Below are 57,671 nucleotides of genomic sequence, written 5' to 3' on the forward strand. Positions count from 1 at the left end.
ATGAAACTGACTTCAAACGCTAAGCACACAGGACTATTGCCTCGAGCATGAACATGAAAATTTAACTTCTTGGCGTTTACAACTTATTTTGAAACAAACTCTATGTCAGAGAATAACAAAATTATAAACACATGAAAATAATTTCGTGGAATGTAAATGGCGTCCGAGCAGTGATGAAGAAGGATTTTATGGAATCGTTCAAATCTATGGGGGCTGATATACTTTGTTTGCAAGAAACAAAAGCGCAAGACGATCAGGTTGCAGAGGCTTTGGCTGAATTCAACGATTATCATATCTTTTCCAACTCGGCGGTAAAAAAAGGCTATTCAGGCACAGCCATCATCAGCAAAGAGAAACCTTTAAACATTAGTAAAGACATGGGCATTGAGGAGCACGATCAAGAAGGGCGTGTTCTATGTGCCGAATATGAGCAGTTCTTTCTTGTCACTGTTTATGTACCCAATTCGGGTAGTGCACTTAAACGCCTCGACTATCGACAGCAATGGGATAAAGATTTTTATAACTACCTCAAAAAATTAGAAGAGACGAAACCTGTTTTGGTTTGTGGCGATTTTAATGTAGCCCACACTGATATTGATCTGGCTCGTCCTAAACCTAACTACAATAAGTCGGCTGGTTATATGCAAGACGAAATTGATGGCATGGACCGCTTCACTAAAGGTGGATTAAAAGATACTTTCCGCCATTTTTATCCCGAGTTAACAGACAAGTACTCGTGGTGGAGCTATAGAGCTGGAGCACGTGGCAAAAACGTAGGCTGGAGAATCGATTATTTCTTAGCCAGCGATAGTTTTATTCCTCAACTGAAGGATGCTTTTATACATCATGAAATTATGGGATCAGACCATTGTCCTGTGGGAATTGAGCTCAAATAAAATAGTAAATGCCAATGTTAATTCATTGGCATTTTTTTTATGACTTCCCTTTTGTGATCGCCTCAACTAACTCATTACAAACGGCTAGTTTACCATTTATCAAAGTGGTCGTCGTCACTATTCCTTTCAAACACAGATGTTCATCGGGTAAACGATAAATATCCTGATAGAACATGTATTTAATTCCTTTGTGTTCAACACGCGTGCGAACTACAAATTGATCGTTGCTTTTGAGCGGAGACTTATAAGACAGATCAATCCGGGCAACTACAGCAACTATATCTCTTTCGAATAACTCTTTAAAGTTTATGCCTATTGAATCAAGAAACTCATGGCGAGTATGTTCTAAATAATTCTGATACACTGAATTATTGACTATTCCCTGCAGATCACATTCGTAATCGCGCACCTTGAATTTTAACTCGTAATCGTATGTTGCAGTCATTATTTGTAAGTTTACTGCGAAAGTAAAAATAAAAAAGGTGGCTTAAAAGCCACCTTTACATTAATCATCTCGGAAAATTCTAACCTTTAGCCTTTGAGATTAATGAATGATAACATCGATACACGTTTGTAAAACACATTATCATAGGACAGATGATTTGGGGTATGTTTTGATGTGTAATGTGAGTGAGAATTTGAAAAGAACCTGCCGTTGCAGGCTCTATTTCAAATATAAATCCAAATCACACACTAATTTTTTTATCGTTTTTTTTAATATTACTCCGTAGCGCTAAACGCTGTCTACATATTATTGATGCATAGCTGTACACAAACCCTGTACGAAGAAGTGATTTTTTTTCAATATTTTTTAAAACAACCCATAACACACTACACTGCAATCACTTAGGCACAACACAGTAATTATCATCATTGAATCACTTCTGATTAAGACACGCGCATTCTTACAAACAAGTGGCAGTAAGAAAAAAGATAAAGATGACATTCTTCCAGAACGGATTATACACCATTATAACTCTGTACATAGATTTATGCGAAACAAGTTTTGTATCCATTCTACGTATAACGAAAAGTATTAGAAGTATACCACATACAGCAGATCAGAATTCTAACTTCTTTTAATAAAAATTTTTCTTGTTATATGATGCCCTTTGTGAGTAATTCTAAGGAAATATATACCTGGAATAGAATATTGCATGGTTGAACATGTACAATCCTTTACCTTATTTCCAAGCACATCAAAAAGTTCGGCTCTAAAACCTTCAATACCACTTATATTAATAATGCCATTTGATGGGTTTGGATAAACATTTAAAGCCGTCTCAAGTTCGTCCTGTAATCCAACATAAGCATCTTCATATACTCCGGCAAACTTTAGGTTTGACTCGGACCAAAGGTTTGATCGATAATCATGTTCCAGCCAATAATGCATGTAATCAACCTGCCCTTTTGTAAACATAGATGTACAGCCTGAGTAATCCATAAAGTTTTCAGTATTTACCAAACCATCATTACATAAGTCACCTTTTTTACATTCCCACGTAAAACACTGCGTTTCAGGAGTATCATCAATACCGTCATCTCCGCAATAATCGTAACTACTACCAAATACATGAGACAATCCTAAATAATGCCCCACTTCATGTGTAAAAACGTTATCACTAGAACTTCCGTATAAGTATTTATAATTATAAACTATACCAGCCATTTTACCTCCCTCGTCTGTATTGGGGAGATATGCCCAACCAGTTCCATTCCCTGAACCATTGACATTGTTGGTAACCCATACCTGAAGATACCTTTGTATTCCAGAATAGTCGGATCCCATGTTCCAGTTAACTTCCTTTTTTAACGTTAAATTACTACCAGGGTTATCGCCAGGCAAGGCTTGCCTATGGTAAGTTATACCATTGGTACTATTACCAGAGGGATCTTTTTTAGCTAAATGAAAAATGATTTTACTATCCTGTAGCAAGTGTTTAAATTCTTCTTGTACCTGAGCAATTAAAACATTCTTTGCAGCAAAATTCCTATTGAGTAACTCGATAACTTTCTTCGCTGTTTCGTAATTCAATCGTTGTTCTGGATTGTGAGCATCAAAAACATGAAAAACAATAGGTATGTGATATTCCTTCCCTCCTGTTTTTAATGTCTTTAATGATTCAAATGGCACAACATGAACCTCTGAACAACTACATACGACTTCAGGTCGAGCGTCCTGAGAAAAAACACTTATTGAAATAAAAGCAAATACTATTATTAATACTATTCTCATAGCAGCGAAATTTATGGGCAGTAATAAATTACTGCCCATTATTGATATTGTTGCTCATTCAATGATAATGAACTAAATACTATTGTAATTTTTAATAGCCACCCGTTTGACCCATATTTTCATTATTCCTCATCTCGTATTCACTTATTGGGTAAGCAAATGATTTATCGGGATAAGTAACTAATGGCTTTTGTGGTATTTCGGGGCGATCGATATCCTTAGCATAACGAGCCAAATCAAATAATCTTAAACCCTCGAAAGCAAACTCAAGCTGTCGTTCATTCAAAATAATATCTGTATTAATCGACGTTAATAAAGAAGCAGCTCTATTTTGTCTAATAACATTGATATCATTAAGCGGAGTATCTCCGATGCTTGTTGAAGCTTGTAAATTAGCTTCAGCTCTGATTAAGTACATTTCAGAGAAACGGATTACTTTTGTATTATTAACATTCACATTTCCTCCCTCTCCGGGATATTTGTAAATACTATAACCATCAGCTCCATTGTCTTTGATTACACTTCGACGAACATCTCCAGCTTCATATAAACCTAACAAACCAATAGGTACTCCTAAATCCTGATATTCAAGATAAATACCACCAATCGACTCACTTCTGCCAGGGAAGTTACTATCGCTGAGTTCCATATTAATCTCAAATATACTTTCAGAACCATTTTCTTTTTTTAACGACCAATAATTTGTGTAGTTATCAACATTCAGAATTTTATATCTGTTTGATTTAATTACTTCATCAGCCATTTTTGCAGCCAAAGCCCAATCTTCTTTATAAAGAGCCACGCGTGCTAATATTGCAGTAGCCGTAGTTTTTGAAATGTATACGCACCCTTTTGTGTTCTCCAAAAGACCAATAGCATCCTGAAGATCTTTGATGATAAAGTCATATACCTCTTTAACAGTATTTCGTGATGGCTCTTCAATGGCGCTATCGAACTTATAGGGAACACCTTGATGACCTCCTGCTGCATTGGCATCTGGTTCAAGGCTCGCATCGTTGAATGTGTAGTGCTGACTAAAGAAATTAACCAAGTTAAAGTGCATTAAAGCTCTAATAGTAAGCGCTTCACCTTTTAAATTATCAATGGATGATTGCGGTGCATTTTCTTTATCAAAACTATCTCCATCGATGGCGTTAATGACATTATTGGCTGATGTAATAGCTTTGTAAGATTCGCTCCACAAACCAGATGCAGTAGCCGTTGGAAAGAAAGTCATGTTCAATTCATCCGAATAACGATCAGTTTCAGCAGCCGTGTTTCTAATTAAATCATCACCTTTACATGATCCTGATATTGGAATAAAGCCTCCGTATAAATCCGTTCTCATTAAGTATACATATAGGCCGGTTGTACTACTTTCTAGTTTTGAATAAGAAGATAACGCCTGATCTTTATCCAAGTCACCAAACGGATTTCTATCGATAAAATCCTCTGAGCATCCAAATAGGAATACAATTAATGTTATATATAATATATTTTTCATCTTTTTTTAATATTGAATTAAAAGTCTAAGTTAACTCCGAAAATAAATGTACGAGAGTTTGGTACGGCATTATAAGAATAACCATTGACACCAACCTCAGGATCTAATCCAGTTACGTTTGACCATGTAATTAAGTTGGTTGCTTGGCAATAAATATGCGCATTTTGAATAAAGGCTTTTTCAACCCAAGTCTTAGGAAGTGAATATCCTAATTTTATGGTTTTAAGTCTTAAATACGAACCATCTTCAAGCCAACGTGTACTGATCCATTCGTTACTTTGCGTATTGTTATACGCTATTGGTTTTGGAACATCAGTTATTTGACCAGGCGTTGTCCAGAAATTATTAGCAACATAAGCTGTTACAGGACCCGAGCCATTAGGTTTAACATCACTTCCATCGTGCTCGCGGTAAACGCGCTCAGAAAACATAACTTCATTACCTGAAACACCGTAAAACATAAAGCTAAATTCAATACCTTTAAAACTAAGAGTATTAGTCATACTACCATAAATATCAGGCTCAGGACTTCCAACATAGTCTCTAGCTGCTTGGTCATAGTCTTCTGTTTTACCACCGTCTTCGTCATACCATAGTGCCATACCATTATCTGGGTTAACACCGGCGTATTTATACAGATTCCATTCGGTGAATTTACCACCTACACGTCTTTTTTGGAATGATCCATTACTCATTTCTTCCATACCGTCACCTAAGGAGATAATTTCACTTGATGGTAAAGTAAAGTTGATATCAGTTGTCCACTGGAAGTTTCTACCTTTAACATTCTGACTACTTAAAGCTACTTCTAATCCTTTGTTTAAGATTTCTCCACTATTAACTAGGATAGAAGATTGACCAGATGTTTGTGATATTTCTTGATTAATTAACAGCTGATTATTGTTGCGAATATAATATTCAACTGTACCAGTAAATCGACTAAAAAGACCGAAATCAACACCAACATTGGTCGTTTGTGCACTTTCCCAAGTTAAATCAGCATTTTCAATTTGCGATGGGTACAACGCTAAATTAGAGTTATACTTGTCAGCCTGGTATAACCCTTTACTAGCATAACTGTCAATACCACTGTTACCTGTTTCACCATATGAAGCTCTTATCTTTAAGTTATTAACCCACGAAACATCAAAGAAATCTTCATTTGACAAAGTATAACCTAATGAGAATGACGAGAAAGTTGCCCATTTGTTATTCGCTCCAAACTTACTACTCGCATCACGACGTATACTTGCACCAAAGTAGTATTTACTATTATAACTATAAGAAGCATTAGTAAAATAAGAGATACCTGCATTTTCAATTCTAGATCCACCAACTTCTTGATCTGAAGATGTACCGTCTAAGTATGGTATATCAGGATCAATATTGGCCCCTCCTGCATAAATCCACCAGTTATTGTACTCTCTGGCTTCTTGACCAAGTAATACATTTAAACTGTGGGAACCATTGAATATTTTATTATATGTAAGGGTATTACTAATATTCCATTTGTAATACTTATTGTTTATAGCATAATAACCACCTCCCCAACTCTGTGCATTAGCGGCTGCTGGGTCAAAGTATTGATCATCATCTACGTCTTTCCAATCCAAACCAAAGGTACTTTTAGCCTTTAAGTTTTTTGTAATTGCAAGCTCAACAAAAGTTGAATTAACAATACTTACTGTACGGTTCTGCATTGAATTTAGGTCAATAATTTGTAAGGCATTATAATTACCATTAGACCCACCTAAATCTTGATTATACTCTCCATCTTCAGTATGAGATTCATAAAACGGCAATGTCCAGAAAGAAGCAGCAACAGGGTTTGCCCAAGCCCAACCATCACTAACATAATCCTGCTTACTTCTACTTACCTGCAGATTATTACCAATTTTAATGTACTTATTAATTTCATGGTTTAAATTAACACGTCCACTAAAACGATCAAATGCTGTACCAACCACAGTTCCTTCTTGACTTAAGTAGCCGGCACTAACAAAGAAGTTAGTTTTCTCATCTCCACCACTAATGTTGACATTATAATTATCATACGCACCTGTTTGAGTATAAGCATCCCACCAGTCAAAATCAGTATCTGCCAATGAGTTTGGAAAATATAATCCTGAATCTACCAATGGATCATACCAGTCAGCGTAGTTTCCTTCGGGATCAAATAATTCGCCAGCATTACGTGAAGCAGCTTGGAAATAGTTTACTAAGTCAGCACTATTAGCATTTTCGTTTTCTACATTGGTAAGTGTTGAAACACCTTTTTCAACGTTGACGCTAACTTTCGTTTTACCTTTTTTACCACTTTTTGTAGTAATAATTATAACACCATTACTTGCTCGAGATCCATAAATAGCTGTTGCTGCAGCATCTTTCATTATAGTAACATTTTCAATATCATTACTATTCATGCTACTTAAAAAGTTAGACCGACTACCATCAGCCCAATCACCTACTCTACCTGTTAAAACTGGCACGCCATCAACAATATACAAAGGTGAATTTGATGCATTTATACTGCCACTACCGCGAATTACAACTTCAGCGTAACTTCCAGGGTTACCCACTGCACTACTTACAACAACACCTGCTGTGTTACCCTGCAATGCTTTATCAAAACTCGTCGCTGATACTTTTTGCAAATCACTGCCTTTCACCGTAGAAACAGAGCTAGTCAATGCTTCTCGTCTTTGAACCCCATAACCAACAACTACAACATCATCTAACTGCTCTGAGTCAGAAACCAATGTGATATTAATATCACTGCGTCCGGCAGCATTAATTTCCTGTGTTTTAAAACCAATGTATGAATAAACAATTATCGCCTCAGCATCCGAAATAGCAAGAGAGTATTTACCATCTATACCAGTAATAACACCGTTAGTTGGTGCTGATTTTTCAAAAACGTTAACCCCAGGTAATGGTTCTCCTAAATCATCAGTAATAACACCACTTACACGAATTGATTCCTGACCAATACTTGTTGCTGTGTTTTTCTTATGTACAAAAATAAGATTGTCGTCTAATACTTTATATAGATATGGAAGTCCTTTAAGCGCCTCATCTAAAACATCATATACATCTGCATTAGAAACTTTTACTGATGTAGTTGTTGATGCATCAACTTCATCATTATTAAAGAAAAACTTATAATCACTGTTTTTCTCGACTTCTTCAAAAACTTCCGATAATACAATCTTATTTGACGAAATTGTTATGTTCTTTTTTTGAGAAAATCCAACTGCAGACACTTGCAAGAGGCCAATTAGTGACAGAACAAACGTAAGTCTCATAATTAGAAAAATTTTTTGTATGCTTTTCTTATCAAAAAAGGCATACCGATCCGAATTTAATTTCATAAATTTGTAATGTTTAGGTTTTACTTAAACTGTATTTAACTATAATAATAACCGGAAAATGTGGCAGCATTATCCGGTTTTTTTATTCCATATTTCCTATCATACTATATTAATTAGCTGTGATGACAATGACATTTTGCTCACTTTTATATCGAATACCGTTTGACATGACCATAATATCTAAGACATCTTCTACACTTTCATTTTCTATCACACCAGTAAATCTTAAATCTGATACTTCATCAGAAACCTCAATTGACAAACCATACCAAGTTTCCAAACGCTTTTTTAATGTTAATAATGATTCATTTTTAAACACCAGTTGCCCTTTTGTTACTGCAGTGTAAACAGACATATCAACCTCTTCTTGCACTTTTAACACTTGTTTTTCTTTGTCATAAACAGATTTCTGCCCTGGCTTTAATAAACATTGAGAATTCACATCATTAATATCAACCTGCACTTTTCCCTCTTCTAGTATTGTTTCAATCACTGGATAACTGGAGCGTGCCAGCAAATTAAACCGGGTGCCCAATACTCGCACATTATGTTGCCCCGTTTTTACAACAAAAGGCATTTGTTTATTGTGTGAAACATCAAAAAAAGCTTCTCCATTGAGCGATATTTCTCGATTGCCTTTATTATAATCAGAATTGAATGTTAATTTAGTTTCTGCAGCAAGCCATACTTGGGTGCTATCGAGTAAATATATCATTTGGCGCTCGCCTTTGCCTGTTTGATAGCTATAGTATTTAAGATCTGGCTCATTAATGGTTGTAATTAATTTGCCAATATAAAGCATAACGACAAGGGAAGCTGCAACGCCAACCCATTTTACCCAAGACGATATTTCAAAGAGTTTCTTATGACCATCCTCAGCTATTTGTTGTTTAAACTTATCGAATGCCAGAGAAGAGTCAAAGTCTTGTGGATGACTCACATTCCATATATCCCTTATTTCAACAAACCGCTTTTTAAGAGTAGCATCAGACTCCATGCTAGCTTTTAAATCCTGCAGTTCAGTAACACTTGCCTCTCCGGATAAGTATTTAAAAATTAAAAGATCTATATCTGAATTATTAGTCATCAATGGTATTGTTTAGTTATAAGATGCACAAAAGCGGAAATACCCTGTATGGTTTTCATCTTTTTTTTATTTTTTTTAAAATTTATAGGAATGTACTTAATATGATACTGACTAAAACAGGGCAATACTCATCCAATTCTGAGCGTAAAAATGATAAAGAACGCGTCATGTGCATTTCCACTGTCTTCACTGACACATCAAGAAGTTCAGCAACCTCTTTATTCTTTAAGCCCTGATAACGTTTGAGTGTAAATATTCTTTTAGCTTGTTCTGGAAGTTTATCTACAGCAGCTTTTATAGCTTCATCTAGCTCTTGTACGATTAAACTATCTCTTTCATAAAAGTCATCGAGAATACGGATGTTATTTTCATCTTCAAATTGATCCTGAATAATGGTATCTCTCTTGAGTTCACTTGATTGCTGCCTAAGAAAGTACATGCAATTATTATACACGGCCTGAAACAGATATCCTTGAAGAGAAGAAGTAATTTGAATATCACCCCTTTGCCACATCTTATAAAATGTATCGGATACAATATCTTCCACTATATCCTTACGTTCAACATAACGCAAAGCATAGGCACACAAGCGAGAATAATAAGTACTAAATAAATACTCATATACCTCCTCACGCTTCTCAATATTGCCGCTATTGACCTGAAGCTCAGTTATTTGATCCACTTTTACTTGTTCTTTCGAAAGTAAAAGTAAAAATTATTTCTAAAGGTGAAACAAATTTTAACAGTTTAACATGAATATAAACAACGAAAAAAGGGTAACCCAAACGGTTACCCTTTTTAAAATATAATCGAAAAATATCTTACTTATTCAAACGATTCTCTTGCTTAAATTTAAACAGTTTATACATCTTTTCAAAAATATCAGTATTATCATACACACCAATAAACTCCTCAGCTCCAGGTCCAAATGCAAATACAGGCACCATAACAGCACTATGATCTCCCGTTGTAAATCCGGCTTTTACAAACCCTTCGGCAGGATTTCCATCATTAACAGACATACCTCCAGTTTCATGATCAGCTGTAACGATTACCAGCGTACGCTTATCCTGAGCTGCAAATTTCAATGCTTCACCCAATGCTCTATCCATATCCAATACCTCACCAGTAACATATGAAGCATCGTTTTGATGACCGCCCCAATCTATTTGACTACCCTCAACCATTAAGAAGAAGCCCTTACTATCGGCGTTATTTAATACTTCAATAGCTTTACTAGTCGATTTTGTTAACATCTCGCCCCTATCGCGGTAACCAGCATTATGACCTACAGCTGTTAGCACTGCTAACTTACCATCTGTAACATTCTGAACATCATTCACGTTGTAAGCCACATGATATCCCTTTTCATTCAGTTCTAAGACCAAGTTACGACCATCAACACGTTTAGTGAAAAAATCAGCTCCACCACCAATAAATACATCAATATCGGTGTTCATAAAATCTCCAGCAATAGCCTCATACATACTTCTTTGTGGCTGATGTGCAATAAAAGATGCTGGGGTAGCATGTGTAATGGCCGACGTTGAAACTAAACCTGTTGCCTTACCATTCATTTCTGAATACTCCAGTATCGTTGTTAATTTTTGACCATTCACATCCAGCCCTATGGCCCCGTTATAGGTGCGTACGCCAGTTGAAATAGCAGTACCTCCAGCGGCAGAGTCCGTAACGTAATTATCGGCGCTTTGGGTTTTATTAAAGCCAATATATGGCATTTGTTCAATATTTAGACCTTCGTTAACTGTAATGCCAGCAAACACTTGTGCTACGCCCATTCCATCACCAATAAAAAGAATAATATTTTTAGGTCGTTTCTTAAATTTTATTTTATCGTAGTCAAACGCCAGAACCTCTTGTTTCTTTTCAATAGTATACTCATACTTCTTATGCAGGTCCTTATAATCTTCCTGTGCCTGCACCTCAATCCCTATTAATAGGATCGATGCTAATATTAAACTTGCAATTTGTTTCATCGTCTTTTAGTTTTGCTTGCCCAATTCATCTTAATTAAAACGCCAGGTATACTTCAACAAAAGAATTGGTTCACCTGGCAAATAATCCGTTGAAAGAACCAATTTTATTCAAGAAAAACAACCACCTTACTGGTTTGTTTATTTATTTTTAAACAAATTCAAGCAAAATTGTATACTAAGATGGATAAAACAAAAATTCTTTTCGTTTGCCTTGGCAATATTTGTCGAAGTCCGAGTGCCGAAGCAGTGATGAAATCCTTACTTAAAGAAAGAGACCTTGAGCAATATTATGAGGTAGAATCAGCGGGCATTACTGGTTATCACGCTGGCGAACCGGCTGATGAACGCATGCAACGCCATGCTATCCAAAGAAATATTCGATTAACCAGCATTAGCCAGCAAATTAAAAGCCCTGATGACTTTAATTATTACGATTATGTTATTGGTATGGATGATCAGAATATGAACGATTTATTTGAATTAAGTCCAAATGAAGCGACATCTCATAAGATTAGTAAAATGACGGATTATTGCTCTCATCATCAACACACTTCGGTACCTGATCCATATTATGGTGGCGCAGAAGGTTTTGAACTGGTTTTAGACATACTGGAGGATGCCTGCGAAGGCCTACTTAATTCTATCGATAAGAATGACTAATCGCAATGTACATATAGAAAATCATCTGAATTGCAAGATTATTTATGAGAAAGAGATTGGCGGTGGATGCATTGCTCAAACATCGGTAATTAGCATGAGTAATGGTAAAAACTATTTTCTAAAAACGGGCTTTAAAGGTTCGATGTTTAGCTGCGAAGCCAATGGTCTAAAAGAGCTTCAGAAAGCCAAAGCAATAAGAATACCTGAGCTTATTCTACATGCAGATGATTTTTTGTTATTAGAACATATTGAATCCGGTAAAAAGAAGCCATCATTCTACAAACAATTCGGAGAGCAATTAGCAAAAGTGCATCAAGTTAAAAATGATGCATTTGGCTTTTTTGAAAACAATTACATTGGTTCAAACCCACAAATTAACTCTTATCGCAGCAATTGGATCGACTTTTACTTTGAAAACCGCTTAATGCCTCAGTATCGTTTAGCTGAGAATAATGGCTATTGTGATCATGATTTTAGCACAGCATTTAAATCAATAGAATCGCAACTAACAAAAATCTTAAACGATAGTGAAGAAGCGCCATGTTTGTTACATGGGGATTTGTGGGGTGGTAATTATTTGGTAGACATTCATGGTAATCCGGTTTTAATTGATCCAGCTGTATATTACGGCCATAGAGAAGCCGATTTGGCTATGACTAAATTATTCGGTGGCTTTGACAATGTTTTTTACCAATCATATCACCAAACTTATCCCTTAAAAGAAGGATATCTCTATCGCGAGAATATTTACCTTTTGTATCATGTACTTAACCATCTTAATTTATTTGGCACATCATACAAACAACAGGCTCTGGCATTAATGAGAAGCTATCAATAGTATGAATTAACTACAAGGCTCTTGATGCAAATGAATATGCTCGCGACATAAACGATTTCTGTAAATACGATTAAGCTGTGTACTGAAAAAATGTTGCCAAGCCATCTGAGTGGACGAATCTAACTTATTCAACTCCTTATGAAATTCTTCATAAGGCTTAGATGTCCTTAAGGCGTGCACTAGGCAAAGTCCCTCTGCTCGTTCCAATTCATCTGTAAAATCCATCATTAAATTATACAGTTCCCTTGAATTTAAACGTTCAGCCTTATAATAGTCCAATGGATGACTATCAATTTCCAAGAATTGCATTTCATACCTGTCATCACCAGCTTCAACAAAACTTAAGAAATCTTCCGAGGCAGGTATAGCAGTAATCTTTGCTGTTTTACGATGTACGTAAACATCAAAATTACTATTTAATAAATGTACGATTCGCTCAATTAATTCCGTCGTATTTTTCATTTACAATTTCTTTTAAGGCTTGAATTCCATTAAACAAAATTACACCCACTCAAGCATGGTACTAATTTTATCAGCTCCCCCACTAATTGGTTTCTAAAATTATGATATTTATAACGAATAATCACCTTTCTAGTGTCTAGAAAATGTAAATTATTTATTAAAAAATATTAAGATCAATAATTTTATAATTTGCTTTTTAGATTTGCCTCGTTATTTTTACATCTTTCAATATATTACCAAAATAGACAAAAGGAAAGTATACGAAAATGCTTAACCTGCAAGCAATAAATATCGAATTACTTAAGCAAGGGCATGAACCTACTTTTGAAGAACTGTACAAATCGGCTTATAATGCTTTGTTCTTCTTCTCATTTCAGTATATTGATGAAAAGCCCGATGCAGAGAATCTGGTGCAGGAAACCTTTTTATCCCTATGGACGAATAAAGAAAGTATTAATTGCAGTAGTTCAAATTCTTTGCGTGCCTGGTTATATTCCACATTAAAAAACAAATGTCTTAATTACCTCAGCAAAGAAAACAGTAAACAGCAATTTAATTCCTATCAAAAAAACCGACATCAGGCAGATATGCTACTTCTAGGTCAAATGGATATCTCTCAGGTAACATTCGATGAAATTGAACGCCTGTTACAAGGTGCCATTAGCGTGATGCCGGAACAATGCCGTAGGGTTTTTCAAATGAGTCGCTTCGATTACTTGTCGAACAAAGAAATTGCTGATAAACTAAACATAAGTGCAAAAGCAGTAGAAGCCAACATGACCAGAGCCCTCAAGCTGGTGCGCATCCATCTAAAAGATTACCTACCTATTGCAGCATTAATTGGGCTCATTTGATTTTATTTTAAAAAAATCACTTTCCAATATAGGGGTCGATAAGATCTACCTGTCTTAATACCAGAAGAAGAGAAATACCATGGACAAAACTACTATTTGGCAATTGGTTACCAATCAGTTTCCAACTAAGAAGCATCATAAGCTGATGAAAGATGTATTACAATCGCCCCAATTACTAGCTCAATATCAAGAGTTAAAAAAGTTGTGGTCATTGTCGGCAGCAGAAAATACATTATCCGAACCTGAGGTAAATATAAAGTACCAGCAATTTAAAAAGAACTATCAAAGCATTAATGTAAAAAACAATTGGCTAGGAAGCTTTAGCAAATATGCAGCCATGGTAGTCATCATGCTGAGTGTGGCATACGGTTTATGGGTCAATCATACGGAAAAACCAACAAGCATGACCGTCACTTATTTTGAATCGGGCACTGGGAGCAACAACTCAATAAAGCTAGCCGATGGCTCTCAAATATGGCTAAATTCTAATTCATCAATAAATATTCAAGAACAAAGCAACAAACACATTGAAATTCAATTAGTCGGAGAAGCTTTATTTGACATCATCCATAACGAAAAGCGTCAGTTTACAGTAAATACAGAAGACCTTAAAATAAGAGATCTGGGCACGCGCTTTACCGTTAAAAGTTATCCGAATGATGCACAAATAACGGCTACTTTAGTAGAAGGAGAAATTGAAGTTAGCAATCATAAAATACACGAAACCCTATCGCCAGGAGAAAAAATAACATACACCAAAACCAATGGAAAGTATGTTATTGCCGCAGTTGACACAACGTATGTAGGAAGCTGGAAAAAAGACAAATTTGAATTCATTGATAAAACACTGAAAGACATCGCGAAGGATCTGGAAAATTACTACGGAGTAAATATACAGTTCGAAAATACACAATTGGGCAATGAGCGTTTCACAGGTGTTATTCAAAAAAGAACAAGTATTGAAAAGGTAATGGACATCATCTCCTACTCGGCCGGGATACAGTACAGCATGAAAGAAACCAAAAATAGCATTGAAATAATGATAAAATAAAAAAAGCAGCAACCAGGTCGAAGCGGCTGCTGCTAAATTTTCATGAAACTGTTGACGCAGTTTCATAATGTTTAATAATAACAGAACAAATTTATGAAAAAAAAGCAAACTAGGCCCTGGTGGAAACACCTAGGCATTGGGAAAATTCTACGAATTATGAAAATGGTGCTTGTATTAATGGTAGTGTGCGGATTATCAGTGTCTGCAGCCGGCCTGAGTCAGAATAAAAAACTGACTCTAACGGTAAAAAATGCCACACTACTCGAAATTTTTAAAGAGATAGAGGCCAACACCGATTTGGGTTTTTTATATAAAAACGACCAAATAGATCAAGGCCAAACCTACTCTATTAATGCACAAAACGAAGAAGTGCATGAGGTTTTAAGCACTTTATTAGACGAGGCAGACTACACGTTTACCATTATTGAAAACAATGTGGTGATAACCAAAGTACAAAGGCCACTAGAAAATACGGTAGCGCAAGAGCAGCACTCCGTTAATGGTATTGTCACTGATGCCAATGGCGAACCTTTGCCAGGTGTTAATGTATACGATAAAGCTAATCCTCAAAATGGAGTAATAACAGGCATTGATGGCAATTACACCATCACAATAGATAATGCCGATGTATCCATTATATTCTCGTTTATAGGATTCGATGATCAAGAGGTTCAGGTAGCAGGCCGCTCGCAAATAAACATTACTTTGCTCGAAGAAGCCATCGGTATTGAAGAAGTGGTAGTAACAGGCTATGGGACCGTCAGTAAAGAAGCCTATACCGGTTCTGCATCTGTGGTAAGCTCTAAAAAGATAGAAGAACGCCCGGTAGCTTCCTTTCAGGATGTACTAAGAGGTAATTCACCAGGTACGATTGTTACAGGTACAGGACAACCAGGTGCCATGAATAGTGTGCGTCTAAGAGGTATCAGCTCAATGAATGCATCCAATGCTCCTCTTTATGTGATAGACGGTGTCATTATGGACATCTCCAACATGACTAGTAGTTCGCAATATGCCACCAACCCACTCAACTCTATTAATCCATCGGATATTAAGTCATTAACGGTACTTAAAGATGCAGCCTCAGCTTCATTATACGGTTCACGTGGAGCCAATGGTGTAATTGTGATTACCACAAAGCAGGGACGCGAGACAGACAAGCCCCAATACAGTGTTGACTTCCAAATGGGAATGTCAGAAATTTTTGATGCCAGCAAGCCTGACTTAACCAATAAAGATGAGTTCATGGAATTATGGTTGGAAGGTGAAATGCACTATCAGGTACGACGTAAAACAGGTTATGATGACTTTTTTAGTGAGATAAAAGAATTGTATGCCGATAAAGAAGATTACCTGGTGAGTGGCAGAAACTACTACGACTGGCAAACCTATGCCAAGCAGCAGTTCAACAGCCACTTTAAGATTTACAGCCCTAATAATGATGACTTTTACGACAACTTTTTTGACGCCGATGGTAACCCTGGTGAAGACTTTGATAAACTAGCGGACACTAATTGGTACGATGAAATTACCCGTATTGCACCCTTTCAGAAGTTTAACGTATCAACGAACGGAGGAAATAGTCACTTTAATTACTATACGTCTTTGGAATACTTTAACCAGGAAGGTATTATCATTGGTAGTGGTTTAGAACGTTACTCCTTGCGTACCAACATCTCATCTAAAGCCAAAGGTGCACTCATCCATTGGGGGATTAATAACATGATGTCGTATAGCGACCAGCAGGGGCCACGATCAAATGCATATGGATATGCCATGCCTCAATACACTGCTTTGGCTATTGCACCTGTTGCTCCGGTTTACCTGGAGGATGGTTCCTACAACCTGAATTTACCTAAAGGTGTTAACAATAATCAAAATCCAGTGGCTGTATCCAAGGAAAACTACTACCTAAGACCACAAACGAAAATCATAACATCTGGTTGGTTGCAAGTAAATTTCACCGACTACCTGAATCTTAACAGCAGAACCAACCTTGATTACACCCATGCGCGTCAACGCAATTGGTATAACAAAGACTTTGGTGATGGCTTATCGGATAATGGTTCACTATATGAACGTGATGCACGCCGACGTAAAATTAGCAATACCACACTGCTAAATTTCAACAAGAAGTTTAATGATCTACATAGTATTAATGGGTATGTTGGCACAGAAGTTGAAGATGTTAACTACCAATACATTGGTGCTTCAGGCGTTAACTTCCCCACCAACAAAACACCTTATTTAAGTGCCGCTGCAACACCCGAAAGTGTAAGTGGTTCAGGTACCGAATATGGTATGTTTTCAATCCTTTCGGCAGCCAACTATGTTTACAACGATCGCTATTACGCATCAGCCACCTATCGTGTCGATGAGTCTTCGCGCTTTTCACCGGATAACAGGCGCGGTAGTTTCTGGTCATTATCTGGAGCATGGCGTGTATCAGAAGAAGCATTTTTGAGTAATCTTACTGTGCTTGATAACCTGAAGCTTAAAGCAAGTATTGGTACCAACGGAACATTGCCGTCTGAATTATATGCATGGCAGTCGCGTTACTCATTTGGTGCCGATTACATGGAAACACCAGGTGCTGTACCTCCGAGCATTGCCAATGAAGATTTAACATGGGAAGAAAACGAAGTGTATAACATTGGTTTTGAATCACGTTGGTTCAACCGCTTCAATTTGAACATTGAATATTATAACCGAGTGACTAAAAACCTACTTCAAGATCTTCCGATATCAGGTACTACAGGTTTTACTTCTATGCTGGTTAATTCAAATGCCAGTTTAAGCAACCAAGGTGTTGAAATCGATTTCAACGCAGACATCATTCGCACTTCAAGTTTCAATTGGAACCTGAATGTTAATGCTGCAACCCTTAAGAATGAATTTTCGGATTTAGATAACGACATCATCAGCAGCACACAAATTAAGCGTAACGGCGAAAGCTATTACACATGGTACATGCCTGAGTGGGCCGGCATTGATTCTGAAACAGGAGAACAGCAATGGTATGGCAGAGACGAAGAAACAGACGAGGAAATTATTGTGAAAGAATTTGACGATGCCGAACGTCGCGTACTGGGTAAAGCATTACCGAAAGTAACAGGTGGTATCTCAAGTAACTTCACTTGGAAAGGCTTAGATTTGAGTTTCTTATTTACTTACGGAATGGGACATCATGTAATGGATTACACAGGTAGAACAGCAACTAAAAATGATGGTTACCGTGATTACCGAGGCATTGAACGCAGTCAGTTAGACCGCTGGACACCTGATAACATGAGTGGCACCAACCCTATACGTGTAAACTCATCGGGCACATGGAACCGCTATCGTTCATCGCGCTACTTGTATAAAGGCGATTACATTAAGTTGAAGAACATCAAGCTACAATACACCATCCCGTCATCGATTACCAATAAATTAAAGTTACGTAGCGCCAGTATTTTTGCTCAGGCCGAAAACTTATGGGTTGTAACCGAGTTAGACGGTTTTGATCCTGAAATATCGTTGAGTGGTTATCGAAACCCTGATCAGTATCCTACAGCAACGACATATACTTTTGGTTTAAAGCTTAACTTTTAACAAACAGAGAAATGAAAAATAAATTATTAATAATAACACTCTTAGTAGCACTCTTAGTAGGCTGCGACGATGTACTGGAGAAGAAACCCTTCACATCCATCCCTGATTATGAGATGTTCACCGATACAGAGGGAGCACAACAGGCCTTAAATGGCATCTACAACAGCTTAACCAGTGCCGACTACTACGGTCGTTTGGTATTTGCTTTTGAAGGCTCTAAAGGACCCGATTTCTATGTTGAAGACACAGGCAATCGCTTTCAGGAAGAAAATGGCTACCGCGAATCATCGACCTTAGATGCTTATGCCAACAATGCCTGGGAGCAAATTTACAGTGTGGTATTCCTATGTAACAACATGTTAGCTAACATTGAAATAATAAAAGGGGAAGCTGATGATATTAAACGTTTAAAAGGGGAAGCTTTGGCCATACGTACCCTGGCCTACTTCGACCTGATGCGTTTGTTTGCCTACCCTCCTACCTTTTCAGTGCCAGGAGGTGCTAATTATAACGATCAGTACAAATGGGGTGTGCCGCTTTTATTATCACAAGAGGATCATAACAACGCCTCTTTAGAAGGCCCAAAAAGAAGTGAAGCAACACTTTGCTACGATCAGATAGTAGCCGACTTTGAAGAAGCAGCTTCGCTTTTAAACGGCATGCCGGCTAGCAACGGTACAATTTCTTATCAAGCGGTTAATGCTTTACTTGCTCGTGCACACTTGTATTTAGGACAGTGGGATCAAGTAATAGTTGCCGGAGAGAAAGCACTAGGTACGAGCTCAATGATTAGCTACGACGCCTACACAAGTAATTACTTCAAGGCCTACAGCAGTGAGAACATTTGGGAGCTACAATATTCACTGGCTGATAACCTTGGCTCCAACTCATTAAACCACCTGACACGCAACCCAACGGTTGATATACCTGGCGATCCTAACGATGGTAGTATTGCCGATGATGCCATTGGTTATGCCGGTTATGGTGGTAATGTATACTTGCGAGCAGTATTAAACGAAGTGGTAGGCGATGTTCGCCAGTACCTTATTTGTGATAATGAATTAGGCGATGATACTGGTATTCGAAAGTACATTGGCGATGGTAACCACTCGGTGCATAACATTTACATGGTGCGTTTGCCAGAAGTATACCTTACACTTGCTGAAGCCTATGCTGAGCAAGGCACAAACCTGACAAAAGCTGCAGAATACATGAACCATGTTTATGAAGCGCGCACCAACATGGCCTACGCTGCACCTGCCACAGGCGACTTAATTGTTACTGATGTTCTTTTAGAACGTCGAAAAGAATTGGTACTTGAAGGCCATACTTTTTGGGATCATTTCCGTCGTGCCATACCATTTGACCGCGAACCAGAAGGCAACGTAAGTAACGATGTTGCGCACATTGATTACACGCAAGCGCAGGTTGTATATCCAATTCCGATGAATGAAATGGAAGCGAACCCTAACATGCGTGATCAGCAAAACCCAGGTTATGCCGATTATGTTGAAGGAGAATAATTAAACTAGGTTTAAGTGTGTAATTTTAGTGATTACCATGAGTATGCCGATGAAGCAGGTGTGTGACCCTCTTCGTCGGCATATTCTATTTTAATCCTACATTTGTCAAAAAAACAATAACCATGAGCAAAACATTCAAAAGATCCTTACTGATATTATTCGCCGCACTGGCGATTATAGCAGTCATTAAATATGGCCCAAACCTTATAACACCCACTACAACTATTGAACTTGCCGAAACAGATGGCATCAGTGATGGGCCTTATGTGTTTTTTAACGATGAATCAGTTGATATCAAATGGATCAGTAATGATTCACTGCATCAACAAACGGTGGATCAGAATCAGTACATACACATCAACGAGCCAGATTACAAATTCAAGGTAGCTCAATTAAAACAGCACCTACAAAACATCCCCACCAGTTTCGAGGGCGTTAACAACTTGGTAGTTTTAAGCGACATTCACGGCCAGTACGATCTTTTTATTGAGCTATTAAAGGCCAACAAGGTAATTGATGAAGCAGGTAACTGGAGCTATAACAACGGTCATCTGGTAATTATTGGTGATGCCTTTGACCGTGGTGCAAAAGTAAGTGAAACCCTTTGGCACATACTAAAACTAACTGAACAGGCTGCTACTCAAGAAGGGCGTGTGCATTATTTATTAGGTAATCACGATGTTATGGTATTAAATGCCGATTTGCGCTACATACATGAGAAATACAAAACCAGTGAAGAACTTACAGGTTTAAATTATGCGCAATTATTTGGCAAACAAACGCTCATGGGCCAGTGGCTAAGAGCCTGCCCTGTAGTCATTCGCATAAACAACATCCTGTTTAACCACGCTGGACTATCCATGGCCATGGTGCAGAACAACATTAGCATGGATGATATAAACCACACCTTTGCCCAAAGCATACTTGATAACAACAGAGACAGCATTCGTGCCAGCAAAGAGCTATCGCTTTATGCCCGCTCGCAAGGACCTATTTGGTATCGTGGCTATTTTAAGGACAGCTTACTTAGCAATGCCAGCATCGATTCAATTTTACACCATTTTGATGCCAAGCAAATTATAGTAGGCCATACCTCTATGGAACGTGTTGAAGCCTTATTTAATCAACGCATACTAGCTGCTGACACCTCCATTAAAAGAGGCGAAAAGGGTGAATTACTATTTATTGAAGATGGAAAATATTACCGCGCCGGACTAGATGGCGAAAAGAAATTATTGTGGTAAAACACAAGTGCACTTCCTTAGCATCACAAAGATGCTAAGGAAATTTCGTTATCTTAATCCTTTTGAAACCACTCCACATCTAAGCTCACTGCTCCTGAAGCTCTTTCTTTAACTGTTTTTTATCAACACTAACTACTGGTTGTGTGGGCATTGAAAAACAAATTTCTGCTCCTTGCTCCTTATCCGGGCTAACCCAAATGGCTCCTCCGTGGCGCTCTACAAATTCCTTGCACAAGATAAGGCCCAGACCACTTCCTTTCGCCGACATATCAGAACCAATATAGTAAGCCTCCTTTTTATCAAAAATATGATTGACCTCATCGCTTACAATACCCTGCCCCTGATCTTGAACAGTAAACACAGTACTCAACTCATTAGAACGGGCACTAACGGTAATTTGTCCGCCGTCGGGAGAGTGCTTAATGGCATTTGAAACCAAATTACGAATGACAGCACGAAACATCTGAATATCTATACGTAAGGACAAGGAAGAATCTATGGCAACAACAAACTTAATGTGACGGTTATTAATGGACTGATCCAGAATGTTAATTACCTTTTGCACAATGGGTACAATAGGCATCAGTATGGGGTTAAACCTAATTCCCTCTCGCTGAGAATTAGCCCATGTTAATAAATTCTCCAGCAAGTAATAAGCACTGGTCGACGAAGCCCTAGCATTCTTCAATAAGTTGGTAATATCATCAGGCTCCAATTCCGGAAGCTCCATATACAATTCTACCAACTCCTTTAAACCACCCAATGGTCCTCGCAAATCGTGCCCTATTACCGATAAAATACGATCTTTTGATTGATTGGATGCCTCAAGCCGTTTATTAACAGTAAGTACCTCATCTTGTTTTAACTGCAACAACTCATCTGCTTTTATCAATTGTTGCCACTGACGTTTCATATAAAAGCCATTGATTAAAAGAACAACAATAAAAATGATAACCAGAATAATGCTTATCTGTAGGTTCCTCACTTTTGCCTTTTGTAAGGCATCCTCCTTTTGAAGCACAACTATTTCCTGATCGCGCTTTTCTATTTCGAAGGTCTCTTCCAAGGCAATTAACTTATCAGAGAAAACAGCATTATACAATGAATCTTTTACTGAACTAAAATGGTAAAAATCACGAATTGCTTGTTCTGGTTTATCATTCAAAATACGGTACTCTACCTTATTAAAGTTGAAAGCATTACGATGCTCGGCAGGTAAATCTATTTTAGAATCCAGATCACTTAGCTGCTCAAAGTAGTAAGTAGCATCCGTTTTGTGTTTGGTTTTTAAGCTTATGCGAAACAGGTTTTGATAACTTCCAAACAGACCCAATGAATCCTTTTGGTCCCGTTTTATCGCAATAGATTTAGTGAGGTATTCTTTGGCTTTTTCCCACTCTCGCTTGTGATAATAGAGTGTACCTAAATTATTATACAAAGGCTTCAATCGCTTTTTATTGCCCGATGCAGCAATACTCTCCTCTAGCAAGTTATAGTACTTTATGGCATCATCTAATTGCACCTGCTCCATATAAAAATTAGCAACATTCAAATAAACCATTTCTTGCAAATTGGTATCATCTGTATCCTCAATTAAAGCCAACACTTGATTATTAAATCGTTCTGCTAATTCAAAATTATCTGACCTGGCATAAAAGTTAGCCAAGCGACTATAAGCAAATAGTTCTCCCAGTAGATAGTTGGCCTGACGAAAAGAGCTGGCAGCCTCCTGAAAAGCATCATGCATCACATCTACCTTTTCGGCTTGCATAGCACGCACACCAACGTAAAACAATGCTTCACCCAATCCTCTATCACATTTACTATTTCTTAACTTAGCCTCCGATTCATTTAATAATGAATCAATAACAGCTCCTCTTTTGAGGTATTTTTTAGCCATTTGAATATAGAGAGCAGCCTGCTTAACATCGTCAAAACGTTCACTTACTAATAAAAAATGAGCTACCTGCTGTTCAAAAACAACACTATCCGCCTGTTCTTTAATAATACTGAGCGCTTCGTCTTTAGCCTTTAGATAATCCAAACTCAAGGAATCAACCTCTAGTGCATCAGAAATTTGGTACGAGAAACAAAACAATAGAAGTGTAAATAGCCATGAGCGCATACTCGTTGTTTTAAATGACTGCAAATGCGCTTCAAAATAGCAATAATATTTTGCATTTCAGAAGTGTTATTGAACACAAAAATGCATCAAACTTCCTTAGCATCAAACTTCCACACTTCTTTAGGATTGCTCTTCCTTAGTATCTCAAATATGCTTAGGAAGTTTAAACGGTACTACTGCACAACTGAAGCTGGCACCGAAACCGTGGGAGCATTCACTACACTTTTTTGAGGAATTGTAAAGCACACATTGGTTCCCTGGCCTTGCTCCGAGTCAATCCAGATACGACCATGGTGGCGCTCAACAAACTCTTTACAAAGAATAAGCCCCAAACCAGTTCCTTTGGCACTCATATCGGAGCCAATAAAATACTGTTCCTTTTTACTGAAAATGCGCTGTGTTTCTTCAGCTGTCATACCACGTCCCTGGTCGCAGATGCTCATTTGCACGCCTCCATTAACTTCGCTCACAACAATATTAATGCTGCCATTTTCCGGTGAGTATTTAAGGGCATTCGACACCAGGTTGCGAATAACGGTGCGCAGCATGTTCATATCGGCCTGCACCACCAAGGCCTTGGGCATATCGTATGTGAACTTTACATTTCGGGTATTAATCGATTTATCAAGCAAATTCACACTTTGCTTAATTAAAGGTGCCAAAGGAGTGGCCACCGGGCTAAATACAATATCGCCCCGTTGCGAATTGGCCCAACTCAATAAATTCTCTAACAAGTGATAGGTACTAGTAGACGATTCACGGGCTGCTTTTAATAAGTTTTCAATATCCTCGGGTTCATATTCGGGTAGCTCCATGTAGAGCTCAATTAGTTCTTTTAAGCCGCCAACGGGCCCACGTAAATCGTGACCAATAACCGATAAAATGCGATCCTTGGATAAGTTAGATACCCGCAACTGATCATTCATACCAGTTATATCTTCCTTTTGACGTAATAAACGCTGGCGCGAGGCTCTCAGCTCGCGGCGCTGACGAATAACAAAATACACAATAATGGCCAACACAAGCGCAAAACCTGTTATTACACCTAGCAGTATGTTTCTATTTCTGATGCGCGACTGGTTTAGGGCATCTTCTTTTTGGAGGATGGCGATTTCGTTATCCTTTTCCTTAAGCTCAAAGCCCTTTTGCATTTCAATGAGTTTGTCAGAAAATATGGCCTCAGATAGCGATTTCTTCTGAGCAACATAATCCCTAAGTGATTTAATCAATTTAGGTTTACCAATAACTTTTAATTCATAAATCAAACAGTTATATGCATAAGAAGTAATTAAGCTTGAATCATCACTGTAAGGTAATATCTTCTCTAATTCCTGTTTGTGTAATAATGATCGATCTATTCGATCAAGCTCATTGGATAAATAAAAGAGATTATTTAAACAATTAAACAATTGAGTCTTATCGTTTAGATCCTTTTTTATCTTGTAAGAATCAGAGAGGTATTGATAGGCTAACTGATTTCTGTTTTGTTTCAATAATATAACGCCAATGTTATTTTTTACCATGCCAAGCCTAGAACGACTTTGGTTAACAGAATCATTTTCAAGTCTTTTATAATGAATCAACGCACGATCACACTTACCTTCTTTAAAAAGGTGATTTGCATAATTTAACTTAAAAAGCTGATCTATTTTCTTATCAACACCACCCAAAGTAGCATGCAATGCTAAATCATAATATTTATCAGCATATCGGATATTATTTCTTTTGGAAAAATAGTTAGCAATTTCTAAATACGATAATGATAAACTATTAAGATCATTTCGCAGTTTGTAACATTTTGCTGCAGATTCGAAATGATCAATAACTTGCGCTCCATCGGATTTGCTTGCAGCTATTTTTCCACGATAAAAATGATAATCTGCTAGTATATAATCATGCTCCATAATTGTTGTATCAACATATAGAACAGTCTTATCTAGATAAAATTCACAATTAGCTACCTTTTTTTTAATCCATAAATATTTAGCGCATTGAAGGAAGTAATGCGGCTTTGTTTGAGGCTCGATCTGTTCGATCAACTTAACCATTTCATTCTGATCGAAATCATCAAAAACTCTGGCTACATGTGCAAAAATCTCTTTTTTATTAGCACTATAGGAAGATTGAACATTATAATAAACGATATCAAATGACTGAGCATATACTCCAACACAACAGAATATTAAAACAAAAGGGAGTGTTCTAATCAACCTTATACATTTTTCATTAAAACACCCCATAATAAATTATACTAATCCACCCTCATAATCAACATTAGTCCCCTCTTCTTCATCTCCATCTTTCAATGTCGCATCACCCTCAGCTCCACGGGCCATTGGGCTAGCCACAGCACTTTTTACTTTCACATTAACACCACGCTCCAACAAGCCAACGTCTTTACGGTTGATGGTAAAATCGGCTCCGAAATAGTCAAAATCTTCAGAGGTACCGGTATAAGAAATGGTTAATGGGCGATACAACACATTGTCGGCAATAGCACCTTCGCCGCTCGTTGTAATCTTACTGTCTTTTGGCAAATAAGTAACAGTTCTTATTTCAAACTTCTCAATCTTACCGTTTTTATCTTTCACGGTTTCCATATTCACATATGGCACAAACTTCTTCATATTCGATATAGGTTAAAATTTAAAAAATGCAATGTATAAAAAATAATTATGTAGTGCTTTAGGTTTCGACTTTTTTAAAGCCATATTCTAAGTTGTTTATCAGTCTTTTTGTACGGTTTATAAAAACCATGTAAGCAAAGCTTATTCGAAGCTTCGCATACTCCTGTTTTTCCAATATACAATTGTCAATTCGTTATGTGTTGTATCTACTACTCGAAACGGTGTTTCGGTCACAAATGTTTCTTACTGTTCAAGCCACAGGGGCTCATCCTCTTTCTCCTTAATGAAAAAAGGATGCAAAAGAATCAAGACTGCAGCACTCATTGACCCACTAGTGATTAGCTACGCAAGAGATTTAATGAATTAACAGCTTCGGCACCAAATCTCTTAAAATGCTTCGCTACACCAAGTGGGTACCCCAATTGCATTGCTGAGGTCAAGAAGCGTAGAACCAATGACAACGTTTTTTTCATGCACCACTCGAAACAGCGTTTCGATCTATTGAAAGTAAGTGATAAGAGTGGATATTGCATAATGGCAAGGCGATAGCCTTAAGCCTGTCGCAATAAATCCATCTCTGGTGCGCAGCAATCACCTCTTTCAATAAAGTTTTTGTTTCTCGTTTTTTGAAAAATGAGAATGCCGCCCGGCACGAGGTACTTCTTACTGTACAAGCCACAGGGGCTCATTCTTACTCCCTTTCTTTTGCATATTTCAAAAGAAACAAAAAACTAGTCGGAAAGAATGGCCTACCCGCTCGTCCTAATTATAAATAATTCTAGAAAAGTAAGGTGTTTTTCAAACACAAAGGCAAGCCCCTTCTCTGAATCATTAAACAATTAGAACTTCACCCCTACCAATACCTCCGCTTTCCGACGGGCCAACGCACTTCGTTTTAACTCATAAATTCCTTTATATCCAATCACCACTCAAAACAGCGTTTCGATCTATTGAAAGTAAGTGATAAAAAGTTTTTAAGCCGCCAATCATTGCTCTACTTGGGGAACTGGCCAAAGCCTGATGAAGCCTTAACCAAAAAGCTATTGCAAGTTTCTTTCAAGCATTCGTAAAATACTATTAACTTCGTGGCGTAATTGAATGCTGCCACATAACGCACAGCACTAGACCCCGTAACATGGAATTTGAATCAGTTTTATTTGCCTTTGGCCTTACCTTATTTGCTGGATTAAGCACCGGAATTGGCAGTGCCATGGCCTTTTTTGCCAAACGAACCAACACCCGCTTTCTGGCCTTATCTCTTGGTTTTTCGGCCGGTGTTATGATATACGTGTCCTTTGTTGAAATTTTTATGAAAGCCAAAGAAACCATGGTCGAAGCCTATGGTGAAGCACCTGGCACCTGGTACACGGTATTGGCATTTTTTGGTGGCGTTTTGTTTATTGCATTAATCGATAAGTTTATTCCATCGGCCGAAAACCCGCACGAATTACACTCGGTAGAAGAGATGGGCAAAGCACCCACCAAAGCAAAGGACAAAAAACTAATGCGCATGGGCATGTTTACCGCTCTCGCCATTGGCATCCATAACTTTCCCGAAGGCTTAGCTACTTTTACAGCGGCCCTGCAAGATCCTAATTTGGGTATTGCCATTGCCGTGGCCATCGCCATCCACAACATACCAGAGGGCATTGCGGTTTCGGTACCTATTTATTATGCCACAGGTAGTAAACGCAAAGCTTTTCGCCTGAGCTTTTTATCGGGCTTATCCGAACCCGTGGGAGCGCTTATTGGCTATCTGATTCTTATACCGTTTATGACACCTTTAACCTTTGGCATCATCTTCGCCGGCGTAGCAGGTATCATGGTATTTATCAGTCTCGATGAGTTATTACCATCAGCCCGCGAATATGGTGAGCACCACTTATCCATTTACGGCTTATTTGCTGGCATGGCCGTTATGGCCGTTAGCTTATTGCTGTTTTTATAAGAGCTTTGGTTCTGGTTTAAAAAAAAATCAAGTCCTTTTCTAGGCATACTAAGTTATCAAGTCTACTTGGTATCTGTTATTGTATTCCATTGTACCTGCCAATGAACAACAAGGAGTCAACAAGGGATCAACCTCGCTAACAGCGAGGTTGACACGATCCTGTATCAATGAAAGTACGACGGAACTCCAAAGCAGACACCTTAAGAAAGCATTTAAATCACTTAACAAACCCTAAAGCGCCACAAGTTGTTGCAACGCTACTTTTAAATTAGAATCATAATGCAATCTCTTTGTAACAATTCACGTTATCGCTACTCAGAAATTATTTTATTTTCTCTTCGGCAAGGCAAATAAAATGAGGTATAGCTACAGTAGTGCTTTTAAAAAAAGAGGCATTAGTGGAAATTAAAGCTCATTTGAATTTGGCATTAATCCATCACCAATGAACTTAACTCACAGAAGTTCGAGCTTTAAACAAAACTGACAATCATCACTCACTAAACTTTTCAATCATCGAGATGTTGTTAATGGAACAACTAAATTTCGAATATCACAGAAAAGAAGCATAATGAAGTACATTTTAAACCTAGTTATCTTAACCATTATCGGCACAAGCTCTATTTACGCACAAAAATCTGATGCCAATATTTTTGGCGATGTGCAGGCCCAAGGTGAGCATTTACCCTTTGTTAGCGTGTATTTAAAAGGCACACAACACGGCACCATGACTGATTTATCGGGCCATTACATGCTTACCAACCTACCTGAAGGAGAACACGTACTTGTGGCTAGTTTAATGGGTTATAAACCAGTTGAAAAAACAGTTATCATCGTTAGCGGTGAATCGCAGGAAATCAATTTTGTAATGGTTGAACAAGTGATGTCGCTCGATGACATTGTGATTACAGGAACGAAAACCTTTAAGCGCAAAACAGAATCGGCTGTGGTGGTGAATGTAATGGAAGGTAAAAAGCTGGAGATGTTACAAGCTGGCACCCTATCAGAAGGCTTAGCATATCAGCCTGGGCTACGTATGGAAACCGATTGTCAAACCTGCAACTATACCCAGCTGCGCATGAATGGCTTAGGAGGCGCCTACTCACAAATATTAATTAATAGTCGTCCGGTTTTTAGCCCCTTAACAGGCTTGTATGGTCTGGAGCAAATACCCACTAACATGATTGAGCGCATTGAAGTAGTGCGCGGTGGTGGTTCAGCCCTTTATGGTGCCGGTGCTGTAGGAGGAACCGTTAATGTTATTACCAAGGTGCCCGAGTCTAGCACATTTTCCGCATCTACCACTCAATCGGTGATTAATGGAAAAGCCAACGACAGCCAGGTATTTGCCAATGCCGGCATTCTCTCCGATCGTAAAAACGCCGGATTAACACTTTTCGCCACCAACCGCAAACGTGAGTCGTACGACCACAATGCTGATGGCTTTAGTGAGTTGCCAAAGCTGAAGAACAATTCATTTGGTTTTACTTCATTTTTATTGCCTGCGCCCAACCATAAAATTGAAGCCAGCTTCTCAAGCATGTACGAATACCGTCGTGGCGGCGACCGCGAAGATCTGCCGGCTTTTCAGGCCGAACAAACCGAAGACCGCACCCACAATGTAATAATGGGTGGCCTGGATTACGGTTTTTCTTTCAACGATAACTTATCCTCATTGGATGTGTATGTGGCTGGTCAGCGAACTGATCGAGATCACTACACGGGCATACTCCCCGATAAAGATACTCCAGAGTATCAAGATCATCTGGAGAACCCACCATATGGATTAACAGAAAACGAAACCTATATGGGTGGTGTGCAAATGAATCACATGCTATCCGATTTTTTTGGCGGCAAAAACAACATGACCTTTGGCGCTGAACACAATTACGACGATGTTACAGATGAGATAAAAGCCTATGACTATTTATTGGATCAAACAACTCACAATACAGGGGCTTACATTCAAAGTGACTGGGAAATTACCAGGCAATGGAACTTGTTAACGGGTGTTCGGGGCGATAAACATAACATGGTGGATAACTTAATATTCAGCCCACGCGTTTCATTGTTGTACAAGCAAAACGGCATGCAGCTACGCGGTAGTTGGTCAACAGGTTTTAGAGCACCGCAAGCTTTTGACTCTGATATGCACATTGCTTTTGCCGGAGGAGGCATTCAGCGCATCGTTTTGGCTGATGATTTAGAAGAAGAGCGCTCACAAAGCTGGAGTGCATCCATCAATTACGACAAACCAACGGAAAAATACATTTGGGGCATCACACTTGAAGGTTTTCACACCACCTTATACGATGCTTTTATTTTAGAAGAAAATGGAGAAGATGATCAAGGCAATGTGATATTAGAAAAGCGTAATGGAAGTAATTCCACCGTAATGGGCATTACCATGGAAGCCAGGGCCAATTACAATAAACTATGGCAGTTGGAAGCGGGTTACACCATTCAGTCGAGTCAGTTTGACGAAGTGGTCAACTGGTCGGAAAGCATTGAAGGCACCAGAGACTATCTACGCACGCCTGAACAATACGGATATTACACATTAACCTACAATCCAGTTTGGGGTTTTAACGCAGCACTTTCGGGTGTTTACACAGGATCCATGTTAGTACCACACTTTGGTGCAGGCCCCGGCGATACAACAGGTAACCCTATTAATGATGAATTGATTACCTCGCAGGCATTTATGGAAACCAACATCAAACTTAGCTATGCCCTTGATTGGCGTTATGTAGGTGTTGGCCTGGAGTTTTTTGGTGGCGTTCAAAATATCTTTAACGCCTATCAGGATGATTTTGACAAGGGAAAAAATCGTGACAGCAACTATGTCTATGGTCCTGCCCGACCACGAACTATCTTTTTTGGTTTGAAGCTGATGAATTTGTAAACAAATCATAAAGGCATTAGAACCGCTTTAGGCAAATACTATGTACCTAGAGCGGTTTTTTTCTTTTATTTTTACAGTCTCATAAACACAATTTCTATGCTTAAAAAAGAACGCTATAATAAAGTCATCGACTATTTTCAGGAGCACATGCCAGTAGCTGAAACAGAATTACATTATGGTAATCCTTACGAATTGTTAGTCGCCGTTATTCTATCGGCTCAATGTACCGATAAGCGGGTTAACACACTTACTCCGGCCATTTTTGAGCATTATCCACAGCCCGAGGACATGGCTCAGGCAAGTCCTGAAGATATCTTTGAATTGATACGTTCATGCAGCTATCCTAACAATAAAAGCAAACATTTGGTGGGTATGGCCAAAATGTTGACTCAAGATTTTAAAGGCATTGTGCCTGATGATATTAAGGAACTACAAAAACTACCAGGCGTCGGACGTAAAACAGCCAATGTAATTGCTTCTGTAGTATATGAAAAACCGGCAATGGCAGTTGACACACACGTTTTTAGAGTAGCTGCTCGCATAGGGCTCACCACCAACTCCAAAACACCCCTTGACACCGAAAAACAATTGGTCAAGTATTTCCCCGAAGAACTACTTCCCATAGCCCATCACTGGCTTATTCTGCACGGTCGTTATGTTTGTTTGGCTCGTAAACCCAAATGCTCACGCTGTGGACTAAAAGAATTCTGCCGATTTTACGAAAAAGAAGAATACCGCGTTAAGTAAACTATTTGTGACCAATGGAGCTTTCATTTTAACATGGTTTAACGATGAAACACACTTCTTCACTAAAAAAATGTGGACATTTGTAAGGTAGATTTTTTTTCATAGATTTTGGATTTAGTTAACGAACTGAATAAAAAAAGGACAGGTTTTTCATCTGTCCTTTTTTTTATGCTTATAATTTGAAAGGCATCTTTTAACAAGCATTAACGCCACTTTAGCTTTCTTCACTAAAAAAATCCAGACATTTGTACTGTAGATTTTTTTTCATAGATTTTGGATTTAGTTAACGAACTGAATAAGGGTAAGGACAGGTAATCAATCTGTCCTTTTTTTATGCTTACAATTTGAAAGGCATCTTTTAACAAGCATTAACGCCACTTCAGTTTTCTTCACTAAAAAAATCCGGACATTTGTAGTGTAGATTTTTTTTCATAGATTTTGGATTTAGTTAACGAACTGATTAAGGGTAAGGACAGGTTATACAATCTGTCCTTTTTTTATACCTATAATTTTAAAGCGTCCTTTTAACAAGCATTAACGCCACTTTAGCTTTCTTCACTAAAAAAATCCGGACATTTGTAGTGTAGATTTTTTTTCATAAATTTTGGATTTAGTTAACGAACTGATTAAGGGTAAGGACAGGTTATACAATCTGTCCTTTTTTTATTTTCATTACTGAGCTTATTTTTTTTAATTCAAGTGAAAACATTGTACCTTAAAAACTGTTTTCTAAGCAAAACTTAACAATGGATAATCTATTTTTAAAATACATGGGTGCTCGTGAGGGCAAACAAGAGAAGCCACTTAAACCAAGTGGTACTCCAGGACCTGTCATTACCATTTCAAGAGAATATGGATGCCACGGTAAACGCATAGCACAAAAACTTGCAGAGATATTAAGCGCTAAAAGCACTGCCAGCGGTGAAAATAAAAAGTGGCGTTGGATTAGTAAAGAAATTCTGGAAGAATCGGCCAAAGAGTTGAAGTTATCATCTACACTGGTTAAAGAATTAAGCGATTATAAACACAGCAGTTTTTTTAAGGATTTAGCTTTATTCTTCAGTGAAGACTTCTATCCTGGTGATGCCACCATTAAAAACACCATAGCCAAATATATTTACGAAGAGGCCCAGCAAGGTTACGTAATAGTAGTGGGTAGAGCTGGTGAAGCAGTTACAAAAGATATCGACAGAGCTTTTCACATCAAATTAGAGGCTCCGCTTGATTGGAGATCAGAGGTAGTTGCCGAAGAAGAGGCAATAAGCTTGGGTGATGCTAAAAAAGAATGCATCGAACAAGATAAACGGAGAGCTCAGTTTCGTGATTACTTTGAAAAGGGGAAAAAAGACATCGACTTTTTTGATGCCATATTGAACTGCAAAGCATTAAGCGATGATGAAATATTGGAACTGCTGGTAATCATCAGTGAAACAAGAGGGTTTATTTAAATAAAGATAAAACAACAACAAAAGCAGCAAGCGACTATGTTTGCTGCTTTTGTTGCATTAAAAAAGGCCATCTGCTCGATGACCTTTTAAACCTCTTATTGAATAAAGCCTACTCATCATTAAGCATCTTTTTACGAATCGTGTAAAAAATGATCAGACTCAATCCGCCAAATAATAAAATCATTGATAAAAATGCCATTGCCTCGGGCATTTCTGTTCGTACATTAACAACATTGCCCATTAATATACCAACTGCCAAGCCCACTAGCAACATACCATATTTTAAAGACAAATAGTGTTTGGGCTGGCCTTCGTCAAATATTGATGCATCTTTACCAGCAGCAATTAAAGCGGTGCGCTCAATTCTACGCTGACGAAAATACGATAGTGAAATAATAATGGCGCTAATACTGCCAAAAAAAACCGTGGGTACTACAACTGCTACATCCATATCTCTGTATTTTAAATTTTATAAGTTCTTTAATAAGCTCATTTCCGGAGTGCTCACTCGTTGGACGTCATCATTAATCAGTCGGTTACAAAAAACATTAGCTTTATTTTTAGAACACTTGCACTCTCAGCTAAATCACATTAAATTATCAAGTATTGTGTAACCTATTTCAGAAACAAGGCGTCATACTCAATGAATGGACAATTCAAGTGACATAAAACAAATAAAGCTGGTAAAGGCAGGCGATGTTGGAGCATATTCCCAACTAATTGACAAATACCAACACATGAGTTTCACACTGGCCAATAGCATTGTTAAAAACAAGCAAGAAGCAGAAGAAGTATGCCAGGATGCCATTTTCAAAGCTTATAAAGCACTTGACTCGTTTAAGGGTAATGCTGACTTTTCAACATGGTTGTATCGTATTGTTTATAATACAGCCATATCAAAACTAAGAAGCAGAAAAACCGAAACAGTGAGTCTGGATGAACAAAAGGAATCGCTTGGTACGCCATTTGATTTCAATGAGAACCTTAACCGATTAGAACAACAAGAACGAAAAATAATACTTAAAAGAGCGCTGAAACTGCTAAAAGAAGAGGATGCCTTTATTATGATTTTGTATTATTACCAAGAACGAAGTATTGAAGAGATTGTGACATCCACCGGTCTATCAAAATCAAATATTAAAATTAAGTTACACCGTGGACGCAAACAATTAAAGCAAGCATTAGAGCAACTTTTGAGTAAAGAAATTGAGTCTTTTATTTAGATGTAGTGAGATGAAACGACCTTGTAAACTTAGTTATCCAAATTAACACACAGGCGGATAATGAAATTTACTTGAGAGTTTCATGTGGCAATAGAAAGCAAAATATAATCTCATGAAGAAAGAAGCGAACAGTCAAAAAGATACCGACCAGATCATACGGGATATATTCAATGATTTTGAATATGAACAAGCACCGCCAAGCATTAAATCATCTGCAATGAATAAGGTGTTTAATGAATGGACCAACAACGCTATAAACTATAAACCCATCATCAACAAAAGCAATCGCTGGTGGATACTGGGCAGTTTTTCGGCCATGTTAGCGCTTAGCTTTTTAGTGGACGCTTCAGTGATCATCAATTATTGGCAAAACTTAATGGCCGACAGTGATTTAGTTGATTTCAAATTATTGAACCAACAAATGGGAAGCATCTCTCTTGCATTTAAAAGCATGCCATCGGTGGTTTATTTTACCTGCATTGGCATTGCAGCACTCTTATTAATCGATCGTTTTTTTAGTCGACTGGCTAATATATAAACCCTATATTTCAAGCATAAAAAAAGAGCGAACACTATACGATTCGCTCTTTTTTGTTGATTATTTCGAAACTATTAAACTATTCCAAAAGAACTGAGCAGCACAAAAATATAATGCGCCGATATACCAGCCAATAAACCACCAATTGTATGAGCCATTAAAGCTTTGGATGTTAACTCACGAAAGTTAAGTGTATCAAGCATCGCAGTGTGTGTACTTAAATAACCACTCCAGCACATACCCATTGCTGTAAATACCGCAATCTCGTTTCCACCAACAATACCTTGTGCAATAAAGGCTTTTACCATTGATAAGGCTGCACCAACAGCACCTAAAGAGGTAACAGGGAAAGCTATTAACTCAGGATGCTCAAAGCCAAATAAGAACTTAAACAACCAGTCAACCGAACCTGCTAACTTTGGTAAGATCGGTACTCCCTCGTAAGCCAAGCCCTGGTAACCAATAGCTGCATCAGCTGGCTCAAAAGTTATAACCATAACAACGGTACTAATTACCAATACACCAGGTATAATGGCAAGACCTAGATTTACACCTGACTTACCACCGTCTAACATGGCATTTAAAAAACGTTGAAAAGTACTTCCCTTTGTCTCAAAAGAAATCTTTTCTTCATCACCATTACCTTTAAATTCTTTATCTGCAGGTATATGACCTTTAATAAAACGCTGCATCAATCGGGTAGAAATAACAGCACCTATAACAGCACCTGCTAAACCTATCATGGCTCCAGAGAAATACCCCAAACCAGTCATAAAAGCCAACACAATTAGTCCCATACCAAAGGCAGTACCAAAGTTTGTCAAGGAAATTAATTCATGTGTTTTAAAGTATCTGCTAAAGTTTTTATCATTCGATAAACTGATAATAGCTGGGTTATCAGAAAAGAAAGTCATTAAACCAGCCAAGGCACTAACGCCAGGCAAGTTAAATAATGGACGCATCAATGGTGCCAACAACACCTCTAACAAACGTACCACCCCAAATTCAATCATCAAACGCCCCAACGCTCCTGTAATAACGGTAATTCCCATAATAAAGAATACTGTATTCATTAACAGGTCGTGTGCCGTGTTCATCAAAGTGTTTAACATGTTGGTTACCCCCATTACATGACCAAGGTAACCGAAAAATGCTCCAAAGAACACTAAAAAGAATAACGCTTCATATCGGCGCTTCTCTAAATAACCTCTTTCTTTAAGTTTTTTTAATGCACTCATTTTGTCAGATTTTATGTTCCAAAAGTAGACAGGACAGCAATGCCAAAACAAGACTATTGTCAGTATTTAGATTTTTTTTTCATGAAATAAATCAGCTATGTACCACATATTGAATATACTTTTGCAGAAAACAGGCGATAATCGATAAGAATACATAGGCATGCAAAACATTGAACCTTACAGCAGATGGGAAAACATCTATCAATCCAATACCGATAGTAAATCGCTGTTTTTTGGAGAAGTATATGACCCTTATCGTTGTAGAAATACCATTTATGACCATTACATCCATCCCAAATGGGATAACTTTGGTTCAAAAACCCTTTATCTCAAAATTTTATCGGTACAGTACGAACAAGGCTTTGCCATCATCGAGTTAATGGGAGAATGGAACGATTGTTTATACAATGATATAATGCACCTAAAACGCAGCATTGTTGAGAATTTACTCGAAAATGGGATTCAGAAATTTATTCTTATTGGCGAGAACGTACTTAATTTTCATTATTCCGATGATGCCTATTACGAAGACTGGTTTAACGACATTGACGAAGGTTGGATTATGGGCATCAATTTCAGACCTCACATACTTGAAGAGTTTGATAAAGTAAACCTCAACTATTATATGCTTTATGGTGGTAAGCTTAACGAGGTAAAATGGCGAACCCTATCACCTCTCAAGCTTTTCAATGCTCTGGATCAGTACGCTAACACGGCACTTAACCCTTAAAAACCCAATAGAAAGGCTTAGTAAATAATAAGGCAAAAAAAAGCCTGTCTGGGGAGACAGGCGAAGAAACATTCTAAGAAAAAATTCTAACCTAAACCTCACACACATCCGAATGTTTCTATATTTGGGGACCAGGAGAGCCTCAGTTTGTTTTAGATTCGAAAGCTAAATTACGCCCTTATTGTGTGGGTGTCAAGTGCAAAAGCTTAAAATAAAAGATTTTTAACACTTTTTTTATAATAAAGTAGTCAACAGGCTTCAGTTCTTTCCAAAAGAAAGACTGAATTGTTATTTTTGCACAAAACAGCAGAAGTGATATATCCTGATAGTTTTGAAGATAAGATAAAGTTTACCCGCATACGTGAGCTGGTAAAAGAAAGCTGCATGAGCGGCTTGGGAAGAGAAGTGGTTGATGAAATGGGCTTTAGCACCAACTTTGAGGAGGTGGAACTTCAACAGCTACAGACCAACGAGTTTAAAAAGGTATGCCTGGAAGAGGATAATTTTCCTTTGGGTTACTTTATTGATGTACGCAGTCCGCTTGGTCGCATCCGTACCGAAGGTCGTTTTATGGACGAGACTGAATTATTCGACCTAAAGCGTTCATTAACCACCATCAACGACATCTGTCGTTTCTTCACCAAAAAAGAAGACGAAGACTACCCTAACCTGAAAGAATTAGTGAGTCAGGTATCAGTATTCCCTTTTATTTTAGATAACATAGATGGTATCCTTAATAAATTTGGGAAAATAAAAGACAATGCCTCACCAGAATTAGCTCGCATACGTAAGGATATTTTCAACAAACAAAACAGTATCTCACGGCGCTTAAGTGCCATACTTAAACGAGCTAAGAGCGATGGCTTAGTCGATTCAGACGTGAGTGTATCCATCAGGGATGGTCGCGCTGTGATACCAGTACCAGCAGCCAACAAGCGTAAGCTAGGTGGTATTGTGCAAGATGAATCAGCCACGGGTAAAACATCGTTTATAGAACCTGCCGAAGTGGTGGAGATCAATAACGAACTAAGGGAATTGGAGTATGCCGAGCGAAGAGAGATCACACGCATACTTATTGAAACGGCCGATATGATTCGTCCTTACATTGAGGACATCATGGAGTCGTACCGTTTTATGGGAACCATCGATTTCATCAGAGCTAAAGCACGTTTTGCCATTAGCATCAACGCTATTTTACCCAATTACAAAAAGCAACAAAACTTCATTTGGAAAGAAGCAATTCATCCCTTATTGTATCTACAACATAAAGCTGCTAACAAAGATGTAATTCCATTGGACATGGAGTTATCAACTCCCAAGCAGCGACTGCTATTGATATCAGGACCTAATGCCGGTGGTAAATCGGTGTGTTTACAAACGGTTGGCTTGGTACAGTACATGTTTCAATGTGGACTGCTGGTTGCCATGGATGAAGGTTCACAAATGGGCTTTTTCAAACATATTTTTATGGATATGGGCGATGAGCAATCCATCGAAAATGACCTGAGTACCTATAGTTCTCACCTTTTCAACATGAAGCATTTTTTGCGTCATAGCCAAAAGCAAACACTGATACTGATTGATGAGTTTGGTACGGGAACGGAACCCATGCTGGGTGGTGCCATTGCCGAAAGTGTGTTGGAGCAGTTGAATAAGCAAGAAGTGTTTGGTGTAATTACTACTCACTACACCAACCTAAAGCACATGGCCTCTATGACCGAAGGTATTGAAAATGGTGCCATGCTGTTCGACACAGGTCGGATTATGCCCTTGTACAAACTACAAATTGCACAACCTGGCTCATCATTTGCCTTTGAAATAGCCCGTAAAATTGGTTTACCTGAGAATATTCTCTCCAGTGCCAAGGAAAAGATTGGTCAGGAGCATGTTGATTATGACAAAAACCTACGTGAAATAGTACGTGACAAACGCTATTGGGAGCAAAAGCGAAATACCATACGTATTAACGAGAAGAAGCTGGCCGATGTATTGGAGCGCTATCAACTCGACTTGCAGAATGTTAAAAAAGAACGCAAAGAGATACTTGAAAAGGCCAAGGTTGAAGCAGAGTATCTACTATCTAATGCCAATAAAGAGATAGAAAATACGATCCGCACCATAAAAGAGACTCAGGCCAACAAAGAAAAAACAAGGATAGCACGCCAAAAGCTCGAAGGCTTTAAAGAGGTAGCTGTTGATAAAAAGGCCAGTGATGCAAGTATCGATAAAAAAATTCGTCAGATAGAGGATCGCGAGAAAAGAAAAGCGAATAGAAAGAATAAGCAGGAGAAAGAGAAGTCAGTAGCTGAAAAGTTAAGACCTAAAAAGGAAGAAGCAACACCGTTACAAAAAGGCGACAATGTTAGGTTAAAAGGACAAAGTACACCTGGCGAAATAATGAAAATACATGGTAAGGAAGCCACTGTTGCTTTTGGTAGCATTAGCACTATTGTAAAACTTAACCGATTAGAAAGGGTAAATAAACAGGCTGTAAAACGTTCGAACATCACCAACCCAATGGCATCGATTTCCAATGTGGGCGATAAAGTGCGTGAGCGAAAGCTTACCTTTAAAGCAGACATTGATGTACGTGGCAAACGCACCGAAGAAGCCATTCAACTAGTGATGAACCACCTGGATGAAGCGGTTATCTGCGAGGCATCTGAAGTGAAAATACTACATGGGAAAGGCAATGGCATATTGCGGGTGATGATTCGCGAACAGTTAAACACCTTACCGTTTGTGAGTTCGTTTAGGGATGAACAATTACAATTTGGTGGCAGCGGCATTACCATTGTTGAGCTTGGTTAAACACCATGTAATACCATTTGCATTTCAACGTGAGTCTTAAGGAAAACTTTGAAATTGCAATTGTTAATGCCGATAATAAACCAAAGAGCCTTTGGAAGTAAGCGAAGCAATGGCTCATTTCGATATTAAATCGGTATAAATCAAAATATTATTCGGCATTTATCTTTAATGATAAGTGCCGTTTTTTTTATTACTTAGTGTGTGAATAATAAATCCTATTTGACATGCGTAAACTGATAAGTGGCATCGCCCTATTGATAGTAGCGATTACCTGCACCTTTGCACAACACTCCCCTATTGAAGACCTTTTAAACACTCAAGATGAAAACCTGCGACACCGATTAGACCGTTTAGAGAAAATGGTGGATGATTTGATGTGGCACGAACGTTTGGGGGACATAGCCCATGTGGATAAAGTGTATATGTATGGTCCTCCCAAATGGAAAGAGGAGAACCCAACGGGACTGGGCGCTGGCAATCCAGTTAAATTTTGGTCCTATCTCTTCTTCCCAAAAAACATAGATACGAATAAAAAAAACCCGCTTATGGTATTACCACACGGCGGTGTTCATGCCGACTTCACCACCTATTACACGCATATTGTAAGAGAATTAGTGAGTCAGGGATACATTGTTGTAGCTGCCGAATACCGTGGCAGCACAGGTTATGGAAAAGGTCATTATAAAAAAATAGATTATGGTGGCCTTGAAGTGGAAGATGTGTATGCAAGTAAAAACTACATGTTGGAGAATTACCACTTTATCGATAAAAACAGAGTGGGTATAATGGGATGGAGCCATGGCGGATTAATTACCCTTTTTAATATTTTCGAACATGCTAAAGATTATGCTGTAGCCTACGCTGGCGTACCTGTAAGCGATTTGGTAGCACGCATGGGATACTACGAAGATGATTATCGCGCACTTTACGAAGTTGATTATCACATGTGATAAAAAAATAACCTAACAATAATAGAAAGACAATAAAAAAGGTGATAATCATTTGACTACCACCCTTTAACCCGATTACAAAAATTCTAATATTTAATTATTTCTTTTTTATAAAAAACATAACCCTCCCATTTAAAAGGAAATCTTTTATTAGCTAATTCATGATATGGTAATTTCAAATCTTCACAAGCTTTAACTATACCACTATAAGCTTCTAATAACATCTTTTCATCATTTCTAACTATTACTACTGTATCCAATGCCATATTACCCCATTTTTTTTAAAGATTAATTCATGTATCTTAAAGCTGCTTCAATAAGCTTTTCTTCGTAATTGTAGATATCATCTAACTTTTCAATTAGTATTTTTTCTTCTTTCTTATTATCATCAAATAACCCTAAATATTTTTTACTACCATTCAAATGTAATCTACAAATAGGTTTACGGTTATTGTCATCAATCAGTATACCAAAATAAGACTGTGTATCACGGTGAACAATTCTTTCAGGTTCAATTTTTGTTCTAACAATTGACCTTACAATATGATAACCTTCAATTTCTTCTTCTGTTGTTTCAATTCTGTTATCATCAACTTCTTCAACTACTTCTTCAACAACAGCTTCTTCTTCTTTCTTTAAAGCTGAATGTAATCTATCATTAACTATTTCTTTAATTGATTGATTAGTTGCTTTCTTAACAATACCTGTAAGTTGTTCTAATACTTTAGCTGTAATTTTACCGTTGTAAATCTGTCTACCAAAATACTTTACAAATTCTTCTGATGGTTCATTCAACTCCTTCTCCAATATTTCTTTTATAGCAGAGGAATATTTCAACTCACTTGCTGTATCAATGATTTTATCAACATCAAAATTTGATTTATGGAACTTCTTAACCTCATTAACATCATGTTCTTTGAAATTCTCAAAATCAACAGTTAAAAATGGTTCAGCATCCATTTTATTAGCTTCTTCCAAATCTGTGTAAAAACGGTATTCAGCACCATTTGTTAATACACCAAAACGTGCTTTACTGGCGTGAAAATAACGATGTAGTTGTGAATTATGAACATCTAAATTTTCTTTCCAATGCTTACATTCAATAATCATTATTGGTTCATTATCCTGAAGAATGGCATAATCAACTTTTTCACCTTTTTTTGTACCAATATCAGCAACATATTCTGGTATAACTTCCATTGGGTTAAACACATCATAACCTAATAGTTGAATGAATGGCATGATTAAACCATTTTTTGTTGCTTCTTCTGTCTCAAGGTTAGGCTTTAGTGTTGCTACCCTTTCAGCAAAGTTTTTAAGGCTGTTGATAAATTCCATTTTTGTATATTTTTAATGATTAGTCATTTAATTGAGTTTCTAATTTACTTATTTTTTGTAAACGTCCTATTGTTATCATAAAAAAAAGCAGAATAAACCGTTGTCTATTCTGCTTTTTTTAATTTCGGAAAACGTTGTAAATATTATTTGTGGTAACGAAATTACTTCAATAAAATAATTTACCAAAACCATTTTTTCTTTTTTGGTTTTTCATCTTCTTCATCAGTATCTTCTTGTGTTGATTCAGTTTCTATGATGATATTACCATTCTTATTTTTTTCTATTACAATTTCTGTTGTGTTCTTATTACCTGAATTCATTTCATTTTCAATCTTTTCTTTGGTGTATTTCACACCAACAGCAAACCCACCTGTAAATGATATGGTCATAATGAATAACCACATGAATACACGACCTAATAATGTCATACGTTTTAACATTCATCATTATCTTTTTTTAATCCACCTGAAAATGTGGATAATCTTTAAATCTTCGCCAATTACCACCCCATGTTATTGATTTTAATACATCTACTTTATTTAAAATCATCCAAAAATCTTTAAATAAATCAGTAGACCAATCACATTTTTTATCTTTAATAAAAGCAATATCAATTGCTTTACCATCAAGATGTTTAGACTTCATTGTATAAGTAACTACTTTCTTTTTATCGGTTATGTAGTATTTACCATCATCACCTTTCTTTCTACCTTTTTTATAAAGTGCTAATTGTTGTTCTTTTGTCCTGACACCTTGACTAATAATTACCTTATAATCAGGGTGCTTTTCTTCAAATATTGGTTTACTTAAATTGAAATAGGTTATTAATCTATCATCTACACCTGTTAATATTGCGCTCAATCTTCATCTTCATCATTTTTTGAATCAGATTTTTTAAAAAATCCAATTGTTTTTTCTAAACCTTTATAACCTAAACTAATGATTATCAAATAAAATAAATAAGAAATAGAAGTTTTAAATATTTCTACATCAACATCATAAATAAATAATGATAGTGTTATTAACACTACCATTATTAAAAAGGATAAAATACCAATAAGTCTATTACTACTCGCTTTATCACTACCTGATAATAGGTTGATAATTAACTGTTTCATCCATTATTATTATTTTTTATTGATTTAATATCATCTTTGATTTCCCGAATATCTTCTAATATCATTTCAAATATTTTTTCATCTACCTTTTTTTCAATCTGTAATTCTAATCTTTCAATCTTAACATTCTGATTATCAATCTTATTTTTGATATTAGCTTTTTCAACCACCGCATAGTAAAAAATGGTCAAACAGGTTAATATTATACCTGCGTATTGAATTATTAACCGCTGTGTATTAGTGTTTTCACTCAATTTATATTAGGATTATTTTTTAAAAATTATGTAGTAGGCCAGCCAGATAATTCAGTCCAATCATTAGCATCTGTATACCAATAGTAATTATAACCATTATCAAATGCACCTACTTTATACCATTCACTATTAAAGGTCTGTTTATAAGTTGTTCCAACCGTTAAAAACTTACCCTTTAAATTACATTTCCAATACTTCTGTAAATTTGCTGATTGAAAAACTGTATATTGGTATGAATGTACCCCTTCTTGGCCTGATGGTAAATCATTTACCATTATGCCCTTTTTAGGTGAATTCATATTAGCATCATGTGATGTTCTAACATTCCCTGTTTCAGTGATATAAAACCAACTATGACTGATTGAATTATAGTGATAATGACGAACACCGTAAAATGATGTAGGGTTATCAGTTAATTTATTGGGTGCGTCAATATAGCGTGGTACAATGTTAGTTGTGAATGATGATACACCATTATCATCTTCAATATCTGCTATGTAATTACCACTTGTATCAACGTATGTAATTGATGGTGTAATTGTTACGCTATATTCATCATTTTCGGGTACAATTATTGATGTTGTTATATTATCATATACTAATGTGGCTGTACCTGTTGTTGAAAACACACCTGAAAAACCACCTGATACTGTTAATTCAACTTTTATTCTATCCCAACTTCTACTACCTACAGGTGGTTTTTCACCACGTTTAACAAGGTAAGCGTATGTTATCTTTTTTTCACCGTATGCTGTACCATCACTATAAAATATTGGTGATGTACCACCACCTGAAGGTGATGAATATACATATGATGTAGGGTTAGCTTCGTGATTATAACCAGCCCAATCACCCATATTATAAGGTGAAAAACCTGATGGTTTAAAAAGTGCGTGTTTATTGATAAATGGTGATTTACATAAATCACTTAAATCATATGTATCTTCACCAAGTACATTTTTAATATCACTAATATCAATATTACTAACTTCAAAAGTTGTCCCATTATCATTACTTACATCACCAATATCATTATTACCTGAATAGTAAGGTGATTCACTTGGTATTGTTTTAACTATTCCCATTATTTAAGATTGTTTTTTAATTCATTAACTTCATTTGAAAGTTCTTGAACTGCTTTTATTAGGTGTGTTATAAGCTTCTCGTATTTAACACCCTTATAATCAGTATAGATATCGCCAACTATATTTGGTATTATTTCTTCAACTTCTTGAGCAATAAGACCTAAATCAGATTTTTTATCTTCATTAATACCTTTTAATTCTCTACCTTTTTCATTCCAATTAAATGATACTGGTTTTAATCTATTAATTATTGAAAGTGAATTAGTTAATGGTTCAATATCTTCTTTTAGTCTTCTATCAGAAGAAGTAAAAGCACTTATTTCACCACCTGCCATTATATTTCTATCAGCGTGAATATCGCCCCATTGACCATCCAAAAATACACGTGCATCACCGTCAGATGCAACATATAAACCCCATCCACCACCATATTTTGATGATAGAAATGATGAACTACCACCGTGTGTATATCCAACCCCATACATATTATTTAAATCACTTTCATTAGGGTTATATGATGAACCAATGGTGTAAATTGGATTAGTTTTTGAACCATTATTACCAATGTTATTATAACTACCCTCCTGATGTCCTACATTATGTGCTGAACGTCTTAAATTAGAACTAAATGTATATGTTCCTGAGATAGTCTCACTGGCATTAGTCATAGCGAACTTATACCAAGTTTTACCATTCATAGATCGGAAATACATATCAGCACCATTGTTGTTTGGTGAAGCAAATTGAATACCTCTATCAGTATAATCACCCCCTGCTGTTACCCATACGTGACCTGCAAAATTACTATAAGGTGTATTAGTTGCTGATGATTGAAAAAATCTACTTTCACCTACTGTTAAAACAGTATTCAAATCTAAATTCGCTTCATAACCACTACCACCGTATGCGTATGCTCCTATGTTGGTAATAGTCCTACCTGCTCTTTTATATGAACCTTTTTTTACATCAACACCATTATTATCAATTCTGAACCAATCAACAAAACTACCCGTACCATCTTGACCGCTTGTGTAGTGTCTAAATATAAATGGTTCAGTATCATCATCAGTTGTGAAAAACTCTAAATAACCTGTGTTATGAGCACCATTCTGTCTAATACCTGCTGCATCATTATCAATAGTTGTTGAATTGAATAGCAAACCACTACCTACTCCCGTACCTGTAAATCTAATGTCCTTAGACATGGTTAAACGTTGCGACATAGTATCTGCTACATCACTCCTTAAAAATTGGGTACTATCAATATTATCTAACTTGCCCGCATTTGTTGCATAATCTGCTGATGGGTGATAATCATCACTATAAATCTCAAATTCACCAAAAATATTGACCACAGTAGGTTGAATGTAATCAGGTGAAAAACCAATAGCTCTTGGTAAATCTCTACTACCATAATAATCACCTATGTAAATATTATAACCATCATCAGAATAAATAGGTGTTAACATTCCATCTACACCTGACCACATTTCATTAGGTAAAGTGATAGCATTACCAAATTCCCAATAACCATTAATGTATTCATTTGAACTTTTTTTAGCAAATGTAGTATGATGATACCCATCTAATTTATCACTATCTGCTGCTTTACTACCTACACCTAAATATTTACTACCTAATGATGTACCTCCTTCATATAAAGTACCAACATTAACACGTGCATTTGCTGTTGCTTTCCACGCTGAACCATCAGCAACAAAATTAAATGCATTAGCAGCATCATCATACCAAATTTCATCAACATTAGTACCACCACCCCAATTAATTATAATACTATCATCATAGAATGATTTATCTGCTTTTAATTGATTTCTAACAAATGATGAAGCGTGATAACCATCTAATTTATCACTATTACTAACACTTAATGAACTTTCAAATTTAGTTTTGAATTGCTTTGTAATATTATCAAAATAAGCAATACCATTTGAAATTGGTGTATCTTCTCTTGTGGCTAATATCTGCAAATCACCTACATCACCAACACGTCCAAATCCATCCGCACCGAACACGAGACAACCAGAATTTACACCATCATAATTTGTTGCTTGAATACCTGTATAAGTACCGTTAATTAATGCAGTTGTAGCACCATCACGAGTTGTTATAATATCATTTTCAGATTTTACAATTTGTGTATGTACTTCTGTAATCGTACCTGATACATTTAAATCAACAACAGATAATATTTTAGCTGAAAAATCTTGTGTACCACTACCACCTATTAAAGCATATGTACCTGTGTGGTTATGGTCTGAACGGCTAACTGTTGAAGCTGAACCATTACCACCAAATGATTTATTAAATGCTGTATTTTTTGAAAATACAGGTTCATAAACTCCTGTGTGGTTATGTGATGTTAATGAATACCCTAATAATGATGTATCAACATAGCTTTCAGTTGCATAACCTGTTAAATCTGTTGAAATACTTGATAAATCAATAGATGAACCATTAACCCCTAATATATTACCGTTTAAATTTAATGTTGGGTCAATTGCTCCATTATCAAGTGATAACACACCGTTAGTAATTGTTAATGGTGATGATTGATTGATAGATAAAATACCTTTTGATGTGTATGTTGCTGGCGGTATGTTGTCAAAAATACTACCTATATCTTGTCCTGTATCAGCATAGGCAATTAATGAACCATTTGAAGCTATTGTTTTGTTAGCAATTAAAATATCATTATCACTATCATATGAAAAATACCCATCAAGAAATGAACCACCACCTGATGATGAACCACCACCTGAACTTTTAGATGTTGTTTCTTTTGTATTTACACTATACGATAAATCAACACCCTTTTCACTACCTACATTTTCAGTGATAACATAGTTAGCACTACCATTAGTTAAATTAAAAGAAGATTTAACAATAAAAGTATCACCTAATGTTTCTGATTTAATGATAGATAAAGGATTAATAACATTTGTATAACATCTCCCATCAATACATTTTCTTTTTCCTTGTGTGTTTGATAATATACTATCACCAACAAAATAATTTAACTTCTTACCATCAAATAATGGTACATCATTACCTATCTTAATAGCACACTTATAACCTAAATGATCTGAATTAGTATTCAGTAAAGTTTTCTTATCACCTTTAATAGATGTTTCAGTATTTTTATTTTCAATTAATAAAGTTTCATCGCCTTTTCTACCGCTAATGCATTCAATTTTAGTATCTGATAATTCTAAAAAGAAATTAGCATTATCACGGTTATATGTATGAGCTTCAAATGTTAATTTAATATCATCATATAATTTACCATTACTATCTTGATGTAATACACAAATATTAGGTATTTCACCAAATGTTAATTCATCACTATCATATTCAGGAATAGGGAAAAACATATTAGGTACATTTTCACTACCTATTTGAATTGGGTTAGATATAGTATCATCATTATCTCTAAATATTACAATTGGTAGATTGTACTGTACGAACATATTTAAATAAGTATAACGATAACACACATCATTAAATACATCATTTCTTACCCATGCCCAACCATCATTATTAATAATAGAATTATCACCACTAACTTCACCCTCACAATATCGGGTAAATACATATTCATAACCATCATCAAATGTTGTTGTATATCTAAATGATAGTATGTTGTAATTACTAACATCACTCCCTAAATATGGTGATATACCACCTGAAAATTTAATATGTGCTTTATCTGATTGATTTATAGATGTATTTTCACCTTTTAATATGTGCTTAACAGCATAACCACCCATATCATCATTAATCATGTATTTGGTTTCAAACAAAGTACCAATACCACCTAATTTTGGTAAGTTAATTGAAAACTTATCTGTAGCTGTAATACCTTTAACACCAAAAGTTTTAGTGTTTTTTTGATTGATACCAACATCTATTTTAGTATCATCATATTCATAGATATAATCAATATTTTCAATTTTGTTGTAGAAGTAATTATTTAAATCACCATCACTGGGTCTAAATGTATCTGTTAAGATATTTTTCTTTGTTGAATATGGTTCAATAACATCATCACCACCTAATATTGATTTAATTTCAATACTTGATGTATTAGGTGCTGTTATAATATTTACATCACCTGAATATTCACTAATAACTAATTCACGGTTAATAAATTCAGTTGTTAAAAAACTACCACTTAAATAAACATCATAACCTAATGAATTAAGCTTTAATTTATCAATACTTACAATCCATACTTTATTATTAAAAGTATAAGCAACAGCACTATTCATTGCTAATAAACTATCTAATATTTCATCAAGATTTTTATTATTGAATGCTCTTGTTGCTAACTCTAAATTACTTAATGTTTCTTTGTTATTTACTTCATCATCAGCAACTAAATTAGATGCTATATAGATAGCTTTATCTTCACCAAAAAAGATTTCATTCATTACATTACTTAAAATAGTATTGAATGATAAAAACTTTGAAGAATAGATAAAATTACCTGTATCAGTTGGTCTTTTTGCTAATGAAAAATGGTCACGAAATTTTAATGATATAGTACCTTTTCTTTGTCCTAATACTTTGGTCATTAAATCAGGTATAAGAAGACCTTCCCATACAATAGAAAAATCTTCTTTTTTAATAATTATCTTAATCTCTGTATCAGTGGTATCAAATAAATCATCATATGGTGGTGTATCTTCATCAAAATAGATAACCATATCAGCTTTAGCACTAATAGCACCTAATGAAATTTTCTTTGAACTGCCACCAAAATCAATTTCTAACCTATCAATGAAAATATCTTTATCTTCTGCTGTTGCTAAATTCTCTTTATGTAGTTCAACAATGTATTTATCACCTTCACCATTAGTAAAAGCACCACTGTATAATTTATTATATTGTTTTGACATTTATACATTATCTATTTTTTATGTAGTTCTGATATTCAACAGCTTCAGCAACTACTTTACTATCCATCATAACCTGAATAATTCTACTACCCCTATCACCTATTAGTGATTTAAGTTTATCTAATGGTGCTATTACTTCAGGGTTAGATTTTGCGTTAGCATATTCACCAACATTAACAATACTATCACCGTACACTATACCACCTTTTGCTAATTTTGGTATTGGTTGACTTAATACCACTGCTGCCTGTGCTGCTCCCATTGCTATTATTGGTATGGATGCTGCTATTCCAAAAATACCTGTTTGTCCATATGCTTTTGATACACCAATAGCTGTATTAATAGCAATTTCAATTAATGCGTTTCTTTTCTTTGCTATTGCTGCTTTACGCTCTATTTTTCTTTTCTCTAATTCTGCTTTTGTTTGAATATTTTGAATTGATGCTGCTTTTTGTTCTTCATTCATTGATGAGTTTTGAACAGCTTCAATTTCTTTTGCTGCTTCATCATCAATTTTTTGCTTTTTAGAATCGTAGTAATTCTGTTCAATTTCAGCAAATTGACCATACATATTTTTAGCAAACTCAAAACCATCATAACGTAGTTTCTTCTTCTTATCTTCTGATGCTTTTAATGCGTCTGCTTCAGAATTATATCTATCAATTATTTCTTTTGTATTAGCATCTAATTTTGATGTATCAATATCAAAATCAACACCTACTTTTACATTTTTAGTTTTTGTTGTTAAACCTTTTGATAATATTTCATTTGCTTCTTCTAATTCTTCATTAGCTTTATCTAATTCTGCTGTGTATTTGGTAGCTGTTTTTTTGATACCATCTAACCATACTTTTGTTTCTCTTAATTTATTATTATGTGCTTTTGATTGTAGGTTAATTTGGTTTGCTAATTCAGCACGTTCACGGTCATCTTCTTTAGTATTAGCACCTAAATTTTGTTTAGCATCAAGAATTGAAAGCTGTTCTTTTTGTAAATATGAATTACCTTTATTTAATTCGTGTATATCGTCAAATAATGCCTTTTCTATTTTGGCATATTCAACCATAGTTAGACCATCTTTTCTTAATTCTCTTTTATTATCTGCTATTCTTGCTTCTAATTCACCACGTTTAGTTATCCACTTACTTTCAGCTACATATAAATCATGTTCACGTTGTTTAAGTGAAATAGATGTTTTGATGTTTTTATTTACTTTATTAATAGCATTATTAACACCTTTAACTGATTGTTCTACAGCTACAAAAGCAGGATTAGAATATAATATTGCTTTACCGAAATCTTTTGCACCTTTTTTAGCATCAGCCCACGCACCATTAACATCACCTTTGAATAATTTTTTAATAGCTGAACCTAAATAACCAACACCATCTAATAGTGAATTAACAGGTCTCATTACTAAATCTTTCAGGTATTTACCAAAGTCTTTTAATACCTTTTTTGGATTGTTCCAAATGTTAACTAACAAATCACCTAAACCTTCAACTACATTAGAAAGTGATACCATTACACCCTCTAATACACCACTAACGGCTGTTAGTATGCGTTGACCTGCTGCTGATTTACCTAATGCTTCTGTTACTGCTTTTATACTACCTGCTAATACTGCAAAAGCTGCTGCATATGGGTTAGCCATCATTGCCTTAAATGAATTAGCTACATTACCAACACCTTTTGAAAGTGATATTGAACCACTTGCTACTTTTGAAAAATTACTTACTAAACTATCCGCAAAATTTTTAGATAATTTTAAACCATCATTAAAGCCTTTTTTCATGCCTGTTATGTTCAGACCTGCTAAAATGTTGAATGAATATTTACTCATCTATTATTCATCATTTTTTCAAAATCTTTAATGTGTTGTATCCTATCTTCTATCGTTTCATCTTTTCTTTTATTGAAAGTTTCATCATCAACTAAATATGGATTTTTAAAGATTTTATCATATTCAATGCGTGAATTATACCCCTTAACAACTGCGAATGCTGTAGTTGTATGAAAATTATAATTTAATGCTAATTCATTAAGTTGATTTTCGTTACATAATTCAATAGCAGTAAAAAATTCTTTTGGTGTTAATTCATACAATGATTTCTTATCTAATTTTAGTTGTGTAATTGCTAATGCTATTACATCTTTTAGATAAAATTTATCTGTATCTGTTTCTTCTTCATCGGTTTTTCTCTTTGGTTTGAAGTCAACTGATTTTTCAATTTCTTCAATGATTTCTTTGATTAGATTATCATTAAAAAGATAATTCAACCGATGTATAATATTATTCTTGCCTGTTAATACACATAACAATTCTAACCTTTTTTTAATATAGGTAGCATCTATTTCATTAGGTGTAAATGTGCTAACAATTAATTCAAAAATATCATTATAACTATCTAATTTATAGTGATTTGCTACATTATAGATAGTTTTGAAATTAAAAAAAAAGGGGTAATTACTACCCCCTTTTATAATCATTATCATGTTATTAAACTGATGGTGCTAATGTTAATGCACCGCTACCTTCTAAATTAAATGATACTGTACCATAACCATCTAAACCTGCTGATGGTGATAGTGACTGTAAGAAAGCAGAACCACTTAAAATTTCACCACCAATAGCTACTTTAACAGCTATTTCAACACCTGCTGTAAAAGCATCATATAAGCTTTTAAAATCATGTGCTGTACCTGCTCCTGGTGTAGTATCATCTAAACAAATCATAGTATCACCTCCTGCACCCCAAGACATTCCTTTCACACGCTTCTTTGCCCAGTCTCCTGATGGGTCAACATCTTTACTATCAAGTGTAATAGTTTCAACTTCTCTTTCTATTGAAATAGTAGCATTTGTTTCATGAAAGATTGTTTTATCATCTAATTCAATTCTCAAATCTTTACCTTCATATACTGTATATGCCATTCATATTTTTATTCTTTTTTAAAAGTTCATTTTGGTGAACTTTGCTGATAAATCGTAATCGGTTGTAAAAATCTTATTATCAATCTGATATTCAGGTATAACATTTTCAACACTATAACTAATTTTCCATGTAATACCATCATCATCAACCCATGTATCAGAACCAAATTCAAATTCATTTTCAAGTTCTTTTACAATAGATTTTAATTCATTGAAATTATTGGTTAAAACCCTTATTGAAGCTTCTAATTTTTTAGTAAAAATACCATCTTTTGTTGCTCCAAAATCAGATAAACCATAAGCATAAACTATTTCAGGTATTTCTTTTTCAATTGACCTTTTGAAAGGGTTAATGCAATCATTTACTATATCTGTAATGTTTTGATTTTCATTTATCTTTTTATAAATCCAATTACCACTATCCATTTAATTTTTTCATTTTTTTATCAACATATTCATCTAATATTTTCTTGAATGTGTTGAAAGCAGATGAACCCATCTGTCTATAGGTATCACTCATAAATTTATTTGCTTTGACACCTGTTGATGTTCCACCTTCCCACCAATGTATATTTCTGGCACCAATAGACATATCATCACCAATATCAAAAGCTTTTTTTCTAAAAATCTTCACTTTACCCCAGTATTGTTCAGGGTTTTGTTTTGTTTTTTTAACTGATGATTTTAATAATTTACCTATGTAATTACCAATAGGTGTTACACCTCTTTTTGTAGTAATATTTGATGCTTTTTGAACGGCTATTTTTTTAGCTTCACGCATATATTTACCCATTGCTAACTTAATAGTCTTTTCAGCATCTTCACTTTCAAAAATACTGAACACTTCAGTCATTTGCTTTTTAATATCATCTGCTGAAACTGTTGAACCATCTGAATTAGTGAAAAAGATATTCTTTTTCTTCGCCATTAATCAATGATATTTAATTTTTCGGTTGTTTTTGAACAACTTACATTAACAAACAACCCTAAATCACCCTCAATACCTATATGTTCTATTTTATAAAATTCACCATTAAATTTTACAATATCTTTCACATCTGCATTTTGTAATTTGTAGGTGATAAATTTGAAATTTTTATTATCTATTTCTTTGTAATTATCAGTTGATTCATTACCACTATCACCAATTATATCTACTCTTATGGTTGATGATTTTGAATATTGTTGTAAAATCACACCACTTTTTTCATCTCTCTGTGTATCATCATATTTATAAATGTCAATTACCCACCTCATATTATACATCATACTTGATAACCATATTTTTTTTGATATGTTATTAAATAATCAACTGAATCAGGTAACTTTTTTACTGTTGTACCTCTTTTTGTGTATAAATCATAAATTATTAATAACATAGCTTGTGTAAGGTCGGGTGGAATATCATTTACATCATCATATCCTGCAACTATATTACCATCACCATCATCTGATATAACAGGGTAAATTAATTCATCTTTAACACCTGTATAATTAGATAATACAATTACTTGATTTGTTTTATCTTCAATAACCTTTCTTGCAACAGGTATTAAACTATTAATATAAACATCATCTAAATCATGATACACAGCAAGGTGAAGCTTAACATGTTCTAATGTTAATGCTTCACTACCTACTGTTATTCTATTCATTTATATTACCATGTAATTTTTGAAAATAATTCAGGTCTAGTTACTGTAACGTCTGCGAATGCGTTTACAGTTATCTTGATCTGTCCTGAAGATGCTAACGTATATGGATCACTGATAATATCAATATTATCCCAAACACCAATTGCTACATTTGAAAAATCACCAACTACTGCAACATTAGTACTACCATCTGAAATTGAACCATCAACCATTGCTGGTAATGCACTAATTTTACCATTATCTAAAATAAAACGTGGTGAATTAGTATTAACTAATTTAGTTTCTAAATCAAAACCTGCTTCAGGTGATAGGATATAGGTCATATTACTATTACCATCTAACTTAAAGCTATCATATTTACCCTTAACAAGACCACTGTATAATTCAGTTTCATTAGGTGTTGTTAATTCAATATAATTCACTAAATCAGTACCACCACTTGTTGATGTTGCGTAATTAAATAAACCTTTTGGTTGGTTAGTACCTGTACCTGTAAATGCTGTACTTTGAACTTTACTTGCAACAGCTTGTGCAAATGATTCCATTACTAATGAAGCAACTTTTTGTGGGTGTTGCATGTAAAATTGTTTAGATACTTTACAATAACCACTAATTCTATGAGGTTTCATAGATATGCCATTAAATGCGCCTGATTCAGTACCTTCACCTGTTTCAGTTACCCATTTTACAGTGTTTGCATCCATTCTTGGTACAACTACATCACCAATAAGCCCTGTATATACCTTTGCACCTGCATCAATTACAGTATTATTTGCATGATATTCACGGATAAAATCAACTGTTTCTGTTCCTATACCTTTATCAACTGCTGTTGCACCTACTGTAATAGAGCGTAATTCATCAAGTGATAATGATTGTGTTTTTGCTGTTTCTGCTAAACTTCTAAATTCATCTAATTTAGTATTCTTTTCGTTCATACTTCTTTTTTCATTTTTTGTATTTTTTAAGGTTTTGTTTTCAATTTCCTCAATTTTTAATAATTCTTTTTCTCTGATTTCAATACTCCTAATTTCTTCATCTAAATTATCAAGTGTTGAACGCTCATCATCGGTCATGCTTCTAACTTCTTCATTAACTTTAAGTGAAGCAACAATTTCTTTTTGTTTTTCAATTTTTTCATTTAAAAGTGATCTTACTTCTAATAGGGATAGATTGTTTAATTCCATTTATCTCATATATTTATTTTTTAAAATGTAGTATTCTGATAATGCTACATTATTATCATTCTTTGTATTTCTATCTTCGTCTTTTTCTTGTATTTGCCTTTTTTCATCAAGTAAGAAAGTTTCTAAACTTCTTTTATCTTCTTGTGCAACTGTCATTGAATATGCAGGTCTTGATACTAAACTAACATCTCTAATGTGTTTAAATTCCTGTATTTCTCTAATCAGTCTATCATTAGCATCTCTATACCATCTATCTTTTGCTACTCTAAAACGTGATGACATTTGTGTTAAATCACCACGATTCAACATCTTTAATACATCTGTACCTAATTGTGTATCTGGCACATCAGCATCAATAAATAAACCTGTACTATCAATTTCTAATCTTAATGTTGGTTCTAATCCTTTACCGTTGATATTCCTTGCTAATATCATTGAATCATTGTGTTCAATATTTAATATAATATCCTCTGTACCAAGATTTATATTAGCAAAGGATGTTGGTAATGTGATTTCATTAAATTCTACCCAACCATCAATATATGTTTCTAATGTGTTGGATAAAGAATTAAATACAATTGGATAGCCTTTTACGTTCCTGTCATTAATTTCCATTCATAACTTATTCTTTTTTATCAATTGTTTGATTATCCTTTGTTTCATCGGGATTATCAAATTGTTTTTCTTTATTTTCTTGCTTCATCTTTGAATTTTCCAACATTTGATAACTGTAATCTTTGAATATATCTAATACTATACTATTCAGTTGTTTAGTTCTAATATCACCTAATTCACCAATTGAATCCCAACCGAGTAATTCACGTGCTTCATTTATTGAAAAAATACCCTTTTCAGTTAATGATGTTACAAAGTCTTTTAAGTCAGTGTATGATGCTCTGTATAAAGTAAATCGCTTAAATTGAATTATGAATTTTTTACGAATTAACCGTGTATAAAACTTAAATCTCAATTCCTTTTCAATTTGATCTAATAATGGGTAAATAGCATCATGTATAAATTCACTATTTTTTTCTTCTAATTGTGAAGTTGTTACACTATCGGTTTGGTATACATATGATAATGGTACACCAAAGAATGAACAGATTTGTTCAATTACATTTCTTAATGTTTCCATTACTTGAGCTTCATGTGGTGTTGCTTGTTTTGCTTGGTAATTAACACCATAAGGTAGGAAAGTTAAATCCTTATCTGATGTATTTTCCATTTCAATCAACTGATCTTTCAATTGTTGAAGCTGTGGTTTACTCATATCATATGAGTTTGTGTAAAAACCTTCTGATTTTAAACCATTATTGAAATACTTCTTAATTAGTTCAATTGAAGCTGTTGATAATCCAATTTCAGTTGCTAATACATCCAATGCACCAACACCTTCATATAGGTTTTTTTGATGGTATTTAAGTACAATCATATCTGATGACCTAATATATTCATCTTCACCTTTTACGATGTATTGCTTTGGTCTACCACGTTCATCTTTCAACACTTCAACAAACTCTGATTCAACAAACTCTAACCTTTCAGGTAATTGATTAGCTGACCTTTTTATTATGATATAACCATTTCCGTGTAATAGCATCTGTGAAACGGCTAAATATTTCATATCATATGATTTGGTAATTTCATCACCTGTAACATTTAACAACATATCAACATCACCTTTAACTGGTGTTTTTTTATTTGTTGTTAATTTATATTCAACCAATTCAGTATTAGCAACTTTAGATGCTATTAAATTAACACATCTACATACTACTGCACTTAAATAGGCTTGTTCAGATGATATTGATACACCTTTGTTTAAGTTTGTTCTGTTCCAATAATTATTGATAGAATCAACTATTGTTTTATATCCAAAACCATAATTACCTGATGTATCAGTTGTGTTATTTGGTAATTGTTGTGACTTACTTTTTTTGAATAAATCTTTAAAATTAAATTCCATTCATTTTAATAATATTTTTTATAATTGAGGTAAGCACCAATAGCCATTATTAAAGCTACTGCTGTATCAATCTTGTTTAATGCTTTGTGTTTCTCTGCTTTAATGTTGCCAGCACCATCTATATCAGGCACTAAATTTGAAATACACCATGATAACACTTTATCGTTATTTGTGTGTATCTTATTTTTTAGTGTTAATATTTCTAACTCTTGCATTGGTGGGGTAAATGATTTATAACCCTGTCCAAATGGTTCACCATCTGCACCAATTTCATGAAAAAATATTTCATAATCTTCTGCTTTCCATCTGTCATAGGCAATATATTGAACATTGTAATCAATTAATGATTGCCTAATTACAGTCATTACATAATCTTTATCAATTACATTGCCAGGGGTTAATATTACACCTAATGATTCATAATCAACTGAACCTGCTAACTCTTTATCCCTTGCTGTATCTTCAGGAACAAATGACCATGTTTTTGTTTTAATTGAACCATCTTCTTGTGGAAATATTAAAGCAAAACTTGTTAAATCTCGTGATGATGATAAATCTAATCCACCAAAGCACATTTGACCTTTTAACTCTTCATCATCATATGGTACTT

At 35.5% G+C, this 57,671-nt stretch carries 49 protein-coding genes (1 of these 49 running past the window's edge); 17 read left to right on the plus strand and 32 right to left on the minus strand.

Annotation, left to right across the window (positions count from 1 at the left end):
* The first annotated feature begins 131 nt into the window (after positions 1–131).
* Positions 132–896, plus strand: coding sequence for an exodeoxyribonuclease III (locus tag FNN09_RS05725; protein ID WP_143300536.1), 765 nt, complete (start codon positions 132–134; stop codon positions 894–896).
* Between the two features lie 37 nt (positions 897–933).
* Here the strand turns inward: FNN09_RS05725 and FNN09_RS05730 are convergent, their stop codons facing one another.
* The 7 genes from FNN09_RS05730 to FNN09_RS05760 all read right to left on the minus strand — a co-directional run bounded on the left by FNN09_RS05730 (position 934) and on the right by FNN09_RS05760 (position 11,091).
* Positions 934–1,341 carry a thioesterase family protein gene (locus FNN09_RS05730; RefSeq protein WP_143300537.1) on the minus strand — a complete coding sequence of 136 codons (408 nt, stop codon included), beginning with the start codon at positions 1,339–1,341 and terminating at the stop codon, positions 934–936.
* A gap of 624 nt (positions 1,342–1,965) precedes the next feature.
* Positions 1,966–3,132 carry a M43 family zinc metalloprotease gene (locus FNN09_RS05735; RefSeq protein ID WP_185968889.1) on the minus strand — a complete coding sequence of 389 codons (1,167 nt, stop codon included), beginning with the start codon at positions 3,130–3,132 and terminating at the stop codon, positions 1,966–1,968.
* 91 nt (positions 3,133–3,223) lie between these two features.
* Entirely contained in the window at positions 3,224–4,636 is a 1,413-nt protein-coding gene (locus FNN09_RS05740; RefSeq protein WP_143300539.1) for a RagB/SusD family nutrient uptake outer membrane protein, read from the minus strand.
* A 17-nt stretch (positions 4,637–4,653) separates the two neighbouring features.
* A complete protein-coding gene (locus tag FNN09_RS05745; protein WP_185968890.1) occupies positions 4,654–7,941 on the minus strand; it encodes a TonB-dependent receptor in 3,288 nt (1,095 codons plus the stop codon).
* A gap of 175 nt (positions 7,942–8,116) precedes the next feature.
* Positions 8,117–9,094, minus strand: coding sequence for a FecR family protein (locus FNN09_RS05750; protein ID WP_143300541.1), 978 nt, complete (start codon positions 9,092–9,094; stop codon positions 8,117–8,119).
* A gap of 82 nt (positions 9,095–9,176) precedes the next feature.
* A complete protein-coding gene (locus FNN09_RS05755) occupies positions 9,177–9,776 on the minus strand; it encodes an RNA polymerase sigma-70 factor (protein ID WP_143300542.1) in 600 nt (199 codons plus the stop codon).
* 139 nt (positions 9,777–9,915) lie between these two features.
* Entirely contained in the window at positions 9,916–11,091 is a 1,176-nt protein-coding gene (locus tag FNN09_RS05760; protein ID WP_143300543.1) for an alkaline phosphatase, read from the minus strand.
* Between the two features lie 180 nt (positions 11,092–11,271).
* Between FNN09_RS05760 and FNN09_RS05765 the strand changes: the two genes are divergently transcribed.
* The gene (locus FNN09_RS05765) at positions 11,272–11,751 is read left to right on the plus strand and encodes a low molecular weight protein-tyrosine-phosphatase (RefSeq protein ID WP_143300544.1); all 480 of its coding nucleotides are present in this window, start codon (positions 11,272–11,274) and stop codon (positions 11,749–11,751) included.
* A complete protein-coding gene (locus FNN09_RS05770) occupies positions 11,744–12,589 on the plus strand; it encodes a fructosamine kinase family protein (protein WP_143300545.1) in 846 nt (281 codons plus the stop codon). The genes FNN09_RS05765 and FNN09_RS05770 overlap by 8 nt, the downstream gene beginning before the upstream one ends.
* A 6-nt stretch (positions 12,590–12,595) precedes the next feature.
* Here the strand turns inward: FNN09_RS05770 and FNN09_RS05775 are convergent, their stop codons facing one another.
* The gene (locus FNN09_RS05775) at positions 12,596–13,051 is read right to left on the minus strand and encodes a hypothetical protein (protein WP_143300546.1); all 456 of its coding nucleotides are present in this window, start codon (positions 13,049–13,051) and stop codon (positions 12,596–12,598) included.
* Positions 13,052–13,317: 266 nt separating this feature from the next.
* Between FNN09_RS05775 and FNN09_RS05780 the strand changes: the two genes are divergently transcribed.
* The 5 genes from FNN09_RS05780 to FNN09_RS05800 all read left to right on the plus strand — a co-directional run bounded on the left by FNN09_RS05780 (position 13,318) and on the right by FNN09_RS05800 (position 21,317).
* Positions 13,318–13,905 carry an RNA polymerase sigma-70 factor gene (locus FNN09_RS05780; RefSeq protein WP_143300547.1) on the plus strand — a complete coding sequence of 196 codons (588 nt, stop codon included), beginning with the start codon at positions 13,318–13,320 and terminating at the stop codon, positions 13,903–13,905.
* A 79-nt stretch (positions 13,906–13,984) separates the two neighbouring features.
* Positions 13,985–14,956, plus strand: a complete 972-nt coding sequence (locus FNN09_RS05785) for a FecR family protein (protein ID WP_143300548.1) — start codon at positions 13,985–13,987, stop codon at positions 14,954–14,956.
* 93 nt (positions 14,957–15,049) lie between these two features.
* Entirely contained in the window at positions 15,050–18,550 is a 3,501-nt protein-coding gene (locus FNN09_RS05790) for a TonB-dependent receptor (protein ID WP_143300549.1), read from the plus strand.
* A gap of 11 nt (positions 18,551–18,561) precedes the next feature.
* Positions 18,562–20,073, plus strand: a complete 1,512-nt coding sequence (locus FNN09_RS05795; RefSeq protein WP_143300550.1) for a RagB/SusD family nutrient uptake outer membrane protein — start codon at positions 18,562–18,564, stop codon at positions 20,071–20,073.
* Positions 20,074–20,195: 122 nt separating this feature from the next.
* Complete coding sequence (locus tag FNN09_RS05800; protein WP_143300551.1) at positions 20,196–21,317, plus strand: metallophosphoesterase; 1,122 nt, start codon at positions 20,196–20,198, stop codon at positions 21,315–21,317.
* 85 nt (positions 21,318–21,402) lie between these two features.
* Here the strand turns inward: FNN09_RS05800 and FNN09_RS05805 are convergent, their stop codons facing one another.
* The 3 genes from FNN09_RS05805 to FNN09_RS05815 all read right to left on the minus strand — a co-directional run bounded on the left by FNN09_RS05805 (position 21,403) and on the right by FNN09_RS05815 (position 26,069).
* The gene (locus FNN09_RS05805) at positions 21,403–23,442 is read right to left on the minus strand and encodes an ATP-binding protein (protein WP_143300552.1); all 2,040 of its coding nucleotides are present in this window, start codon (positions 23,440–23,442) and stop codon (positions 21,403–21,405) included.
* 173 nt (positions 23,443–23,615) lie between these two features.
* Entirely contained in the window at positions 23,616–25,652 is a 2,037-nt protein-coding gene (locus FNN09_RS05810; protein WP_185968891.1) for a sensor histidine kinase KdpD, read from the minus strand.
* A gap of 36 nt (positions 25,653–25,688) precedes the next feature.
* Positions 25,689–26,069, minus strand: a complete 381-nt coding sequence (locus FNN09_RS05815; protein WP_143300554.1) for a hypothetical protein — start codon at positions 26,067–26,069, stop codon at positions 25,689–25,691.
* 1,135 nt (positions 26,070–27,204) lie between these two features.
* On the opposite strand from FNN09_RS05815, the gene zupT reads away from it, so the two are divergent.
* From zupT to FNN09_RS05835, 4 genes are all read left to right on the plus strand, one after another.
* Complete coding sequence (gene zupT, locus FNN09_RS05820; RefSeq protein ID WP_143300555.1) at positions 27,205–28,017, plus strand: zinc transporter ZupT; 813 nt, start codon at positions 27,205–27,207, stop codon at positions 28,015–28,017.
* Between the two features lie 568 nt (positions 28,018–28,585).
* Positions 28,586–30,919, plus strand: a complete 2,334-nt coding sequence (locus FNN09_RS05825) for a TonB-dependent receptor (RefSeq protein ID WP_143300556.1) — start codon at positions 28,586–28,588, stop codon at positions 30,917–30,919.
* 96 nt (positions 30,920–31,015) lie between these two features.
* The gene (gene nth, locus FNN09_RS05830; RefSeq protein ID WP_143300557.1) at positions 31,016–31,666 is read left to right on the plus strand and encodes an endonuclease III; all 651 of its coding nucleotides are present in this window, start codon (positions 31,016–31,018) and stop codon (positions 31,664–31,666) included.
* A gap of 746 nt (positions 31,667–32,412) precedes the next feature.
* Positions 32,413–33,114: an AAA family ATPase gene (locus tag FNN09_RS05835; protein WP_143300558.1), complete on the plus strand. Its 702-nt coding sequence runs from the start codon at positions 32,413–32,415 to the stop codon at positions 33,112–33,114.
* Between the two features lie 109 nt (positions 33,115–33,223).
* Here the strand turns inward: FNN09_RS05835 and FNN09_RS05840 are convergent, their stop codons facing one another.
* A complete protein-coding gene (locus FNN09_RS05840) occupies positions 33,224–33,565 on the minus strand; it encodes a DUF6249 domain-containing protein (RefSeq protein WP_143300559.1) in 342 nt (113 codons plus the stop codon).
* 196 nt (positions 33,566–33,761) lie between these two features.
* Between FNN09_RS05840 and FNN09_RS05845 the strand changes: the two genes are divergently transcribed.
* Entirely contained in the window at positions 33,762–34,337 is a 576-nt protein-coding gene (locus tag FNN09_RS05845) for an RNA polymerase sigma factor (protein ID WP_143300560.1), read from the plus strand.
* Positions 34,338–34,449: 112 nt separating this feature from the next.
* Complete coding sequence (locus FNN09_RS05850) at positions 34,450–34,875, plus strand: hypothetical protein (protein WP_143300561.1); 426 nt, start codon at positions 34,450–34,452, stop codon at positions 34,873–34,875.
* Between the two features lie 74 nt (positions 34,876–34,949).
* Here FNN09_RS05850 and FNN09_RS05855 read toward each other — a convergent pair whose 3' ends face one another.
* Positions 34,950–36,113 (minus strand): hypothetical protein, encoded by a 1,164-nt coding sequence (locus FNN09_RS05855; protein ID WP_143300562.1) that lies wholly within the window; start codon positions 36,111–36,113, stop codon positions 34,950–34,952.
* Positions 36,114–36,273: 160 nt separating this feature from the next.
* On the opposite strand from FNN09_RS05855, the gene FNN09_RS05860 reads away from it, so the two are divergent.
* The 3 genes from FNN09_RS05860 to FNN09_RS05870 all read left to right on the plus strand — a co-directional run bounded on the left by FNN09_RS05860 (position 36,274) and on the right by FNN09_RS05870 (position 40,604).
* On the plus strand, positions 36,274–36,843 hold the full coding sequence (locus FNN09_RS05860; protein ID WP_143300563.1) for a hypothetical protein: 570 nt from the start codon (positions 36,274–36,276) through the stop codon (positions 36,841–36,843).
* Between the two features lie 294 nt (positions 36,844–37,137).
* Positions 37,138–39,654 (plus strand): endonuclease MutS2, encoded by a 2,517-nt coding sequence (locus FNN09_RS05865; protein WP_255434051.1) that lies wholly within the window; start codon positions 37,138–37,140, stop codon positions 39,652–39,654.
* A gap of 224 nt (positions 39,655–39,878) precedes the next feature.
* Positions 39,879–40,604, plus strand: a complete 726-nt coding sequence (locus tag FNN09_RS05870) for a S9 family peptidase (protein ID WP_143300564.1) — start codon at positions 39,879–39,881, stop codon at positions 40,602–40,604.
* Positions 40,605–40,690: 86 nt separating this feature from the next.
* On the opposite strand, the gene FNN09_RS05875 is transcribed toward FNN09_RS05870, so the two are convergent.
* The 19 genes from FNN09_RS05875 to FNN09_RS05965 form a co-directional block, all read right to left on the minus strand.
* Positions 40,691–40,870, minus strand: a complete 180-nt coding sequence (locus FNN09_RS05875; RefSeq protein WP_143300565.1) for a hypothetical protein — start codon at positions 40,868–40,870, stop codon at positions 40,691–40,693.
* A 22-nt stretch (positions 40,871–40,892) separates the two neighbouring features.
* Positions 40,893–41,942, minus strand: a complete 1,050-nt coding sequence (locus tag FNN09_RS05880; RefSeq protein WP_143300566.1) for a type I restriction endonuclease — start codon at positions 41,940–41,942, stop codon at positions 40,893–40,895.
* A 179-nt stretch (positions 41,943–42,121) separates the two neighbouring features.
* On the minus strand, positions 42,122–42,370 hold the full coding sequence (locus FNN09_RS05885) for a hypothetical protein (RefSeq protein ID WP_143300567.1): 249 nt from the start codon (positions 42,368–42,370) through the stop codon (positions 42,122–42,124).
* Between the two features lie 28 nt (positions 42,371–42,398).
* A complete protein-coding gene (locus FNN09_RS05890; RefSeq protein WP_143300568.1) occupies positions 42,399–42,803 on the minus strand; it encodes a M15 family metallopeptidase in 405 nt (134 codons plus the stop codon).
* Complete coding sequence (locus tag FNN09_RS05895; protein WP_143300569.1) at positions 42,800–43,060, minus strand: hypothetical protein; 261 nt, start codon at positions 43,058–43,060, stop codon at positions 42,800–42,802. The genes FNN09_RS05890 and FNN09_RS05895 overlap by 4 nt, the downstream gene beginning before the upstream one ends.
* Positions 43,057–43,314, minus strand: a complete 258-nt coding sequence (locus tag FNN09_RS05900; protein WP_143300570.1) for a hypothetical protein — start codon at positions 43,312–43,314, stop codon at positions 43,057–43,059. The genes FNN09_RS05895 and FNN09_RS05900 overlap by 4 nt, the downstream gene beginning before the upstream one ends.
* 26 nt (positions 43,315–43,340) lie before the next feature.
* Entirely contained in the window at positions 43,341–44,399 is a 1,059-nt protein-coding gene (locus FNN09_RS05905; protein ID WP_143300571.1) for a hypothetical protein, read from the minus strand.
* Positions 44,399–49,318 (minus strand): pyocin knob domain-containing S74 family peptidase, encoded by a 4,920-nt coding sequence (locus FNN09_RS05910; RefSeq protein ID WP_143300572.1) that lies wholly within the window; start codon positions 49,316–49,318, stop codon positions 44,399–44,401. Before FNN09_RS05910 ends, FNN09_RS05905 begins: the two co-directional genes overlap by 1 nt.
* A gap of 7 nt (positions 49,319–49,325) precedes the next feature.
* Positions 49,326–51,161 (minus strand): hypothetical protein, encoded by a 1,836-nt coding sequence (locus FNN09_RS05915; RefSeq protein ID WP_185968892.1) that lies wholly within the window; start codon positions 51,159–51,161, stop codon positions 49,326–49,328.
* Complete coding sequence (locus FNN09_RS05920; protein ID WP_143300574.1) at positions 51,158–51,808, minus strand: hypothetical protein; 651 nt, start codon at positions 51,806–51,808, stop codon at positions 51,158–51,160. The genes FNN09_RS05915 and FNN09_RS05920 overlap by 4 nt, the downstream gene beginning before the upstream one ends.
* A 10-nt stretch (positions 51,809–51,818) precedes the next feature.
* Entirely contained in the window at positions 51,819–52,253 is a 435-nt protein-coding gene (locus tag FNN09_RS05925) for a hypothetical protein (RefSeq protein ID WP_143300575.1), read from the minus strand.
* An 18-nt stretch (positions 52,254–52,271) separates the two neighbouring features.
* Complete coding sequence (locus FNN09_RS05930; protein ID WP_143300576.1) at positions 52,272–52,679, minus strand: hypothetical protein; 408 nt, start codon at positions 52,677–52,679, stop codon at positions 52,272–52,274.
* Positions 52,672–53,181: a hypothetical protein gene (locus FNN09_RS05935; RefSeq protein ID WP_143300577.1), complete on the minus strand. Its 510-nt coding sequence runs from the start codon at positions 53,179–53,181 to the stop codon at positions 52,672–52,674. Before FNN09_RS05935 ends, FNN09_RS05930 begins: the two co-directional genes overlap by 8 nt.
* Positions 53,181–53,522, minus strand: coding sequence for a hypothetical protein (locus tag FNN09_RS05940; RefSeq protein ID WP_143300578.1), 342 nt, complete (start codon positions 53,520–53,522; stop codon positions 53,181–53,183). The genes FNN09_RS05935 and FNN09_RS05940 overlap by 1 nt, the downstream gene beginning before the upstream one ends.
* Positions 53,519–53,908 (minus strand): head-tail connector protein, encoded by a 390-nt coding sequence (locus FNN09_RS05945; protein ID WP_143300579.1) that lies wholly within the window; start codon positions 53,906–53,908, stop codon positions 53,519–53,521. Before FNN09_RS05945 ends, FNN09_RS05940 begins: the two co-directional genes overlap by 4 nt.
* A gap of 5 nt (positions 53,909–53,913) precedes the next feature.
* Positions 53,914–55,095 (minus strand): phage major capsid protein, encoded by a 1,182-nt coding sequence (locus tag FNN09_RS05950; protein WP_143300580.1) that lies wholly within the window; start codon positions 55,093–55,095, stop codon positions 53,914–53,916.
* The gene (locus FNN09_RS05955) at positions 55,096–55,710 is read right to left on the minus strand and encodes an HK97 family phage prohead protease (protein WP_143300581.1); all 615 of its coding nucleotides are present in this window, start codon (positions 55,708–55,710) and stop codon (positions 55,096–55,098) included.
* A gap of 7 nt (positions 55,711–55,717) precedes the next feature.
* A complete protein-coding gene (locus tag FNN09_RS05960; RefSeq protein ID WP_143300582.1) occupies positions 55,718–57,061 on the minus strand; it encodes a phage portal protein in 1,344 nt (447 codons plus the stop codon).
* 5 nt (positions 57,062–57,066) lie between these two features.
* A protein-coding gene (locus tag FNN09_RS05965; protein ID WP_143300583.1) for a terminase large subunit crosses the window boundary here: on the minus strand, positions 57,067–57,671 show its final stretch. It continues 1,063 nt past the right edge of the window; 605 of the gene's 1,668 nt are visible here — the last part of the coding sequence; the start codon falls outside the window, past its right edge — the gene reads right to left on this strand; it ends in the stop codon at positions 57,067–57,069.

The sequence above is a fragment of the Carboxylicivirga sp. M1479 genome (assembly GCF_007097485.1).
Taxonomy (GTDB): domain Bacteria; phylum Bacteroidota; class Bacteroidia; order Bacteroidales; family Marinilabiliaceae; genus Carboxylicivirga.

What these genes read in the sequence shown, in the direction of transcription:
- FNN09_RS05840 (WP_143300559.1), bottom strand. Translation starts at nt 33,565, where the DNA reads ATGGATGTAGCAGTTGTAGTACCCACGGTTTTTTTTGGCAGTATTAGC.
- FNN09_RS05815 (WP_143300554.1), bottom strand. Translation starts at nt 26,069, where the DNA reads ATGAAGAAGTTTGTGCCATATGTGAATATGGAAACCGTGAAAGATAAA.
- FNN09_RS05780 (WP_143300547.1), top strand. Translation starts at nt 13,318, where the DNA reads ATGCTTAACCTGCAAGCAATAAATATCGAATTACTTAAGCAAGGGCAT.
- FNN09_RS05825 (WP_143300556.1), top strand. Translation starts at nt 28,586, where the DNA reads ATGAAGTACATTTTAAACCTAGTTATCTTAACCATTATCGGCACAAGC.
- FNN09_RS05750 (WP_143300541.1), bottom strand. Translation starts at nt 9,094, where the DNA reads ATGACTAATAATTCAGATATAGATCTTTTAATTTTTAAATACTTATCC.
- FNN09_RS05950 (WP_143300580.1), bottom strand. Translation starts at nt 55,095, where the DNA reads ATGGAATTAAACAATCTATCCCTATTAGAAGTAAGATCACTTTTAAAT.
- FNN09_RS05760 (WP_143300543.1), bottom strand. Translation starts at nt 11,091, where the DNA reads ATGAAACAAATTGCAAGTTTAATATTAGCATCGATCCTATTAATAGGG.
- FNN09_RS05855 (WP_143300562.1), bottom strand. Translation starts at nt 36,113, where the DNA reads ATGAGTGCATTAAAAAAACTTAAAGAAAGAGGTTATTTAGAGAAGCGC.
- FNN09_RS05850 (WP_143300561.1), top strand. Translation starts at nt 34,450, where the DNA reads ATGAAGAAAGAAGCGAACAGTCAAAAAGATACCGACCAGATCATACGG.
- FNN09_RS05955 (WP_143300581.1), bottom strand. Translation starts at nt 55,710, where the DNA reads ATGGAAATTAATGACAGGAACGTAAAAGGCTATCCAATTGTATTTAAT.
- FNN09_RS05905 (WP_143300571.1), bottom strand. Translation starts at nt 44,399, where the DNA reads ATGGGAATAGTTAAAACAATACCAAGTGAATCACCTTACTATTCAGGT.
- FNN09_RS05915 (WP_185968892.1), bottom strand. Translation starts at nt 51,161, where the DNA reads ATGAGTAAATATTCATTCAACATTTTAGCAGGTCTGAACATAACAGGC.
- FNN09_RS05725 (WP_143300536.1), top strand. Translation starts at nt 132, where the DNA reads ATGAAAATAATTTCGTGGAATGTAAATGGCGTCCGAGCAGTGATGAAG.
- FNN09_RS05870 (WP_143300564.1), top strand. Translation starts at nt 39,879, where the DNA reads ATGCGTAAACTGATAAGTGGCATCGCCCTATTGATAGTAGCGATTACC.
- FNN09_RS05920 (WP_143300574.1), bottom strand. Translation starts at nt 51,808, where the DNA reads ATGATTATAAAAGGGGGTAGTAATTACCCCTTTTTTTTTAATTTCAAA.
- FNN09_RS05795 (WP_143300550.1), top strand. Translation starts at nt 18,562, where the DNA reads ATGAAAAATAAATTATTAATAATAACACTCTTAGTAGCACTCTTAGTA.
- FNN09_RS05745 (WP_185968890.1), bottom strand. Translation starts at nt 7,941, where the DNA reads ATGAGACTTACGTTTGTTCTGTCACTAATTGGCCTCTTGCAAGTGTCT.
- FNN09_RS05770 (WP_143300545.1), top strand. Translation starts at nt 11,744, where the DNA reads ATGACTAATCGCAATGTACATATAGAAAATCATCTGAATTGCAAGATT.
- FNN09_RS05910 (WP_143300572.1), bottom strand. Translation starts at nt 49,318, where the DNA reads ATGTCAAAACAATATAATAAATTATACAGTGGTGCTTTTACTAATGGT.
- FNN09_RS05800 (WP_143300551.1), top strand. Translation starts at nt 20,196, where the DNA reads ATGAGCAAAACATTCAAAAGATCCTTACTGATATTATTCGCCGCACTG.
- FNN09_RS05775 (WP_143300546.1), bottom strand. Translation starts at nt 13,051, where the DNA reads ATGAAAAATACGACGGAATTAATTGAGCGAATCGTACATTTATTAAAT.
- FNN09_RS05740 (WP_143300539.1), bottom strand. Translation starts at nt 4,636, where the DNA reads ATGAAAAATATATTATATATAACATTAATTGTATTCCTATTTGGATGC.
- FNN09_RS05930 (WP_143300576.1), bottom strand. Translation starts at nt 52,679, where the DNA reads ATGGATAGTGGTAATTGGATTTATAAAAAGATAAATGAAAATCAAAAC.
- FNN09_RS05805 (WP_143300552.1), bottom strand. Translation starts at nt 23,442, where the DNA reads ATGCGCTCATGGCTATTTACACTTCTATTGTTTTGTTTCTCGTACCAA.
- FNN09_RS05880 (WP_143300566.1), bottom strand. Translation starts at nt 41,942, where the DNA reads ATGGAATTTATCAACAGCCTTAAAAACTTTGCTGAAAGGGTAGCAACA.
- FNN09_RS05875 (WP_143300565.1), bottom strand. Translation starts at nt 40,870, where the DNA reads ATGGCATTGGATACAGTAGTAATAGTTAGAAATGATGAAAAGATGTTA.
- FNN09_RS05895 (WP_143300569.1), bottom strand. Translation starts at nt 43,060, where the DNA reads ATGAAACAGTTAATTATCAACCTATTATCAGGTAGTGATAAAGCGAGT.
- FNN09_RS05845 (WP_143300560.1), top strand. Translation starts at nt 33,762, where the DNA reads ATGGACAATTCAAGTGACATAAAACAAATAAAGCTGGTAAAGGCAGGC.
- zupT (WP_143300555.1), top strand. Translation starts at nt 27,205, where the DNA reads ATGGAATTTGAATCAGTTTTATTTGCCTTTGGCCTTACCTTATTTGCT.
- FNN09_RS05835 (WP_143300558.1), top strand. Translation starts at nt 32,413, where the DNA reads ATGGATAATCTATTTTTAAAATACATGGGTGCTCGTGAGGGCAAACAA.
- FNN09_RS05785 (WP_143300548.1), top strand. Translation starts at nt 13,985, where the DNA reads ATGGACAAAACTACTATTTGGCAATTGGTTACCAATCAGTTTCCAACT.
- FNN09_RS05765 (WP_143300544.1), top strand. Translation starts at nt 11,272, where the DNA reads ATGGATAAAACAAAAATTCTTTTCGTTTGCCTTGGCAATATTTGTCGA.
- FNN09_RS05945 (WP_143300579.1), bottom strand. Translation starts at nt 53,908, where the DNA reads ATGAATAGAATAACAGTAGGTAGTGAAGCATTAACATTAGAACATGTT.
- FNN09_RS05790 (WP_143300549.1), top strand. Translation starts at nt 15,050, where the DNA reads ATGAAAAAAAAGCAAACTAGGCCCTGGTGGAAACACCTAGGCATTGGG.
- FNN09_RS05860 (WP_143300563.1), top strand. Translation starts at nt 36,274, where the DNA reads ATGCAAAACATTGAACCTTACAGCAGATGGGAAAACATCTATCAATCC.
- nth (WP_143300557.1), top strand. Translation starts at nt 31,016, where the DNA reads ATGCTTAAAAAAGAACGCTATAATAAAGTCATCGACTATTTTCAGGAG.
- FNN09_RS05735 (WP_185968889.1), bottom strand. Translation starts at nt 3,132, where the DNA reads ATGAGAATAGTATTAATAATAGTATTTGCTTTTATTTCAATAAGTGTT.
- FNN09_RS05885 (WP_143300567.1), bottom strand. Translation starts at nt 42,370, where the DNA reads ATGACATTATTAGGTCGTGTATTCATGTGGTTATTCATTATGACCATA.
- FNN09_RS05730 (WP_143300537.1), bottom strand. Translation starts at nt 1,341, where the DNA reads ATGACTGCAACATACGATTACGAGTTAAAATTCAAGGTGCGCGATTAC.
- FNN09_RS05940 (WP_143300578.1), bottom strand. Translation starts at nt 53,522, where the DNA reads ATGATGTATAATATGAGGTGGGTAATTGACATTTATAAATATGATGAT.
- FNN09_RS05925 (WP_143300575.1), bottom strand. Translation starts at nt 52,253, where the DNA reads ATGGCATATACAGTATATGAAGGTAAAGATTTGAGAATTGAATTAGAT.
- FNN09_RS05960 (WP_143300582.1), bottom strand. Translation starts at nt 57,061, where the DNA reads ATGGAATTTAATTTTAAAGATTTATTCAAAAAAAGTAAGTCACAACAA.
- FNN09_RS05935 (WP_143300577.1), bottom strand. Translation starts at nt 53,181, where the DNA reads ATGGCGAAGAAAAAGAATATCTTTTTCACTAATTCAGATGGTTCAACA.